Below are 48,095 nucleotides of genomic sequence, written 5' to 3'. Positions count from 1 at the left end.
TTTTTTTTGCTGGGTTTCTTCTTTTCATGTCGGGCTGCTGTGCCGCACCCCCCCCCCCCCCCGCGAAGTTAAGAACTCGATGAAGAGCTAGCCTCGATGCCTACGCGAGGGCGGTCTTGAACTGGGCCATGGCCTCTGCCGCGCCGTAGTTCTCCTCCACGAATTCCGATTCGCTGCCGCTGCGCAGGACCCAATCGCCGGATTCAACGGCTGTCAGTTGGGCCACCACGGCCTCACCGTCAACGCGCAACCGGCGAACCACTGCGGTGGCAGGAAGTCCTTCGGCGGCACCGGTGAGGTATTCATTGCTCAGGTGTAGGGCCAAGTCGAGCATGGCGGCACCGGATTCAATGGGCTGGATTTCGTGTACTCCGTAAGGACTGACGCTGATCAATACGGCGCCGACATTGGATCCCACGGCGAAGAGCACGTGGCTGCTGGTGGGGGTAGTCAGCTTGATTTCCAGCCACTCCTGGGCCTGTGAGAGGACAGTGCCCACCACGGCGCATCTGTCCACGGGAACGATCTTCTCACCTTGCGGTGAAGCGAGTCCGCGCACCATGAGTGTGGTCAGGCCGGCGTTGTGCAGCAACTCATTGTCGCCGTGTGTATCAAGACGAAGCAGCCCTAAAGTGACGGCAGCAGATTCCGTTGGGGTCATCGACAGTAGGACAAGAAGCTCATGGTCTGTCATGCGAAGTTCGGTGTCAGTCATATCCCCAGCCTACGTTGCGGGGCGCAAGCAGGAAGCAACAAAAACCAAGTAGTGGCAGGCAGGGCCGGTGAGGTTAGATCGGGCCGAAGGACCTGTCGGCGTGTGGAGCCCACCAATTAAGGTGAATGGCCTCGAGCTCGTGACGAAGCGCAGGCGTGTTTTCCAGGTAGCCCCGGAAATCGCGGTGGGCCGGGATCCTCACGGCGCCTTGGAAGATTGCCATGGTCTGAGGAAAAAGCAAGAAACGGTAAATGCTCTGGGGAACCTCCAGCAGGATGGAATCAACTTTTCACGGGGCAGGAGCCAAAACCAAAGCGCAACTGAAGGTCTTAGAAGTTTGCTGAAGTTTGCTGCCCGAGTTGGCCATCGTCTTGGCGAGCGCAATGAGCTGTCTTGGGTCCGCCACGATCTTACCGCCTGCCATGCATGGGGCACCCACCGTGCTCGCCACCCGCCTTTTCACTTTTTGGGGTCCGCGGCCTAGATGCCGTGGCTCATCCACTCACCGTAGTTCAGCCTTCGATTCCTCACGATAGGGAGTTCTTAGCATGCGAGCCTCTGCGCCCGATAGAATCAACGCATGCTTTCTCCCTATGACCCCTCCACCGAATATTCGCATTGGGATTCCGGGCTCTGGACCCGCGTTCTGGCCGCATCCGGCGTGCGCAACCCTCTTACCGGCACCGCGTTTACTGAAGCGATGCTGTCAGGGTTGGCAGGTGGCATCGGGTTCATGATCTTCACGTTTGAATACAAGAACATCACCACGGCATCGGCCGTCACGCGCTTCCACCCCGGCCCGTACACGGAGAATTTGTTGCGTCGTAGCGGTGCTGCCGCCAATATCCAGCAGACATCCAGCGCATCCTTGGCCCAGAGCCGGCTGGACGCCGCGCTGGAAACGGGAGTTCCCGCCGTCGTCCGTGTTGTCCGCGGCAAGTTACCTTGGGTGGCTGCGGATCCGTTGGCAGATATGGAATCTGTTGACATGGCCGTGGTGGGCCGTGACGGCGAGGATTACCTGATGGACGACGGCGGCGGCAGACTTGAGCGAATCAGTCCCGTCGCGCTGGCGCAGGCGCGCAGTTCCCGAAAAGCGGACAAGCATTGGCAGGCCCATATAGTCACTGGCGCCGGCTCCGTGGCGGAGGAACTGGAAGGCGAAGCACTGACCGCCGAGGTGGTGCGGCATTCGATGGCGGAGACCGCGCAGGAATTGCTTTCGGAGCAGGCACCACAGGGAGTGCCGCCGGGGTACGCCCGGAATTTTGGTGTTTTGGGGCTTTCGACATGGGCACAGCGGCTGACCGATCCCACCTCCAAGCATGGCTGGATGCGGCTCTTTGCCGACCCGAAACGAGCGGCGACGGGGCTAGAGATGCTCCATGGGCTGCTGGCTGGCCGGCGATTCAGCGGACCTGGCGCCTTACGCCCGTTGTATGCGCAATTCCTCCGGGAAGTGGCGACAGACGGGGAGGCGGTGTCCGGCGTCGAACGTGGGAGTTTACTGGAGGCCGCCGCGCAATATGACTCGCTGGGCGCGCATTGGGATGCCCTGGTGGCGCAGGTGGGCGCCGACGGAGAGCCGGACTTCGCCGCGATGGCAACGCAAGTAGAGGCCATTGCCGTGCTGGAAAACGCGGCAGCACAGGAGCTACAAGCGGCGGCAGGCGTCATTTAATGCCTGTGGCCCCGCCTGAGATAGGCTAGGGGCGTGACTTATGAGATTGAGATTGGCCGTGGAAAGCGTGGGCGCCGCGCATATTCGTTGGATGAGATTTCGATTGTGCCTGCCCGGCGCACCCGTGATCCCCAGGATGTTTCGGTGAAATGGCAGATCGATGCCTACCAGTTCGAGGTGCCCGTCATTGGTGCGCCCATGGACTCCGTCATGTCCCCAGAGACCGCCATTGCCCTAGGCAAGCTGGGCGGACTCGGTGTCCTTGACCTGGAAGGGCTATGGACTCGCTACGAAGATCCGCAGCCGGTTCTGGATGAGATTGCCACGTTGGAAGGCTCGGTCATTGAACCTGCGACCACCCGGCGCTTGCAGGAAATCTACGCAGCTCCCATTCAGGCTGAACTGATCACGGCCCGTTTGGCGGAGATCCGCGCAGCTGGTGTGACGGTGGCTGGGTCCTTGACCCCGCAGCGAACGCAGGAGTTCTACAAGACAGTAGTGGCCGCCGGCGTTGACATCTTTGTCATCCGCGGCACTACCGTCTCAGCCGAACACGTTTCCAAAACCACTGAACCGTTGAACCTCAAGCAGTTCATTTACGAACTCGATGTCCCCGTTATTGTGGGCGGTGCCGCCGGTTACACCTCCGCGCTGCACCTCATGCGGACCGGCGCAGCAGGGGTCTTGGTTGGCTTCGGCGGCGGCGCCTCCACCACCACCAGCCGGGCCTTGGGCATCCGCTCGCCCATGGCCAGTGCCATCTCCGACGTCGCCGCAGCACGCCGTGACTACATGGATGAGTCCGGCGGCCGTTACGTGCATGTCATTGCCGACGGCGGCATGGGTTCCAGCGGCGACATCGTCAAGGCCATCGCCATGGGGGCCGACGCCGTCATGCTCGGCGCTGCGCTGTCCCGAGCCTCGGAGGCACCCGGGCAGGGCTGGCACTGGGGTGCTGAGGCACACCACCAAGAACTGCCGCGCGGCCACCGCGTGAAGATGGACACCGTGGGAACTCTGGCCGAAGTGCTGTACGGCCCGGCCCACCGTTCCGATGGATCCTCCAACTTGATTGGTGCGCTGCGCCGTTCCATGGCAACCACCGGTTACTCCGATTTGAAGGAATTTCAGCGGATTGACGTCATCGTCAACCCGCGCTAGCCCACAACCGGCTACCAGCCCGTAGCTTTTGACTAGCGTTTAGGCCAAGAAGTGCCCCGATCCCCCGGATCGGGGCACTTCTTTGATTTTCCCTTGAGGACGGTCCCCAGAAAATGCCCAGGCGGGGCCCATCGCTTGGTGCCCGCACTAACCTGACAGCGCCCATGTAACAAGCCTCTGCGCATAGACTGGTGCGAAGGTTTACTCTCACCACCCGCCATTGAAAGGCACTGATGACTCCGGGCTCGCTGGAACGCTATGAAACAGAACTGACCAACTCCGGGCTGGTCATTTTGGAAATGGTGGCGGAGACCAAAGAAGATGCCGCAGCCCAATTGGCCGCCAAGCTCTTTGAGCAGGAACGGATTTCGGATCTTTCCGGCTTCCTCAAAGACGTCAATGCGCGTGAACACCAGATGGCCACGGGGCTCCCCGGTGGGATCGGTTTGCCTCACGCCAGAAGCGAGTTCGTCCAGCAAATATCCATCGCCGTGGGGATCACCAAATTTGGGCACAGCCTGGATTTCGGTGCCGTCGACGGTCCGGCAACCGTGATTTTGCTCATAGCAACGCCGGCTAGTTCCTTCTCCGCACACCTTGAAGTTTTGGCCACCTTGGCCAGATCACTGTTCAAGGAGAACTTCCGCGAGTCACTGCGCCGGGCCCACGATACAGAAGTTATTGCCGAGCTCATCAACTCAACTTTGGTGTTTTTCGACCACTGACCCTTCGGTCACTGACCCTAGTTCCGCTAAGGGCGTTGGTGCCTGCATTCGTCGTTCTACACAGATACGAAGTACCGTTAGTAGTGTGTTAAAAACTGCCCTCAAACCCAAATGGATTGCCGCACTGGTGTTTGCGCTGGCCGTCGCCGCCGTACTTGTCCTCTTGAGCCAATGGCAACTTGCCAGTTCCCTTGAGAAGGACGTGGCCCCGCCCTCGGTCACAGAAAAAGTGCAACCACTGCTGGAAACAGTCGTCCCTGGCAAAGCGATGACGGGTAATTTTGAGGGTCAATTGGTAACCGCCACTGGCCATTTTGACACCGACAAACAAGTTTTGGTGCCATCTCGCCTCGAAGCGGACAAAATTGGCTACTGGGTCGTCACAGCCTTCGTGGTGGATGGCGCCCCGACCCTGCAAGGTGTTGCCGCCACACCGGAGGTAGTCATTCCCGTGGCCCGCGGCTGGATTGCCGCGCCCAGCGACGCCACCACCGCGCCAGAAGGTGAGGTGCAACTTGAAGGTCGGTTGCTGAACGCCGAAGGTCCTGAGGTTTCTGCCAATATTCCGGAGGGCCAAATTTCAGCAGTGGCCACCGCCGAGCTGACCAATCTTTGGGATGTCACCACCTACTCGGCCTACATCGTCTCGCACCATGAAGTGGTAGGTGGGACCGACCTTGGAGCTTCGGCCAACACCGGGAAGATGGTTCCCATCACCGTCACTGCCACCGACCAAAATGACAAGGTGAACTGGCTCAACATTTTCTACGCCATCGAGTGGGTAGTTTTCGCCGGATTCGCACTCTTTCTGTGGTGGCGACTGGTGGCAGATGACTACCGCCGCGAAAAAGATGAACTTTTCGATATTAACTCCGACGATGACTCCGATACTGACCCAGACCTAGATCCGGACAGCAACCCGTACAGTGACCCGGAAACTGAAACCAGCATCCCACGTCCCAAAGCCTAGGGCTGGTGCACCAGCTCATGCAGGAACCATGTTTTTTCGCTTCAGAACAGAATGAGGAGCACCGGCAGTGACCGAGCCCATGAACACCGAATCAGCCCCAGCTGCACAGCCTGCAACTACTGCACAGCCCGCGCAGGAGGCCGCAACCCGGCCCGCCGCCAAGCCGGCACCTAAGCGACGTTTTGGTGGAACACCGGCCCAGATCTTGATCGCGTTGAAGTTCTACAAGTACCTGGCCTACGCCACCGGTGCCATGTTGCTGTTGTTGACTGTGGAGTTGATTCTTCGGTACGCGTTCACCAGTGTCCTCGTCGCTGGTGGCACAGACACCACCGGCGCACCTCACGGCTTCGGGTTGGTCAGCATTGACGGCGGGGTCATGCCCGTCACCGGTGGCGTGAACCTATCCACCATGGTGCTGATCGTGCACGGCTGGATGTACGTGGTCTACCTCATCGCGGATTTCCGTCTCTGGACCCTGATGCGTTGGCCATTCAGTAAGCTGATACTCATCGCCTTGGGTGGTGTAGTTCCGTTCCTATCCTTCTTTGTTGAAGCTAAGGTTCACAAGGAAGTACTGGCCGAGGTTGCAGCCAATCCCAAAGCAGGCAAGCGGTACTAAAGTATTTTTGAGTTAGACCAAAAGGTCCGTCCACGACGGGCCTTTTGGTGTATCTGGTCACTGAAATGAGCCCACTGGGGCTAGCGTGCCGTGCCGTAGGTTAAGATCATAGGGTGACTAATCCCGCTACGGCCCAGACTTCCCAGAAGCCCGTCCTGGTTGTGGACTACGGTGCCCAGTACGCCCAGTTGATTGCGCGCCGCGTGCGTGAGGCCAATGTGTACTCGGAAATCGTGCCGCATACCTATACAACTGAGCAGCTGCTGGCTAAAAACCCAGCTGCCATCATCCTTTCCGGTGGACCTTCAAGTGTCTACGCAGAAGGAGCGCCGATCGTTGGTGCCGACCTGTTTGAAGCAGGCATCCCCGTTCTCGGCATTTGCTATGGCTTCCAGGCCATGGCCGCAGCCCTCGGCGGAACTGTTGCACAGACTGGTCTGCGCGAATACGGTTCCACTCAGGTTCAGATCCTGGGCGAAAGCCGCTCCATCCTCAGCTCCACCAACGCTGACCAGACCACATGGATGAGCCACGGCGACAGCGTGCAGGAAGCCCCTGAGGGCTTCGATGTGCTCGCTTCCTCCGCTGGAGCACCCGTTGCTGCCTTCGCTAACGAGGAAAAGTGCCTCTTCGGTGTCCAATGGCACCCCGAGGTCAAGCACTCCGAGTTCGGCCAGAAGGTGTTGGAGAACTTCCTGTTCAACGGCGCCAAGCTGGAAAAGAACTGGACTGCCACCAGCATTTTGGATGAGCAAGTTGAACTCATCCGCAATCAGGTTGGGTCCGCCCGGGTCCTGTGCGGACTCTCCGGAGGCGTTGACTCGGCTGTGGCGGCTGCTCTGGTGCAGCGCGCCGTGGGCGATCAGCTCACCTGCGTGTTCGTCAACCACGGCCTGCTGCGCCAAGGCGAAGCAGAGCAGGTAGAGCTGGACTTTGTCGCTTCAACCGGCGCCAAGCTGTACGTCGCCAACGAACAGGACCGCTTCCTGAACGCCTTGGCTGGAGTTTCTGACCCCGAGACCAAGCGCAAAATCATTGGCCGCGAATTCATCCGCGCCTTCGAGGAAGCGGAGCGTGCCATCATGGCCGAAGCCGCTTCCGAGGGCGAAGAGATCAAGTTCCTGGTCCAGGGCACCCTGTACCCCGACGTCGTGGAATCCGGCGGCGGCGAAGGCGCTGCAAACATCAAGAGCCACCACAACGTAGGCGGCCTGCCTGAAGATCTGCGATTTGAGCTCGTCGAGCCGCTGCGTGCACTCTTCAAGGACGAGGTGCGCGCAGTTGGTGCCGAGCTGGGTCTGCCGGCCGAGATCGTTGGCCGCCAGCCGTTCCCCGGCCCCGGCCTGGGAATCCGCATCGTCGGTGAAATCACCGGTGAACGTCTGGAACTGTTGCGCAAGGCTGACGCGATTGCCCGCGCCGAACTCACCGCAGCTGGCCTGGACAACGAAGTGTGGCAGATGCCGGTTGTACTGCTGGCCGATGTCCGCAGCGTCGGTGTCATGGGCGATGGCCGCACCTACGGTCACCCGATCGTCCTGCGTCCGGTGTCCTCCGAGGACGCTATGACAGCGGACTGGTCGCGCTTGCCGTACGATCTGTTGGCTAAGATCTCCAACCGAATCACCAATGAGGTCGAAGGTGTCAACCGAGTTGTTTTGGACGTTACGTCCAAGCCACCGGGAACCATTGAGTGGGAGTAATTCCCTAGGCGACACCGGAGAGCACCAATAAGGCCTATATTTCGGGTCTAATTTGGTGCTCTCCCGTGTGCCGAACAGGTAATGGAGGGCTAGGGGCGATAGCCTGAATTACATGTCAGTATGGTCAAGACCGTTCCGCTCAAGTGCAGAGAAGAAGGCACCCGTGTCCGAAGTTGCAGGGCCCAAGGAGAGCTCCTTGGAGCTCCAAGCCTGGCTTGCGGGATTGGACTCATATTCCGGTTCCGACACCTCGCTTGCCTTCGCAATCACCGATCACGGCAGCATCTCCCTCACACACGCCCACCCATCAGGTCTGGCGCAGTTACTTGCCGGTCGCAAAACCCGCCTGTCAACGCTCATCCGCGAACCGGAACAATACGGCGCAGCCAAGAAAGCCGCCGCCGCGCTGCGAGCCAAAATTTTTGAACTCAGCACCGATCGTGGGATCGACGTCGGATACCTCGGCGCCGGAATGGCCCGCTGGCCTGCTGATGGACACAGTGGCGCCGACGTCTGCGCGCCCGTGCTGCTGGCCGCCGTCGCACTTACCGTGCGCCCCGGCCAAGACGATTACGAACTCCAGCTCATGGAGCAGGCTCAAATAAATCCCGCACTGGTCAAGCACCTCTCGCAAAACACCAGCATCCGGTTGGATGCTCCTGCCCTTGGACGGCTGGCCTACAGCACAGCACGCTTCGATCCGGCACCGGTTCTAGATCGGATCCGCTCACTGCTGGCACCCATTCCGGGATCCAGCGTGGAGCATGAACTGGTGGTCTCCACTTTCGCTTTCTTAGCCGATAACCTCAACGACCCAGCGCTTCTTGAAGGCGCCGAACTCGTCGAAACGCTGCAGCAACACAGCAGTGACGATGTCCTCCCGGTGGAACTGGAACCAGATTTCTCGCGGTTCACTGCACTTGATGAGCGCAACCCCGAAGATGAACTGCTGGTGCTCGACGCCGATCCGCAGCAGCAGTACGTGCTGGATATGATTCGGGCCGGAGAATCCGTGCTGGTCTCCACACCCCCTGGAACTGGCCAGACCCAGACTGCCATCAACGCGATCGCACAGTTGGTCCATGACGGCAAGAGTGTCTTGGTTGTGGGTGAACGGCGGGGCACGCTCAATGAGCTAGCCCAGATTCTGAGCGATCATGATCTTGATTCCCTGTTGTTGCAGCTCAGTGCCCAAAGTGGTCCGCAGCAAATTAAGTCGCAGCTGATCCGTGCCATTACCCGCAATGAAAAAGCTGTGGAACCCCAGCTAGGCAACTTGCACGAGACCCTAGTGGACCACCGCCACCAGCTGATTGATCACGTAGCAAGTCTGCACAATGTGCGTGAACGCTGGGGTTGCTCGCCCTATCAGGCCATGCAGTCGTTGGCCGAACTGACCTCGATCCATCCGGCGCCTTCCACCACTGTGCGCCTTAAGCGAAGCGTGCTGGACAGCATTCGCGACCGCAAGGAGCTCAGCGCCCGACTGCGCCGGGCCGCGGAGCTAGGCGCATTCAGTCAAGTTGCTGTCAGTAGCGCTTGGCATGGTGCCCGCATGGTCACCCGCAAGGAAACTGAAGCCGCTTATTCGTTGGCTGAGCAACTCCACAGCCAGGTACCGGTGTTTTCCAAGAAGATGCAGGAAGTGGCTGATTTTGGCCAGATCCGTCAAGGAAACACCTTTGCCGAGTGGGGACGTCAGCTGAATATGCTGGTGGCTATCCGGGAAAGCCTGGACAAGTTCAGTGCTGACATTTTTGACTGGTCCACAGATGACATGATTGCCGCCACGGCATCCAGTGCATGGCGCCGCGAACGCGGCATTGAGATGCCAGCACTGCAACGGGCTAGATTCCGCCGAAATGCTAGGGATCTGGTGCGCCCGGGTGTGCACATCGCCGATCTGCACGCATCGCTGGTTCTGGTGAACGAACAAAGCGCGCTGTGGGCGGAAGCGGCCACCAGCAAGCGCCATCCTACGGTGCCATCCGGGTTGGCGGAATTGAGCCGCACTTTCGTCGCGCTGCGGGAGAAACTGCTCAAACTCGGCACAGTCCTAGAGCGTACCGTTGATGGCGGAGACCTGCTGAACTTCAACGCAGGGGAATTGATTGGCCGCCTCGAGGCGCTGGTTGATTCGCAGGAAACTTTGGAGACCCTGCCCGAGCGCACCCTGTTGCTTGAAGGAATGCGCGAACAAGGCCTGGGCGAATTGCTGAACGATCTTGCCCGGCGGGAAGTTCCTGCTTCACAAACCAGTTCAGAGCTCGAACTGGCATGGTGGCAGTCCGCTCTGGAAGCCATGATCAGCGGTGACGAGTACCTTGCCATGTCCGACGGCGAGAACCTCCGCCGTTTGGAAGCCGAGTTCCGCCTCGCGGACCAAGCTCATGTTGCCTCGGGCCCTGGGCGCATCCGCTGGGGCTTGGCCCAAGACTGGTCGGAGGTCCTGGCTGGCCGCAACCGCCAGGGTGAAATGCTCCGAAACGTTCTCAAGGACGGCAGGGTTTCTTTGGCCGCGCTCAGCGCCCAGGCGCCGGACCTGCTGCGCAATCTGGCGCCTGTGTTTGTTTTGAGCCCTTTGGTGGTGCCAACAGCACTTCCCACCGGGTACCGATTCGACACCGTAGTCATTCTCGATGCTGAGTCCACGTCGCTGCAATCGGCGTTGCCCTCCCTGGCACGTGCCGATCAAGTGGTGGCCTTTGGTGATGAGCAGACAGCTTGCCCGAAGAGTTTCACGGTGGCCGTCAGCGCCCCCGAGAACCGTCAACAGGAGCAACACCCCCTAGAGAGTGTTTTTGGGGCGTTGTCGCGAGTTCTGCCGCGTCACCGACTCACTGTTTCCTACCGCGCCGTCGACGAAGAGCTGGTCCGTCAGCTCAGTACCGGCTTCTACGACTCACAGCTGGAACGGCTGCCGGATGGGCGGGCCCTCACAGGGCTCGAACGCGCCGTGAGTGTTGATTACTTGCCCGATGGCAAGGGATTGCCCGGCACAGACAGTGGTGGCGTCGAATCAGTGGTGGCCGAGGTGAACCGGGTCGTAGACCTCGTCTTCGAACACGCCAGGGTTCGCCCTCGCGAGTCATTAGCCATCATCACCGCTAGCGATCGGCACGCAGTTCGGGTGGCCCAAGCCATCCGTTTGCAAATGGCAAACCACCCACTGCTGGCAGATTTCTTTGCGTCAGGTCCTGAGTCTTTCCGCGTGGTTACCGTAGACAGAGCTGCTGGTCTGGTCAGAGACAGGGTTATCTTCTCCTTGGGCTACGGCCGCACCCCGCATGGCCGCGCCCTGCACGGTTTTGGACCGCTGTCAGAACCCGACGGACGCGCCAAATTTGCGTTGGCCATGACGCGTGCCCGCTCCCATGTCCATATCGTCACGTGCTTCCGTCCCGAGGACTTGGACGTCAGCCGCCTGAGTTTTGGCGCAGTGGACTTCTTTGAGCTACTTGACCGTGAGATGGCAGGCAACTCTCTGCTGGGCACCCCTGCCAGCCGCGCGTTGGACAGCGAAAAGGAAACTGGTGAAGACCCTCTGGTCGCCGATCTTGCTGATAGGCTCCGCGCCCGGGGCGCCCGCGTGTGGCACCACTATGACGGCGCTCTGGACATGGCGGCGGCACCGGATCCCATCCAACTGCTGGGCCGTGAAGATCACGAAATTCCCGTGCCTGTTGCTGTCGAATCTGACGGTACCGCCAAATACCAGAAGATGAGTGTGCGTGAACGTAGCAGACTCCGCCCGCAGATGTTGGAGCGGCTTGGCTGGCGCTACGTTTCACTATGGACGATCGAGGTCTTCACCGACCCGTCAAGTTGCGCTGATCAGATTGCCTTGTACCTTGGCATGGGTTCAACCGCAGGTGACGCAGATCTTTCTTCCCTCATGGGCAACTCATTGGACACGTCTATGACGGCTGTCATTGATTCGCCGCGTTCGCGCCGCCGCCAAGGCGCTGAGTCTGTACAAGGCGCCGAATCTGTACCCAGTGCGGACGCAGAAATGCTGTCGGCACAATCGGGTGCGGACAACGCCGAGAACAACACAGAATCTGAAGAAGGAGTACCGCTGATGGGCGAGCAAGCGGAGAGCGTCAAAGACACAGCTGTAGAAAAAGACACTGCCACAGGCGCAATGACAGACTCTGAGTCCGGCTCGGAGGAAGGCAGCAAAACTGCATCCGCTGAGGCTGAAGCTGAGCTGTTGCCCAAAATTGCCCCGCACGATGCAGACCACACCTGGGGCGATGCCGCTTCCGACCGTGGACACGACGCTTGGTTGCGCGAAAACAAACCCCCGCATTGGGGATAAAGAACGTTAGGACCACCATGGCCACGCCGCCAAAAATCCCAGGTCTGGGGGCCTTCACTGACCATAAGTCAGGACCTCCCATACCGGCAACACCCCGTTTTGTGACAGCGGCGGCGTGGTTTCTTTGCCTTGCCGCCGTCATGCAACTCCTGGCCTCGGTCTTTGCCATAATGCATGCCGTTTCGCCCGAGCGACGGGCTGTTCTGGAAGCCCAGCATGCCACGATGGCCGAGAACGGGCCCAGTTTGGAAGCGCTCCAAAACATCGACGTCTTGACTGTGGTCTTGTCCGCTTTGGTAACTGCTGGTGCGTACGCACTCTTCAGTTTTTACTTGGTGAAGGGCAAATCCTGGGCGCGAATGGGCGCCGGAATCCTGGTGGCACTGACGCTTATCCAGCTGGTGGGTGTGAGCTACCCAGAAGGGTTCAGCACCCTGGCTCAAGTGATTTGCGGCGTACTAGCAATCGCTCTGTGCTATTTGCCAGATTCTAGTAAGTTCTTTGCAGCTGTGAAGTCCCCACGCTCCTAGCCGGCCGTCCCGGAGACTGAATAGTCAGACGCTGAGGTCTTGGCCACTGCCGGGTTGGCGAGCGAAGAGTTGGCAATAGAAACATGGTTGCATCAGGGCACAAGAATCAAAAACACCTTGCCGTGAGTGCTGGCGCCAGCTAGCTGTAACGCCTGCTCTCCCGACGCCGCGACGACAACCATCCCCTCAACGTTTTGAGCAGGCAAGAAACCGTTGCTTGACTGCGCCAATTCCGGAGTCCAGAGGACTGGAACGGCACTGGCAAGGATTTCGTTGTCCACGGGACCAACCATTGTTTCCGAGCGGCTGAGCACGACTGTGACCAACTGGCCTTGACTCAGCAGGGAGAGAGTTGCCGGATCGCTGACACGAAGTGGGACTGCTTGAGTCCCGGGTGGGGATCCGATCAGGAGCTCGTTGCCCAACATCGATGCATCAGTGAGGACTTCACCTCGACGCATCGGCCCGGAGAGTTGGCGTCCCAGCCATACCGGTTGGCTATTTTCGTCGGACGATTGCGCTGCTGAGCTTGAATGTGGTGCCGTGTAAGTATCTTGTCCGCCTCCATCTTCAGTGCTCAGAACTTCAGTGCCCGCATTTTCAGTGCTGGGAACGGTGGCGAAAGCACCGTCGGGGACTATTCCACGGGCCACGGCGGCTACCCTCACATCATGATGCGCCAAGGCGTGGCCGGCAGGCAGGTCACGAATCGTCACCAGAACCTGCACCGTAGCCGGGGCCGAGGGGGTGAGTTGCTGAACGGTGATAGCGGCAGCCAGACAGAGAAGCAGTGCCGCCAGCAGTCTTCTGCGTCGAAGCGCTATTCGGCGTAATCGCTGAAAAACGTTCGGCCGTCGTGAGCGATTCGACCAGTTATTCCACTGCCACGAAGGACCCGGATATCCCTGGGGGTGCTGGGTGGCTCGAGCCGTCTTCATGAATCCACGTTAGGGAATGCGGCTGTCCGGTAAAAGACCCCAATACCCGATTGTGGAGAACCTCAGGGCTGCCGATCCTGTGACGGAATCAACGCCGAGTTAGCTGCCGGTACTTGCCGTGACAGGGGTCTTGGCGGCAGTGGAGGAGTTGGAACCGCCAGATCCGGTTGAGTCAGCACTTGAGGAGCTGGCGCCCGCAGTGCTTGTGGTGGAACCGGACTCTGACCCAGATGTACCCGACGTAGCAACGGCGGGTACGGTGCTGGAGGTGCTGCGGGAATCGGTACGGTAGAAACCTGAACCCTTGAATACAACTCCCACCGAGTTGAACTTCTTACGCAGGGTGCCGCGGCATTCGGGGCAGACGGTCAAAGAATCCTCGGAAAAGCTCTGCTGGATGTCAAAGGCATGTCCGCAATCTTTGCAGGCATAGGCGTATGTGGGCACTGAAGTTCCTCCTGTAAACATGCTTTAGGGACCCTGTTACTGACAACTGCTCGGTTGGCAATCCATGGTCCCTACATTGGATTCTACCACCGGGGGTAAAACGCCAGAGCGGTGCGTGGCATTCCCGGGAAACCGCTCCGCCCATTAGCTCAGTGGATTGGTGTCCTGCTGATTTAGCCCTCCTCCCAACGGAATCCAAGCAGACGGTGTCAAGGCATAATCCACGGGCATGTCCAGGCTGTCGTAAGGAAGTGTCCCTGCGGGCAGGCATTCATCATCATAAATAACGGCTGCTAGTGGAACCCCGGAGACACCGGCTAAGAATCTGTCGTAATAGCCGCCACCTTGGCCGAGCCGGATACCTGCCGTGTCAACGGCGAGTGCAGGAACAATGATCGCCCTCACTTGATCGTTGCTGGAGGAACCCCCAGCTCCTACTGACAAGACCTCAAACGAGATACGCGGGCCTATTGGCTCCATGACGGGTGCCAATTCGCTTCTTATCAATTGCACATCTGGATGCCAGCGGACCCAGCTGAGCCGAAAGTCGGGTTCGCAGACAGGGATGTAGATGCTGTACCCGGCCGCAGTGCAGGCACGCAATATTTCCTGGGTGGGTGGCTCATAACCCGTTGAAATATAGGCGCAGACCACCATTCCCGGATGGCCTCCCGAGAGTGTTGTCAGCCAATCCAGTGTGTTCTTCGTCAAGTTGGCCTCAGTGGTGTTCACGCTCATAGCGTCTGCGGAACCGCCGGACTGAGCTGCGTCGGCACCGGCTGTCGCCCGCCGTCGTGCACGAATAAGAGTACGCAGGGCAACTTTGTCCATGGTGATCCGACTGATCCAATCATTGCGTGGGAGCTAGTGTCTAAGTCACTGTATCGGGGGTTTTTGGCGGAGTTCGGTTAGCCTTGGGGCATGACTTCTGCACAGCGTGTACGTAAAGCGGTAATTCCTGCAGCCGGCTTGGGCACTCGATTCCTGCCTGCCACCAAGGCGATGCCTAAGGAAATGCTGCCTGTTGTTGATAAACCAGCTATCCAGTATGTGGTTCAGGAAGCTGTGAGTGCTGGCCTGACCGATGTTCTGATGATCACCGGCCGTAACAAGCGGGCCTTGGAAGATCACTTTGACCGTGTTCCTGTCACCGAGCTTCTGCTGCAGGAAAAGGGCGATACCGAACGCCTTGCAGCAGTCCAGCATGCTACCGACCTAGGCGAGATCCACTACGTCCGTCAGGGTGACCCCAAGGGCCTAGGCCACGCAGTGTTGCGTGCCAAGACGCACGTGGGCTATGAGCCGTTCGCTGTTCTGCTCGGTGATGACCTGATTGATGAACGCGATGAACTCTTGACCACCATGATCGAAGTTCAGCAACGCACAGGTGGATCCGTTGTGGCCTTGATCGAAGTGCCTCGGGACAAGATTTCTTCCTACGGTTGCGCCGACATGACTGTGGTTGATGGCGAAGATTATGTCCGGGTCAACCACTTGGTTGAGAAGCCCGCTGTGGAGGACGCACCCTCAAACTTGGCAGTCATTGGCCGCTACGTACTGCACCCGGCAGTGTTTGAAGTCCTCGAAAACACTCGTCCGGGACGTGGGGATGAAATCCAGCTGACGGATGCGCTACAGACCTTATCCACGATGGACGGCGAGGGTGGCGGCGTCTATGGTGTTGTTTTCTCCGGACGTCGTTACGACACTGGCGATAAGTTGAGCTACCTCAAAGCAGTAGTGACCCTAGGTTGCGAAAACGACGAGCTCGGTGCAGATCTACGTGAATGGCTGGGCGAATTCACAGCTGACTTCAAGGCCTAGCTGGGTGTGGGGGCAGGCCATCTGGCCGGTTAAGTTGGAATGCGGCGATTTGATCCTGCGCCCCATCAAGCTGCGCGATCAGGGTGAATGGACGCGTGTTCGCGCACGCAACGCTGCTTGGCTTGAGCCGTGGGAAGCCAGTAGTCCTGCCGGTCCAGGGCAACTTCCCACCTACACGGGGATGGTCCGGGCCCTGAACCGGCAGGCCAGAGAAGCTGCTGCGCTGCCGTTCATCATCACCGAGCGGATACCGGGTGTATCCAGGCCTGCCATTGTGGGGCAACTGACTATTTCCTCCATTGTGTGGGGTTCAGCGATGTCAGCCACGCTGGGCTATTGGGTCGATCAGGATCGAGCCGGCAGGGGCATAGTGCCGACGGCAGTTGCCATGGCCACCGACCACTGCTTTCAAGCTCTGGGGTTACACCGGATGGAAATCAACATTCGCCCGGAAAATACTGCAAGTCTGCGCGTCGTTGAGAAACTCGGATTTCGTGACGAGGGCTTGCGTCCGCGGTTTCTGCACATCAATGGTCGCTGGGCCGATCACAGGAGTTTTGCTCTGACCTCGGAGGAAGTCCCTGAAGGGATTCTGGCCAGGTGGCTGGCGCGGGGACCCCAAGGGGGGTAGAGGATAGCTGAGCCAGTCCAAGGAACGCCAGTCGCGGCGTCACGGACATTCCCGGGGCGTAAGAAATGAGAGTTTTCCGGCCTTGGATGGCGACACACCGGCAGTAATGCTGGGAGGGGCATGTTTCCCCTTTAGGGTTGAAATGTGGCCGGACGCGCGCAGCCGGTCCACCTAATCCAGCAGTTGCAGGAGACGTCAATGGAAAGCACTACTTCCGACGCCCACACCCACGTGGAGCCGGGACCTTCAACCGCTATGCCCTCGGCAGCTCTGAAACCATTACAGATCCGTTGGGGCAGGACACTTTTTGCCTGTGTAGGTTTGCTTGCTCTCTTGACAGCAGGGATTTCCGGGGCGTTGAACGTGTTTTCCCTAGGTTCGCCAGCCGTGGCATGGGCCGCCTTGGCAGTTTTTGCTGGTGTCATCGTTGCGCTTCGGCTCCTCGCAGTACGAGATCAGACCGCGCGACGCAACGCTTACAACGAATCCCTGGCAGCAACCAAGGGCGCTGTGGAAGAATCCACGATTGAGGCCTCTGAGCCGCGTGAAACAACACTTTTTGACGGAGCGGAGGGCGCTCCGCCGGCTCCCGTGCAGAAGCCGCTGACCGCTGAAGAGTTGCGCGCAGCAGCGCTACGTGTGGCGGCCAAGGGGAGTGCCGATGCCAAGCTTGCGCACACCCAAACGCTGGCTGAAGGCGAACTTGAACCTGAAACGTGGGAACCCGTAGAGGTACCCGTCCCCGGTTACGTCACCGCCGCCCGATCGTTGAGCCTGGAGAAGCCGCTGAATCTTCCGGAAGCGCCAAAGTCTGCCGGAACCTCCATCAAGGCCGACCAGGCCGGGGTGGGCGCCCCCTCCGGAAACGAAGGCGTCGCAGTTGTGCCGGATGTTCCCCTCGAGGCAGGCGAAGTTCCCGCCAAGACAGCGCCTGCTGCTGTAGAACGCAGCCAGTATGCTTTGAATAATCTCGACGACGTCCTGCAGCGGCGCCGCGCCTAGTTTCACTTCTTCAAACAGCTGGGTCCTTTGGGCCCGGCTGTTTTGCTTTGAGTTCAGGCGTACTGTGAGCCTCACGGTGTTGATAGCTGTGGTGGGAGGAGCCGGACTTGCTGGCCGAGCCGTGCTCCGTCATGCGGTTTCTGCCGGTTACCAAGTGCGCTGCCTGAGCCGGCGTCTGCCCACAGCCCAGCAGTAGATGGCAGGTGTGGGGTATGTTCAAGCCGGCCTTGGGGGCCGGAACTGGTGTGGCCTGGGCATTCGCGGGTGTGTAGGTTGTCATTGACACCCTCCACGCGCACTCTGGTCCTGCACTGCGGGCCGCCCGCTACTTCTGGCGCTGTGCTGAATGCCGCTGCGCAGGCCGCGCGGGCCCGGAGCTACGGAAAAGCGGAGCTGATAACCACGGTGGTGGCGGCAACTCAGTTCCACAACCTGGTTGCTGGAATCTTCGTCGGTGGTGCAAAAATTGCTGTCATACCAGCGTTCATGGGAGTTTCGGTCCAGTCAATTTCGACGGCGGATGTAACGGCCGTGCTGGTGAGCGAAGCCCTGCGGGGTGGCCAAGAAAACGAATACGTCCTTGCTAGTGGGCCTGCTGTCCAGTCAATGCATGAGCTAGCCCTTCTATGGAAGCTGGCTACTGGGAGCAAGGCGCTCCTCTCAGCCATGTCTTTGCCAGGCTCCTTTGGCGCTTTTTTTGGGCAGAAAAACCTGCTGCCCGCGCATGCTGTGGGGAACCTGCTGCCCGCGCATGCTGTGGGGGAGGAATCTTTCGAAGCTTGGTTAACTAAGTCAGCTAAGGCCTAGGGACACTCACCGCTCAGCTTGTCATTCCTGGGGGAAGTAGTGCGATGTAATGTGTGACGCCTGTTTTTATTGAATCGCACATGGCTTCTTTGGGGCTATGGCACAGTTGGTAGCGCGCCTGGTTCGCGTCGAAGAAGCCAGGACTTCGAATCTCCTTAGCTCCACCAAGCAGTCATGATGACGTGCGATTCAGTCGCTGCCAAGCATCTTCAGCCCAGCTCGTCCTTGCCTACGCGAAGGGACATCAGTCATTGCCTTTCTAAAACACCGGGTATATCGTTAGGTATCGGTAAGTATCGTTCGCGATTGGTTGAGGAGATCACAATGCACAACAATTCATTCCCAGCAGGCGGCTTCATGGGTAACAACTTTGATGGCATGTGGCAGGCCGTGGAGGAGTTTCGCTCGAAATTTGAAAAGCGCTCCGGAACCCGAGCTGGCCGGGGAGAGCTGCGTTCGGCGGTGTTGGCTCTGCTGGCCGAGCGTCCCATGCACGGCTACCAGATCATTCGTGAAATTGAGGAACGCAGCGGCGGCAATTGGAAGCCCAGTGCTGGTTCCGTTTATCCAACGCTGCAGCTCTTGGCTGATGAAGGCTTGGTCAGCGCAGAGGAGTCCAATGGTCGAAAGATCTACTCGTTGACTGAATCCGGCCGGGCCGACGTCGCTAGTTCTGAGACGAAGGCACCTTGGGACTCCGCCAGTCCGGCAACGGGTAGTGGCTTCGCTGCCCTCCCCAAGGCCGGAGTTGAACTTGCCCAGGCAGCAGCTCAGGTGGGGCGTACCGGCTCACCTGAGCAGATAGAGGAAGCAGTGCAAGTCCTCAAAGAAGCGCGACGCCGGCTCTACTCGATCCTCGCCCAAGACTGACAAGACTGACAAAGGTGACATCGGTCCACCAAAAGAAAGCGAAGTCGCGCAGCGGCGCGGGTCTACACCGCGCTCGCTACCGGCGGATCCTGCGCTTTGCAGCATGGCATTTGGCAGTGACGTGGTGGTTTGAACTTTTCCTCCCTCGCATCTGGCTGGGCAAGGTTGCCGAACGTAATCGGGCCCAGCGGATGCGGCGTTTTGCGCGGCACTTCCATGATCTGGCGGTGGAACTGGGCGGCTTGATGATCAAGGTGGGGCAGTTCATGTCCTCTAGGCTTGATGTGCTCCCACCGGAGATCACTGCCGAACTCGAAGGCCTGCAGGATGAGGTCCCGCCCGTACCCTTTACTGCAATCCGGGCTTTGGCCGAGTCGGAGCTAGGTGCGCCGCTGGAGACGCTGTTTGCGTCGGTTGACCCGGAACCTATCGCCGCCGCGTCCCTTGGGCAGGCCCACCGAGCACGGCTGCGCTCCGATGATGCTGCCGAGACTGGACTGGACGCTGTGGTGTTGAAGGTGCAGCGGCCCGGTATTGCAGAAATTGTTGCGGTTGATCTGGCTGCACTGCGGAAAGTGGGTCGCTGGCTTAGTCATATTCGTCTCGTGTCGGACCGGGCCAATGCGCCGGCGTTGGTGGAAGAGTTCGCCAAGACCAGCTATGAGGAGATCGACTATCTAAACGAAGCGGTAAATCTAGAACGCTTTGCCGAGGACTTCGCCAACGATGCGCGTGTAAAGGTTCCCCAAGTGGCGTGGGAGCGCACGACACGCCAAGTGCTCACGCTTGAAGACGTTACAGCCATCAAGATTACTGACTCCCAACGGCTCTTGGCTGCGGGCATAGATCCCGCCATCGTTGCCCCGGTCTTCGCGGAGATCATGTTTGAGCAGTTATTTACTAACGGCTTTTTCCACGCGGATCCGCACCCCGGAAACATCTTTATTACGCCAAACCCAGCTCCGTCTGCAGAGCACCCGTGGACAGTGACGTTCATTGACTTCGGCATGATGGGGGAGGTCTCGGCCCAGACACGTGGCGGCCTGCGAAAGCTGTTGATTGCGGCTGCGGGCCGTAACGGGAAAGGGCTTGTTGAGGCGATCGACGACGTGGGTGTGCTGGTGCCCTCGACTGATACTGCTGCACTTGAGCATGCCATGGCCGAGCTCTTTTCCCGGTTTGGTGGGATGGGATTCGCGGAGTTGAGGGAGGTGGACCCCCGCGAATTCAGTGATTTTGCGTCCGAGTTTGGTGACGTGGTCCGGTCCCTGCCGTTCCAGCTGCCGGAGAACTTCTTGCTCATCATTCGGGCAATGTCCTTGACCTCGGGTGTGTGTAGCTCCTTGGATTCAAGATTTAATCTGTGGGATTCGGTGGAGCCCTTTGCGACTCAGCTCCTGCGCGATGAGCGAGGCAACTTGGTGAGGGACGTCGCTAAAGAAGCGTTCGACGCCGCGTCTCTCACCTTGCGCTTGCCCAAACGCCTGGATGCCTTACTGACCCGGCTAGAGGATGGTTCGCAGCAGGTGTCCAACCCTCACATGGAACGGCACCTGGCGCGGTTGGTCAGAATCGCCCAAGGCGGGGTATCCGCCGTCGTATTTGCTGCGTTACTCATCTCCGGAGCGGTGATCAGAGCTGATGACGGTGTACTTGGAAGCGTTCTGATGATTGTCTCGGCAGTGCCCCTACTGCATGGGTTGTGGGCGGGGCGGCCACGTCGGTGAGCACGAGCCGAACAAGATCAAGCCCCATCATTTCATTAGTTAGCCTAGCTAGTAATAACATAGCAACAATATAAATTTAGCTAGGTACTGGTGAAGGGTGAAACTCATGCCGACGACTTCGAGAAGAAGATGGCTTGGGCTGGTTTTTATCAGCCTCGCCGTCTCCTTGATTATTGTTGACTCAACCATTGTCAATGTCGCCATCCCTGCCATCGTTGATGATTTGGGGGTCAGTTCTACCCAAGTCCAGTGGATTCAAGAGTCTTACACGCTAGTCTTCGCGGCGCTGCTACTGGTCTTTGGGGTTTTGGCTGACAGATTCGGCCGACGCAGACTGTTGCTCCTCGGTGTCATCATTTTTGCCTCAGCTTCAGTTCTGGCCGCATTGAGCCAGAGTGGCGATTTGCTGATCGGTTCGCGTATTCTCCAAGGCATTGGTGGCGCCATGGTCTTGCCCACCACGCTCTCCATTATCAATTCCACCTTCCGGGGCAAGGAAAGGGCACTAGCCTTCGCTGTTTGGGGTTCCACGATTGGCGGGATGTCGGCAGTTGGTCCCTTGCTGGGTGGCTGGTTGACCACGTACTTCTCGTGGCGCTGGGCATTTGGCATCAATATCCCACTGGGCGTCATCATAGTCATTGGATTACTGCTGTCCGTGGACGAGTCTTCTGATAGTGGCTCCAAGAGAGCCATTGATTTTGGTGGCGCTGCACTATCCATAGTCACCTGTGCAACACTGGTTTTTGGGCTCATTGAAGGCCGGAATTATGGCTGGTTGCTCGTTGATAACCCCTTCAGCGTGGGAGGCTGGACGTGGCCATTTGAGCTTTCGCCAGTTCCGGTTGCCTTTGCGATCAGCGTGTTGGCAGGGGTCATCTTCGTGCAGAACGGACGTTCGCGTGCTCGCCGCGGAGCGGCTACGCTGCTGGACTTCAGTCTCTTTTCCATCCCTTCCTTCCGTAATGGAAATATCGCTGCCATGATCGTGAGCATGGGTGAGTTCGGGATCATTTTGTCCCTGCCGATCTGGCTCCAGAACGTCCTAGGATATTCGGCACTTCAGACAGGACTTTTGCTGCTTCCGCTGGCCGCGGGATCCTTCGCGGCGAGCGGATTCGCCGGGGCCTTCGGTAACAAGATCAAGCCGGTGACTATCGTGCGGGTAGGGATAGGGCTGGAAATCGTTGGCGTGGCCTTATTGGGTGTGATGATCAGTTCGGACACTTCGTGGGGAGCGTTTGTGCCCTTCTTGTTCATTTACGGCTTGGGTGTTGGGCTTGCAACAGCACAGCTCACCGGAGTGGTCCTGAAGGATATTTCTCCGTTCAAGAGCGGGCAGGCCTCTGGGACGCAAAGCACCGCCCGGCAAGTAGGCTCCGCCTTGGGTATCGCTGTCTTGGGAACAATTCTGTTCACTACGGCCACAGTGAAGCTGGATAACTCGTTGCAGGAGCAAAACCTGCCCCAGACGGTGAGGGAAAAAACTGTGACCGCAGTGGTGGAAAGTTCCGGAGCCTATATAAGCGTCCTGCAGGAAGATCCCGCCAATCAGGTTGTTGCCGAAGCAGCACGTGACGCGTTCTCCAATGGAACGAAATACTCCGCCTACTTTGCCGCGGGATTCCTCACCCTAGGCCTGATAGCTACATCATCTTTGGGCGGGGGAGTATCACGAAAGGACCCGGCGCGAGGAGTGGATGGCACCGATGAGGAGTCCGCTACTTCGGCCTGATCTGCGCGGGAAGTCCTGAGTCGAATAAGCCACTGTTGCGGCGTCGAAGCGGATTGCCTAGGAACCGCCACAAGCACGTTTCAGCGTCTTAGAGAAGGCACAAAAAGAGGGCTGATGCTGTGGAGCATCAGCCCTCTCAACGGCTTCTGGCGAGCTGTCTCTCGCGGTATTCCGAGAGCGCGATTGAAGCCTTTGGGTAATTGCTATTTTGGTCTGCGAGAATCCCCGAGGCCGCCTATAGCGTCGTATTCAATCTTTCCCGTCCGGGGATCGAACTGCGGCCGTTGTAGGTGTGCAAACTCGCCTGCTGTGCGTCCTCCGAATGGTCGGCCGTGATCTGCGTATTCCTCTCGGAAGAACACTAGGCGCCACGGTCCCAAGATGATTCTGGCGCCGGTTCGCAAGATCCTTGGTTCCGAGTCTTTAGCGTGATCGCCTTGCGGAACAAAAACGTACTCGTCTTGTTCTGTATGAATAATTTTCCCGTGAACTGCTGCAAGGTCGGGCAATTTGAAGTGTGCTTCGGCCCCGCTGCCCATGACCGTTGTTTCCAACGTGAGGTTATATTCGCGTGGCGGCAAGCCGTTCCATGTTTCACTGTCCCGGACAAAGATGAGGCGTGGGCGTCCTCCCCCTCTAGCGTAATGAGTGGTAGTGGGCTTCATTCGATACCGTCTTTGGAAAGTTGGCGATAGCGGAAGTGGCGTGGATGGTGGCATGAGGCTTGCGCTGGCACGTCCAGACCCTTGCGCCTTGACCACGGTGGCCCAGGTGCTCGCCTTGCCTAGCTTGATATGCGGTGATCTGGTGACGATCTTCTGGACAGCAGAGACTTCTACTGCCCCGATGCTGGCAATGGTTCCTTCCGGGACGGAAATTCTCACGGTAATTCCCCGTTTTGCCAATGCTTCGGCCACAGTCCGCAAAGCTGGCAATTGACGTCTGGAGCCAAGCCTGAACAGTGCTGCACTGTCCGTGTGGACGTGAATTTCACGCCCGCTGGCCTCAATTTTGCCAGCCACAACGGTGGCTTCATGGTCTTCATCTGCGGGCAGAGTCGTGGAGAATTCAAGATCGATGTCAAAACGCATGGTTCACCGCTTACTGCTGTAATTCTGCGGAAGAGGCGCTTTCATTGTCACTTGTGGTCACCCGCAGGGTGCCATTGAATTTCCAGGTTGCTCTCGGGGCATCAGGTCCGATGTCCCGTGGGACCTCCACCGTCATATCCATGAAACTGTAGTTGACCACAGCCCCACGTCCAGTGAGATAGGACCAGAGCTGCTGTCCCAAATCGGACCAGTCGCTCACTGGTACTGATCGGAAATCCTCGGCGAGTGAATCTTTTTCTGTCATGACGTTCCCTTCACATCGGTTCATGCTGGCAGGTGTTGACTGCCAGCAGCGCCATGGGGTCAGCTCCTACTTGGCGGCTGATGATTGTGCGCTTGATGTAACCATAATGAGGTCGCGTTCAGATTGCTAGAGTGGCGTGCTTCACACGAAGGTAATAGTTAAGTTTTCTTACACCTAGCCGCGTTGACATCTTTACTCCTCTCACTTCGAGCGAAGTGGGCTTTGTATCTTGCCGCATACTCAGCGAGGAGTCCAGCCTTGGACTCCTCCGCTGGGAGTTCTGACGTTTCAGTCAGCCCGCCACCGTGCCTCATGGTGCACGAATGTGGCTTGTAACGATGAACGATGCAAGCAATCCCGCAGATGGAAAAAGTCGCCCATCAAGGTTGAGTCGATCAGAAACAGCCACGCGGCACATATCCTACTCAGCCAAGGCCCCGTGCGCCCTGTAATGCAGCAGGTGAGTAGTGCAGCAGGTGAACCGCTACTGCGTAAGGTCCGGGAGTGCATTCCAAGGACTACTAAGGTGCCGGCTCGTGGCAGGCGTGGGAGAGAGTAGAACTCCGGTGGCCAGTGCCAGCACGGCAAGACATCTGGATCAGGATTCCTGCGCCAACAACTGGCCGGAGAGCTGAGGAGGTGGTACCAGGGTTTTCCTGTGGTTCGAGTGGAAAATAACAATTGGAGAGATGATTTCCTCCAAAAAATTTCACTGGAAGGGCACGTGCCCGCGAGCACCTACCAGCGCTGGGGCGTGGTGTGGAGCTGCAGCCCTGCTGAGCTCAAGACAACACGGGCATTGGCGTTAAGGAAAGTGGTTTGTCATTCAGGAGCGGGAACCAGGGCATCGACCACGCCCAACAACCGTTCCTTCGGTCGGGCTGGGGTGAGGATCTGGAAAATAACTGTGCCCAAGAGCGCGTCGGCCACAGCGACACAATCGCTTCGGTGCGGTAGCTCACCGGCGGACTTCCCCATGTCCAGCCGGGCCACAAGAGACTGATGTGTGGGTCGCGTTAGGTGTTCGTAGAGTAGCGCCGCATCGTTGCTGTCCGCGGATGCAGCTGAAGCCAATCCCCGGATGATCTGGATTGTCCGTGCCCCATCCGCGCTGGCGGTCGCGGATACCCCGGGTCCACTGGCAATCCACGCCTTCAAATCATCTCGTAGTGAGCCGGTGGTGGGAATGGTGACGCGGGGCAGCTGCACGAAGCCTTCGACGACGGCCTCGCTCACCACCGACGCCTTGGACTTCCACCATCGGTAGATTGTTTGTCTGCTGGTCCCCGCCATGGCTGCAATGGCTTCGAAAGTCATTGCGTCATAGCCTACATCCGTGATGAGATCTCGGACCGCTTCGAGGATGGCCCGCCTCGAGGATTCGCTTCTCGGGCGGCCCCTTTGTGCTTCTATCATTTTCCAAGCATAGGTTCTATGCTCTATTTACGAGACGGTGTGTCTCGAAATCTTCGAGGGAGCATCATGGTTGATCAGGTTGTTGTTGTCATTGGCGTTGGTGGAATGGGCCAAGTTATCGCCCGGCGTCAAGGGTCGGGCAAGAAATTGCTGCTTGCCGACTTCAATGCTGAGGGGCTTGAAAAGACAGCAGAGACTCTCCGCGGTGACGGATATGTGGTGGATACCCATGTGGTGGATGTGTCCTCGAAGGAGTCCGTCTACGCTATGGCTGCGGCCGCTGCAGCTGCCGGCACTGTGGTCCAGGTGGCTCATACCGCAGGCCTCTCGCCCACCCAGGCTTCTGCGGATGCAATCCTCAAGGTGGATCTACTGGGTGTTGCCTACGTGCTTGACGCCTTCGGTGAAGTCGTCGCTGAGGGAGGGGCCGGCGTCGTAATTGCCAGCATGGCAGGCAGCTTCGCTGCAGGCCGATTCCCTGCGGAATTGGAATCTGCGCTGGCGCTGACGCCCACTGATCAGTTGCTTAGCTTGCCCATCTGGAAGGAGCCCTCCTTTGCAGATGCGGGCACAGCGTACAGTGTCGCCAAACGTGCCAATCAGCTCCGAGTTCAGGCTGCCAGCCTGGTCTGGGGCGCCCGCGGTGCGCGGGTCAACAGCATCAGCCCCGGCGTCATCTCAACGCCCATGGGTCAGCAGGAGCTCGCCGGGGAAAGCGGCCAAGGCATGCGCGCCATGGTGGACGCCTCCGGGACGGGCCGCTACGGCACACCCGAGGATATAGCCCAAGCAACGTCGTTTCTGCTGAGCTCCAATGCATCCTTCATCACCGGCACCGACCTACTGGTCGACGGCGGAGTGGTCGCCGCAGTGAAGGCGGGCGCGCTCTCGCTCGGCTGACTGGATTGACGCACGAGCCGACTGTCGGCGCTAGTGATGGGCCTCGGTTTAGCCTTCATTAGGCTCGCGCCCAGCGTATTGTGGCGCCCCACCCTTGGATACCTGGGGTGGGGCGCCATTGCGATTCCGCTCACAGTTGTTTTGATTCATTCAAAACAACTGTTAGAGTTGAAGCATGGCAACGGATACGCAGCAAGAGGTTTTGGCAGGGAGACTCAGGTCGGCCCAGTTGAAAGTGACGGCACCCAGGATTGCGGTCCTTGAGGTTTTATCGGGCCGCGGCCATCTTGATGCGGACACAGTATTTTCCGCAGTCTCCCAGCAGCTACCGAAGACATCCTTGCAAGCTGTCTACGGTGTGCTGGCAGCGCTGGTAACGGCCGGTTTGGTTCGCAAGATTGAACCAGCGGGCTCGTCGGCACTCTATGAAGCACGCGTGGGAGATAACCACCACCACCTCGTCTGCCTGAACTGCAAACAAGTTCAGGACGTTGACTGCGTCATCGGCGAAAGCCCATGCCTGACGCCGTCGGACATGTTCGGCTTCGCAGTCCAAGTCGCAGAAATAACCTTCTGGGGTGTCTGCTCCACTTGTCAAACGGCCCCGGCCGCTACATAACTGGCACCCACCCCGGCTGGGCGCGTCTATCTAGCCCCATTCGGTCCATCCAAAGCCTGCTTGGCTATCCATTGCTTCATCATTTACCGCTTACTAAGCGTCGCACGAGGCTCGACTAGTCCTGCCCACATAATCAACCACGTGGCGCGATGTCGCGCGCCCTCTGACCCGAACCCTAGGAGTTTCACATGAACAACTTTTCAAGTCACCAGTCCCGCGTTAACTTCCTCTCTGACAGTGATTCCGCTGGTCAGGGTGTAGCTTCTGGACTTCAAAATGGCGGCGGATCCTACGTCAGCGTCAAAATGCCGAGCTCTCGACAAGCAGGTTCCTACGTAACAACCAGCGCTCCCCAGGGAGGCCGCCCGGGTAGCTACGTATCCACCCGGGCCAAGGCATCCGGACCCGTGGGTAGCTACACAGACAGCGCCCCGCGCGCATAGCGTTGGGCGGCCAATGCCCTCGCTACAGTGCGGCGATGACCCAGCTGGCCTCGTGTTGCTCTCCAGCGCCCAAAGCGATCAGATCGGTTCCGGAATTGAACGCATCCGGCGGACATGTCATTGGTTCCACAGCCAGCCCGATCCTGTTCGTTTCCGGGAAGGCAGTATCTGCCGTGTGTATCTGCACCCAGGGCAGGGTTCGCGGGTTCCAGCGCATGAGCACACCCGAACCGTCGCCAGCCACTAGACGTACCTCAGTTTCCGGCTCACTCTGGCTGACCCCATCCCCATCCGCATCCGCTCCACCGCGAGCGAGGCTGCCCTCCGTAGCCGGGGACAATGCAGTGTAGGCGTGATCAACCTTCGTGGCACCCAAGATGCGGGGGTGCTGGAAGTCAAAGTAGCCGCCGTCGTGCGTGGCAACATTTGCAAGCTCGGTGGGCAAGAGCCGATCCGGAGTGACTTGCAGGATCTGGGCGGCAGGCAGTTCCAACGTCCACGTATCCACGGTGCCAGGCCCGGCCACGAGATAGGGGTGCGGGGCAACGCCATAAGGGGCAGTGCCGGTCCCAAGGTTTGTTGCGATGATGCGCCAGTTAAGACCCGCGGCGGTGAGCTCAAAAAGCGCCGCAAGATCCAAGCGGTGCGGATAGCCGGCCTGCGGCTCTACCGTGGCGCCAAGTGTGACGCTGTCTGAGGTCTGCGCTCGCAGTTCCCACTCATTCCACAGGACCAGGCCATGGAGGGCCGTCATGCGATCGACCTCATTAATGGGCACCTGATGGTGCTCACCGTTATAGCTGTAGGCGCCGTCGGCCAGTCGGTTGGGCCACGGGGCAAGATTGGCGCCACGATACGCCGGGCGGATCTCCTCCGCGTCGAAAGGGATCACCAGGTTGCGGCCCGCATGGGTCAGCGAACGCAGCGTGGCGCCAACCGATGCCACAACGGCCCGATAGTCTCCGGATTCAAGAGTGAACTGCGTTCCAGAAAGCGGCCGGTGGGGATTGTTAGACATGTGGTCTCCTCTGCAAGAATGACATTGATTGTTTTACGGTTGTAGCAAGCGAACTATGTTGTACTAAGCGAACTAGTGAGACGTTGGTGGCTGGGCGCGCGTTTCGGGATAAAGCCGAGCCGCGAGCAGAGACGAACTGCCGGAGAAAAGGTAAACAATGACGCAGAACGATTCCGCTAGGCAGCGCCCGCCGGTCATGGAGGACGTGGCCGCGAAGGCCGGTGTCTCGCACCAGACAGTCTCCCGTGTGATCAATAATCATCCCAATGTCAGCGCAAAAACCCGGACCGTGGTGGAAGCAGCCATCGCCGAGCTCGGTTACCGCCGCAACACCGCCGCCCGCCAATTGGTCACCCGACGCTCTGAAACTTTTGGCGTCGTGGCTCACAATATGGAACACTTCGGGCCCTCTCATATTCTGCTGGGCATCCAAGAGGCAGCACATTTGGCCGGATACGCCGTCAACACCGTGGGCCTGCCCGAAGTCAGTGAAAAGGCCATCAATGAGACAGTTGAGTACCTTCTGGCTCAGCAAGTGGACGCCCTTGTTGTCATTGCACCACAAGAAGAAATTGTCCGGGGCATCGAACGGCTTCACCCCGGCGTCCCCATGGTGGCCATTGGAGATATTGGTGCAGCTGGCGTACAAAGCGTGGGCGTCGATCAGCAACGGGGCGGCTATCTGGCAACTGCGCACCTCATCGAGCAGGGTCACCGGAACATTGCCCACATCATGGGCCCCATCAACTGGCTTGACGCCCAAGCTCGACGACGAGGATGGGAAGCAGCGCTGGCCAATGCCGGTCTGGAGCCGGGCACACTTTTTGTGGGGGATTGGAGTGCCGAATCCGGTTACTTGGCTGGGCAGCAGCTGATCGATGCCGGCGAGTGCACTGCTGTTTTTGCCGCCAATGATCAGATGTCCCTTGGGGTGATGCGTGCCGCTTACGAGCGCAATCTCCGCCTGCCCCGTGACTTGTCCCTGGTTGGGTTCGACGACAGCCCTGAGTCTGGCTTCTATTTCCCCCCGCTGACAACTATTCGCCAAGACTTTGCTGAGCTGGGACGCCGCTGTGTTGCGATGATCTTGGAAGGGATATCGGGTAACGATCCGCTGTTTTCCGTACGAATTCAGCCGCACCTGACGTTGCGAGCCAGCACCGGACCAAGGCCCGTAGCGCTTACCCGCAGCTGAGCCTGTCGCTGCGTGGGCCGCCGAGCCCCTCCCATAATCTGTCGCCGAGCTGGAGGTTCTCCTGTTTCGGCCAGGAGGTCTGGTTCTGCGGCGGGGACCCCAGGAGTGCAAATCTGCTGAGTGCAGGTCCCTCCAGTGGTTGTTGGCGCCGCAACGGTTCATAGCTCTATTGTTAGCGTTCACAGCAGAGCGCGTCAAGGCATGAAGCCGGGCCGTAACGTTTGAAATGCGGCGACGATCAGTGGACTCTTATTGAGGAATGGCTGGCGAGATTACTGGAATTTAGGCAATTTTCGCCACCTGCTCGATGGTCGAGTGGCGAGGAAACTAGGTCAACCCCATGGATGGCCTCCTTGACGAGGAGCCGTAGTTGTGGAATTGTTAGCGCTCACAAGTATTGCGTAGCGACCGTCACAGATGACGGCTCCAACGCATCGTCTGAGAGGAAATTATGGGGACGCAGGAATCCTACGTAATCGGCATCGACTATGGCACGCTTTCGGGCCGTGCAGTGGTGGTGCGTGTGAGCGACGGGGCCGAGCTGGCATCCGCAGTAGTCGAGTATCCGCACGCCGTTGTGGAGCGCTCACTTCCAGGATCTACGGAACTTCTGCCGCCGGACTGGGCTCTCCAAGTTCCCGAGGACTACCGCCAGGTTCTCAAACAGGCCGTACCCGCCGCCGTTGCACAAGCAGGTATTGACCCGGCACGCGTTGTGGGTATCGGCACAGACTTCACAGCCTGCACCATGGTGCCCACTACTACTGACGGCACACCCCTGTGCGAACTACCGGAGTGGGCCAATGAGCCACATGCATTCATCAAATTGTGGCGCCATCACGCCGCGCAGCCCCAAGCCGAACGCATCAACGAATTGGCGCGTGAGCGCAACGAGAGCTGGCTGCCGCGCTACGGTGGGCTGATCTCCTCGGAATGGGAATTTGCCAAGGGACTGCAGCTTCTAGAAGAAGCGCCGGCTGTTTATGCCGCCATGGACCACTGGGTGGAAGCTGCAGACTGGATCGTTTGGCAGCTGACCGGTAGCTACGTGCGCAACGCGTGCACCGCCGGGTACAAGGGCATCCGCCAAGATGGCAATTATCCCTCTCCCGAGTTCCTCGCAGCTCTGAACCCCGGCTTTGCTGGCTTCGTTGCGGACAAGTTGGATCATCCAATTGGCAACCTTGGCGATGTGGCCGGGTACCTCAGTGCCGAAGCCGCGGGCTGGACTGGTCTGCCAGAAGGCATCCCTGTGGCCGTTGGAAATGTGGATGCGCACGTCACCGCCCCCGCAGCGAAGGCTGTAGAGCCGGGTCAGATGGTGGCCATTATGGGCACCTCTACCTGCCACGTCATGAGCTCCGGAGAACTCCGGGAAGTTCCGGGGATGTGCGGTGTAGTTGATGGCGGCATCATTCCTGGCCTCTATGGCTACGAGGCTGGCCAAAGCGGTGTTGGCGATATTTTCGGCTGGTTCATCAAGAATTCAGTGCCGGAGAGCTATGTTGCCCAAGCCGCCAAGCGGGGCATGGGCATTCACGAATACCTCACGTCATTGGCTGAACGCCAGAGCATTGGTCAGCACGGCCTGATTGCCTTGGATTGGCACAGTGGCAACCGTTCGGTTCTGGTAGATCACGAACTCTCCGGCGTCGTCGTCGGGCAAACATTGGCCACACTCCCCGAAGATGGCTACCGCGCACTACTAGAAGCCACAGCCTTTGGTGCGCGGGTCATCGTGGAAACGTTCAACGCCGCTGGTGTCCCCGTCACTGAGTTCATCGTTGCCGGTGGTCTGATGAAGAACCAGCTGCTGATGCAGATCTACGCTGACGTTCTGAACCTGCCGTTGTCCACGATCGGATCCAGTCAGGGACCGGCCCTCGGGTCCGCTATCCATGCTGCCGTGGCCGCCGGCCTGTACCCGGACATCAGGGTTGCATCGGCCGCGATGGGCAGCATCAACCGTGCGGTGGTTACCCCGATTCCGGAAAACGTGGCCGCCTATGATGCCTTGTTCGCCGAATACCGACTGCTCCACGACTACTTCGGCCGGGGTGCCAATGACGTGATGCACCGGCTCAAGGCAATTGCCCGCGACGCGCACAAAGTTACTGCGGAGGTCTCGGCATGACGATGACACCAGATAACGCCAATGCTGCTAGCCCTCGCCCATCCGTGCCTGCTGTAACTCCGGAGCTCCTGGCCAGCATCGCTGCTGTTCGGGAGGAAGTGTGCGCTCTGCATGCTGAGCTGGTCCGTTACGAACTCGTCGTCTGGACGGCAGGCAATGTCTCGGCCAGAGTGCCAGGTGAAGACCTCATGGTCATCAAGCCTTCGGGGGTTGAATACGATTCGCTGACGCCTGAATCCATGGTGGTCACGGACCTTTTTGGTACCCCAGTGGATGGAGGATGGGGCAATCCTGAACTGACGCCGTCGTCCGATACAGCTGCGCACGCCTACGTCTACCGGCATAAGCCGGAGGTGGGTGGCGTGGTGCACACGCACTCGAGCTATGCCACCGCATGGGCTGTGCGGGGGGAATCGATCCCGTGCGTGCTGACCATGATGGGTGACGAATTTGGTGGTGAGATCCCGATCGGCCCGTTCGCGCTGATTGGTGATGATTCCATTGGTCGCGGGATCGTCGAGACGCTCAGTGGTTCGCGCTCGCCGGCCGTGCTCATGAAAAACCACGGTCCATTCACCATTGGGGCCACCGCTAAATCAGCCGTCAAGGCTGCCGTGATGTGTGAAGAGGTAGCCCGTACGGTGCATCTCGCGCGTGAACTAGGCCCGCTGATCCCCATTGATAGCGCACACATTGAGAAGTTGAACCAGCGTTACCAGAACGTCTACGGACAGTAAGACCACCTCCAACGCGTGCCCGAAGGAATGAAAATGTCTTTGAAGTTGAACAACAAGAACTCCGTGCAGTTGAATAATTCGCTGTCCGGATACGAGGTCTGGTTCCTGACTGGAAGTCAGAACCTCTATGGCGAGGAGACTTTGCGCCAGGTGGCCGAACAGTCCGCCGAAGTGGTCAAGACCCTGCAGGAATCCACCGAGATCCCCGTGCGGGTGGTGTTCAAGGATGTACTTAAGGATTCGGAGGCGATCCGCCGTGCGGCCATTGACGCCAACGCTGATGACAAGGTCATTGGGCTGATCGCCTGGATGCATACCTTCTCGCCAGCCAAAATGTGGATTCGTGGACTCACTGAGTTGAACAAGCCGCTGCTGCACCTGCACACCCAAGCCAACGAGGCTCTGCCATGGGCCGAGATTGATTTTGACTTCATGAACTTGAATCAAGCAGCTCATGGCGATCGGGAATTTGGTTACATGCAGTCCCGCATGGGCATCAGCCGCAAGACTGTGGTGGGGCACGTTTCCAACCCGCTGGTCCGTGAAAAGATTGGCACATGGACGCGCGCCGCTGCAGCCGTGGCCCAGGTCCGCTGCCTGAAGCTGGCCCGTTTTGGCGATAACATGCGCAATGTTGCCGTGACGGAGGGCGACAAGACAGAGGCTGAGATTCGCTTTGGTGTCTCGGTCAACAGCTGGTCCGTCAACGAGCTGGTGGAGGCTGTGGATGCTTCCTCTGAAGACGCCGTTGACGAACTTGTCGCGGAGTATCTGCGTCTATACAACGTTGCTCCGGAGTTGCATCCCGGTGCAGAACGTCATGATTCGTTGCGCTACGGTGCCAAGATTGAGCTGGGTCTGCGGAGCTTCCTCGAGGAGGGTGGGTTCGGAGCGTTCACCACCAACTTCGAGGATCTTGGTGGTCTACGCCAGCTGCCTGGTCTGGCCGTGCAGCGCCTGATGGCTGACGGCTACGGCTTCGGCGCCGAGGGTGACTGGAAGACCGCCGTGCTGATCCGTGCCGCGAAGGTCATGGGCGAAGGCCTGCCCGGTGGTGCCTCACTTATGGAGGATTACACCTACCATTTGGTCCCGGGCGAAGAAAAGATCCTTGGTGCGCACATGCTCGAGGTGTGCCCGTCGCTGACCGTCACCAAACCGTCGCTGGAGGTTCATCCTTTGGGTATTGGCGGCCGCGAGGATCCCGTGCGTCTAGTGTTCGACGCCGATCCCGGAACCGGTGTGGTGGTGGCACTTTCAGACATGCGCGAGCGCTTCCGGCTCACAGCCAACAAGGTTGAAGTAGTTCCGCTGGATGAGCCTTTGCCCAACCTGCCTGTTGCACGTGCGGTGTGGAAGCCGTTGCCGAACTTCGCCACTTCCGCTGCAGCCTGGCTCGAAGCCGGCGCCGCCCATCACACGGTCATGAGCACCGCCGTTGGTATTGAGGCTTTCCAAGACTTCGCCGACATGTTCGAAGCCGAGCTTTTGGTCATTGACGAAGACACCACCCAGCGCGGCTTCGCTCGCGAGATTCGTTGGAACCAGGCCTACTACCGTCTGGCGCAGGGCTTCTAACCAGCTCTTTCCCCACGAGATGTTGTTACGCAGCAGCGCCCGTCCGCTCCGGATGGGCGCTGCTGCGTTGTGAGGCTAGCTCCCTTCGGATGGCCCGACAGTGCCAGAATCTCCTGCTTAACCGCGGCTCTGAGCCCGGACAGCGTCCGCCCATCAAGATCCAACAGAAAGTGGCTGTCGGTGGCCGCGCGAATGCGGTAGGTGCCGCTGTCCGAGCCAATCAGTTCCTCCATCATGGCGCCCACCATACTCCCGGGCACCAACCTTGCAGGCGGCAAAATGTCACTCCCGGTGGGTAACCTTAAGGCATGGATCTTTCCCTCATTCCCTACGTCGACTACATGCATCTGCGCAACCTCGTCGGCCAAGCCGCGATGCACCGCGGACTGGAGTATGAGAGCGCCGATCGGGTCGGCAGGATTACGTGGGACGAAAATAAAATGTCGCTTCAGGGCCGGGTGTTAGGCAGCCGGAGCAGCGAATACGAGACACTTGTCTATTTCCGCGAAGACAAGTCCGGAATCACCATTGAAAGCACCGACTGCGACTGTCCCGTGGGATGGGACTGCAAGCATGTGGCAGCGCTGGTTCTGCACACCAACCGCCTGTTGGAAGACGCGGCCGATGGGGCGCCGGCGGTCGGCCACACGCCAAGTAAGGCTGCGCCTAAAGCCAAGAAAGCGGCGCCACCCAAACTGGCTGTCTGGGAGCAGCAGCTTCAGATCCTCCTCAACCCTCCCGTGCAGGCACCGCCGGTCCGCTGGGGCCAGCCCACTGCAGTCCCGGCAGTCCGCACGCCCCTGGCGTTGCAGTTTGAACTCGTGGAGGACGTTGAAAAGGACCCATGGGGTGCGCCGCGGGACACCAACAAATTGCCCGCTGACATCCGCCTCGGCGTACGACCGGTCATGCTGGGCACTTCGGGCAAATGGACAGTTGGCAATCTAGCCTGGAACACTCTTTACCGCCTGCAATACGATGACAGCATCAACACCGCCCACCGCGAATGGATCCGGGTCTTCCACTCGCTCTACCAGGCCGCCCACTCGGCGCCCGCCAACGGTAAATGGATCTACCTTGACGGGTTCAACTCCCCGCTGCTGTGGAACCTTTTGGACCAAGCGGCCGGCATAGGCCTGGAATTTGTGACATCCCGTAAGAACTCCAGCATCACACGGGAAGACGCCGCCTCGGTCGGCACAAGCATCCAAGCCATGCCCGACGGCGGCATCCGCCTGGTTCCGCTGGCCAAGGCAAACGACGGCGTTGCACTGGAACCGGTGCGGCTCGGCCTCTTGGGGAAGCCTGCGCATGGATTGTATTGGTGGGATGCAGACAAGGGCAAGGACAAGGACCAAGATAAGGGCGGCCCCCTGAATAAGCGGGCCGTGCACTTCGCTCGGCTCGAGGGCGCCGTGGGGGAGCAGCTGGAAACCCTTGTCGCATCCAGGGTTCCGGTGGACATTCCTGCGCCCGACCGGGAACGCTTTGTGGAGAACTACTACCCGAAGCTGCGCAGCACCATGGATGTGCGCCCGGGGCAGGGTCTATCCGGCCTGCCCGAGATCCACGATCCTGAACTCGTCCTGACCGTGACGCACGTGGCAGCGGAGACACCGGCCAAGTCCGGCCGTAGCAACAGAGCCGGTGCCCAAAAAACGCAAGCCGGGGCACCGCCGTCGTTGGAACTGCATTGGCACTGGGAGTACGTCATGGGGGAGGAGACCGTCCGGCGCCCTATGACGGGCGAGGAGACAGGCAGCCGCAATCCAGTCTTTGAAGGCAATTTGCTGGACTCTCTCACACAGGCCCTCGTCGACTTCCCGGAAGCCACTAGGGACCCATTCCCGCACGCACCCAGCATGCACCCGGGAAGCAACGAATCGGTCCACCTGAAGAACGTGGCAGCGGCCCGCTTCAGCAACCTCGCGCTGCCAATATTGGCTGGCATGGAGCACGTGCGCGTGGACACCTCAGGCTCGGCCCCCGAGTACACCGAGCTAACCGGCACACCCCAGATCGGCATCAGCACCAAGGGCACCAACGACGGCGACTGGTTTGACTTGGGTGTCACGGTCGCCCTGGACGGGACAGAGATCCCGTTCGGTGAGCTGTTCCTGGCCCTGGCCACCGACGAAGAGCACCTCATGCTGCCCAACGGCCACTACTTTGCCCTGGACCAGCCCGAGTTCGCGCAGCTGCGCAGGCTCATCGAAGAGACGAAAAGCCTCCAAAAGCCCGGCGAATCGCTGACCATCAGCCGGTACCAAGCCGGGTTGTGGGAAGAGCTGAAGGAACTGTCCACAAGCGTCGAAGAAGCTGCAGCCTGGGAAAAGTCAGTCAGCGGGCTCCTTGAATTGCAGGAAGTTGCCGCAGTCCCTGTGCCGGACACGCTCCACGCCGAACTTCGCCCGTACCAGCAGGAAGGCTTCAACTGGCTGGCCTTCCTCTACAGCAACGGACTCGGCGGCGTGCTGGCCGATGACATGGGCCTGGGCAAGACCTTGCAAACCCTGGCACTGATCACTCATGCCAAATCCACGGCAGGCGCCAAGAAACCCTCGGGCACCTCACCGGGCGGCAACAGCAGGCCATTTCTCGTGGTGGCACCCACTTCGGTCGTATCCAACTGGGCGGCCGAGGCGCGCCGCTTCGCACCCACTCTGAACACCACCGCCGTCGCCGACACCCTGCGCAAGAGCGGCAGCGACGCTGCCTCCTTGGTGAGCGGGGCCGACGTCGTGATTACCTCCTACGCCCTCTTCCGGCTGGACAATGCGGCCTACGCGAGTCAGGAATGGGCCGGGCTGATCCTTGACGAAGCGCAGTTTGTGAAGAACCACCTCACCAAGGCCAGCCAGCTGGCGCGCGCATTTCCGGTGAAATTCAAGCTGGCCATCACCGGCACGCCGATGGAAAACAACCTGATGGAACTGTGGTCGCTGTTCGCCGTCACCTCACCGGGGCTGTTCCCGTCACCAACCAACTTTGCCGACTACTACCGCAAACCAGTGGAGAAGGACGGGAACGCGGAGCGGCTCAAACAGTTGCGCCGACGTATCCGGCCGCTGATCATGCGCCGCACCAAGGACGCGGTGGCGAAGGAGCTACCGCCCAAACAGGAGCAGGTCCTGGAACTGGAACTGGCGCCGCGGCACCGCACCATCTACCAGCGGCACCTGCAGCACGAGCGCCAAAAGGTCATGGGCCTGCTGGGCGACATGGACAAGAACCGCTTCGCCATTTTTAGATCGCTCACCACGCTGCGGATGCTCAGCCTGGACGCATCCCTGGTCGATGTGAAATACGCCAGCACCCCGTCCAGCAAGCTCGATGTGCTCTTTGAACAGCTCGAGGATGTGGTGGCCGAGGGGCACCGGGCGCTGATTTTCAGCCAATTCACCTCGTTCCTGGGAAAGGCCCGCGAGCGTCTGGACACGGCCGGGATCGAGTACGCCTACCTGGACGGCAAAACCACCAAACGCGGTGCAGTCATCGACAAGTTCAAATCGGGGACAGCTCCGGTGTTCCTGATCAGCCTGAAGTCCGGTGGGTTCGGGCTGAACCTGACCGAGGCTGACTACGTCTTCCTGCTGGATCCATGGTGGAATCCGGCCACCGAGAATCAGGCGGTGGACCGGACCCACCGGATCGGTCAGTCCAAGAACGTCATGGTGTACCGTCTCGTCGCCAAGGACACCATCGAGGAGAAGGTCATGGCCCTGAAGGAGAAAAAAGCGAAGCTTTTCACCTCCGTCATGGACGACGACGCCATGTTCTCCGCCGCGATCACCGCCGACGACGTGAGGGGCCTGTTCGACGTCTGAACCGGCTGCGGCGACATCGGCAAGGATGCCACACATGCCTGCGTCGACGTCCTGCCGGAGTAACCTCCAAGCAACAACGCTCTCGCAGCAATGGTTGGTAAACGGGCCACGCTATCGCACTTGAGTGCGATAGCGTGATCGAAAAACCAGCCAATGCTGCGCGAGCGTTGGCTAGCGGTTGCTGTCCATGACGGGTCCGCGCTCAGCCACGGTGGCCCCCACAGCTTTATGAGCCGCCTCGGTTATGGGTGCAGCAGCGCGCTTGTCCCGGTACCGAATAAGCCGGACCGCGTTAAGAATGACCACCAGCACGCTAATCTCATGAACCAGCATTCCCGTTGCCATGAATACCTTCTGCAACAGCACGCCGGTCAGCAGCAGCACAACGGTGCCTAGGGCGATCCAGGTGTTTTGCAACATGTTCCGCACCGTGGCTTTGGACAGCGAGTAGGCGTGTACCAACTGGTCAAAGCGGTTGCCCATCAAGATCACATCCGCCGTTTGAATCGACACATCGGTGCCAGCACCCATGGCCAAGCCAACATCGGCTGTAGCAATGGCCGGGGCGTCGTTGATGCCATCGCCCACCATGGCCACACGGTGCCCGGCATCCTTGAGTTCCTGAACAATCCGTACCTTGTCGGCCGGCAGTAGCTCTGCACGGACCTCATCGATTCCAAGCTCTGCAGCAACGAGCGCTGCCGTGTGGCGGTTATCGCCAGTGAGCATGTAAAACGTTCGGATTCCACGGTGGCGCATAGCAGCGATGGCGTCGCGTGCTTCAGGGCGGATCTGGTCAGCGATGGAAATAATGCCAGCCAGTTCGCCGTCGAGCACGGCAAATACTGCTGTGTTTCCGCTCCGCTCCCGCAAGACTGCGTGGGACTGTGCGGAGGAGGGCAGTTCCACGCCCATCTCGGCCAAGACCCTGCGCGATCCCACGGCCACGGTGATGCCGTCCACCTGGCCACGGATACCGCCACCCTTGATGACTTCCACCTCGGCGGGTGCAACGCTCACCTCGTGGCCTTGCAGCCTGGCCTCTTCGAGAATGGTCCGGCCCAGCGGGTGTTCGGAAGCCAGCTCAAGGCGGGCAGACAGCGCAAGCACCTGACCGGCGTCGTACATTCCTAGTGGGAAGACTTCGGTGACTTCGGGGCGTCCCACCGTGAGGGTGCCGGTCTTGTCGAAGACCAGGGTATCGATTTTGGAGAAGCGCTCCAGGGCGTCGCCGCCCTTGACCAGGACGCCGTGGCGGGCGCCGTTGCCTAGGCCCGCCACCATGGAGACCGGGGTGGAGATCACCAGTGCGCCGGGGCAGGCGATGACCAAAAATGTTAGCGCGAACTCAATGTTGCGGCTAAAGATCAGAACCAGCACCGCCAAGACCACGATGGCTGGGGTGTAGATTTGCGCGAACCGGTCCAGGAATCGTTGGGCCTTGGTCTTGGAATCCTGGGCTTCCTCGACGAGTTCAATGATCTGGGCGAAGGTGGTGTCGTCACCCACCTGTTCGGCGATCATGCTGAAGAATCCGTTGTCCACAATGGTGCCGGAATAGACCTTGTCTCCCACATTCTTGGGGACAGGGACCGGCTCACCTGTAATGGTGGCTTCGTTGACCTGAGCGCGACCGGAGATAAGCGTGCCATCCACCGGGATTTTGCCGCCGGACTGGACCACAACGGTTTCACCTTCGAGGACGTCGTCCACGCTGATGGTGACCGTCACGCCGTCGCGAATGACCTGCGCCTCTTGCGGGGCCATGTCCACGAGGTCCCGCAGCGAACGCCGTGTCTTCTCCAACGTGCGGGCCTCCAACCAGGCACCGAAGATGAACAGGAAGGACACCACTGCGGCCTCGACGAACTCACCAATCACCAGTGCGCCGATCACGGCAATGGACACCAAGAGATCAATGCTAAAGGCCTTCACCCGTAGTGCTTGGAAGGCGCGGATGGCGGTGGGGACGCCGGCGGTAATAGCCGAGACGAACAGCAAACCGTCACGCCATTCGGGGAATTTTGCGAGATGGAATGCCAGTGCAGCGATCAACATGATGCCGGTCGCGGCGGCGATCCGGGCTTTCATTGTTCCAGTCATGATGCTCCTTGAACTCAGTCAACGGGGCCAAAATTCACCGTTGACTTCAAGGATTGCCCGGAAGGGAGAAAATCGCCTTGACCAGGGTCAATTCTGCGGATCGATTTTCCTGACGAGAGGCCCGATTTTCCTGACGAGAGGCCCGCGGCCGGTGCTAGAACAGGTGCTAGAGCCGGTGCAGCGCCGGCATATCTACCAGCTCCACCCGGCGGCGCGGATGCAGCCTGATCCAACCAGCAGCCTCGAACTGAGCCAGCTTCCGGCTGAGAGTTTCAGGGCTCAACCCCAGGAAAGAGGCGATGTCCTTCTTAGCGATGGGCAATGTCAATGTGGCTGATTGGCTTTTGTCGGAGAGCTCCAGCAGATAGTCGGCGATCCGGTGCTCAGCGTCCTCGCCTGTCAGGACACTGAGCTGGCGTTCGGTTCCTTCTAGACGGAGGCTGAGGGTCTCCAGCATTTTGTACGTCACGCTGGGGAATCGGAGCAGGTACTCTCGCAAATCGTCGTGGTGCAGCGCGCAGATCTCGGCGGTTTCCAAGGTGGTGGCGAAATGGTCTGTGGGGGCTCCGCTGATGAAGCTCATATCGCCCAGGAAGTCTCCTTCACCGAGCACCCGGATGAGTTGTTCATGCCCGGACTCCGTGATCCGAAAGACCTTCACATGACCACTGTGAATGATCATCAAGTACGGGTTATTTTCACCCGCGCCATACAGTTGCTCGTTGCGGTCATGGCGGCGCAGGCGTACCCGCCCAGCAATGTCCTTGAGTTCCTCGGGATTCAGCTGGTCGAAAATGGGGACACGCCCCACCAGAACCTCCAGTGGGGCGTGTCCGTGGACCGCAGCATGAGATGTCATGTCCATAGTCAAGCAGTTATGCCGCGACCTTGTGCTTCAAGACGGGGTAGCCGAGGTCAGTAATGGCCTTTGCAATGGCGTCGGCGGTGACCAAAGCGTCATCGAAGGTCACCTTGACCTTGCCGGAGTTGAACATGACCTTGGTTTCTTCAACGCCATCCATCTTGCCCACCACGCCTTCAATCTTGGTGATGCACGACGGGCAGGTGAACGGTTCGGTCTCAAATTTAGCGGTACGCATGATGTGCTGGCCTCTTCCTTGTTCCTCGATGGTGATACCAGTACATCGTGGACGGGGCATCCTCGCCTTGACGTGGATCAAGAATGCAAAAGAGCTTTTCCAAGAACGACGGCGGTCATCTCGGCTTTCGCTGTTACCCGGCTGGGGGTGCCGACAATTACACTTCCCGGATCTGGTCGCTGGCTGTCGTAGGGAAGCGACTGGTCCATTTAATAGTCCAAGTTGACCCCAGCTCGGGGTGAATTCAAAACCGCAGTCCTAGGGCTTCATCCGGACTCGGGAAGTCCAGGATTCGCCATCCCAGTACCGGTAAGGGGCCACTCCTTCTGGGTCAGGATAAAAACCGGCTTCTAGAGTTTCCGCCTTGGTCGGTGTGGGTTCGCTCTGAGGCTGAGAAGGTTGGGGTACGTGGTCGGCTTCCGAGTCATCAATGAGGTTGATGATTCCGGTTTGCATGACAGGAACGTTTTGCAAGGCCAGTTTTGCGGCTGCTTTCTCCTCCCGCAATCTTGCGGCGGCGGCCGCCTTTTCTTCCCGCAGCTTTAAAGTCTCCGCAGCCTTTTCATCACGCGCTCTGATGACTTCCGCAGCCTTTTCTTCGCGGAGCCGCAAAGTTTCTGCCTTCTTCGCTTCACGGGCCTGTTCGGCTTCTACAGCTTTGTTCTCAGCAGCTCTCAATTTTTCCTGCTCAGAGTCGCGCTGCGCAGCGTGCACGGCTTCCAGCGCGTGCAGAATACCTGGAACTTGGGAATTCTCAGCAAGAATCTTCTCCAAATCAGCAATTGCACGGGAGTATGCTTTTTCTTCCAAGCTGATGCTGGAGCGCAATGCGAGTGCTTGGAACCGCAGATTGTCCGAGTATTTCTTGCTGGCTGTGAGCGGTTTGAGGCATTCTTTCGCGGCTGTAAGTTGTCCAAGTTGCAGGTGAGCTCGTGAACGAATGATGGCAAGAAGGGCGCCAATCTCTGAACCAACCTCGATGTTGTCGGTCAGTTGGACTACCTCTCGCCAGTCCTGCTTTTCCGAGTACAGCTCAGCCAAACTCAACAAGGCTGGATAGGAGGCCGTCAGCTGCTCCACGCAGTTGATGGCCTCATCCAACCGGTTCTGGCTCTGCAAAGCTTCGGCTATTGCCAAGCTCACTGAGTCGGAGGATATGGGGAAAACAACAGATACACCACCAGCGATCTCGAGCTCGAAACGATAGTCCGGGAGGTACTTGTTAAGGAAGTTATTTAGCTCGAGGGGAACGGGACCGGTCAGGGCAAACTGTAGGGAGCGAATGCAGTCATCGATAGGTCCCGCCACCATAAACTGCATCCCTAGCAATGCGTGTGCTGCTTGCGCATAGACGGGTTGAAGCATGACTACAGGGTCCAGCTGAACTTCCTTTCGAGAAACGAAGTAGGCGTATAGTGCCTTCTCCTCTTTCGGGGCGAATACACCCGGTTTCACAATTTGAGATGTAGACCGTGCTGGCTGCGGAGCTTGGCGTACAGGCGCCCGTCGAGGCTGCGGCCGAGTCCGGGAAGAAGATGAAGTTCCTGCAATTTTTGTGCGGCCTGCATACGCTGAAACACCATTGGCTGAGACCCGTACTCGGACACCGGGCATCACCTTGAATGACGTGCTCTTCTTGAATCCCATTATTTCCCCTTCGACAGTGACAGGCTGAGCCTGAACTCGCTTGCTTCTGACTCTTCCTTGAATTCCAGTGTGGTGACTCCCACCAACCGTTTTACCGCTTCTCTAACTTCTGCTGGAGTGGCGTAGAAGAATTCGCGCCGCAAATTGACCCTATTGACGCGACGGTCCTCGAACTCTCGGTGAAGTTCCGCTTCTAAAGCTGAAGCGTCTTCACTGAAGAACAAGACGTGAATGTCGTAGAGGAAGGGGACACCAGCTCCGCTGAGCTCCCGGATCCGTTCCGTAGGTTCCAATCGACGAGTCATCCCGATCTTAACAATGCGATCACCGAAGGCGCCCAAGTTGGAGATGACATAGACGTAGCCGGTGCGCACATTGGCCTGGCGATTTTCAATGTCATGGAGCTTCGCTTCAGCATCTTCGACGAATTTTTGCATGTTTGCAATAGCAGTCGGTTCACCGCTTTCTATGGCGATGGCTAGTGCTGCCTGATACTTGTTGCGTTCGTGCTCGATCTTTTCACGAGCCTTTTGAAGTTCCTTCTCAACCTTTTCCTGTTCGCGAGTTTCCTCTCGCAATGCACGTTGATTTTCTCGTTCGTTGGCGACCTTGACGTGGTAATCCGAGGTCAGCTTGAGTTCGTCCAAACGGAGCTGGTGGTAATCGTCAGTGATTTGGATAGCCATGCTCTTGCCGAGTTTTTCAATCGAATTCTTGGCCCGTTCCAACCGGGCCGTGTTGGCGTCTAAAGAGTGCGCTCGAACTGTTCGAACACAGTTGTCTGCCTCAGCGTTGTAGGCCCTGAGCATCAGCTTGCACTGTTCCTTGACCATTTGGGACCCCTTAGCCAGGTTCCCGTTGACGGCCCAGTTGGTGGCACCTGTTACGGCGCGGTCTTTCACCAATGTCTTCAACGACATCCGAAGTTCTGCCAGCCGGTCCTTATACTGCAGAGCGTCTTCCAGCGGATGCGAGAAGTCGTAGATGCCAAGGTCTTGTAGGAGGTTGATCTCGCGCGTCTCAACGATCCGGGATTCCAAGTCGGCGAGAACGGCCTCCCGCTCACGGATGCGGTGGTCTAAATCTTGTAGTTGAGAGAATTTGACCGGATCGGTGTGGGCTTCCACTACGGGGGAAGGCTGAGGATTCTCGGCCACTTCGCTTTCGGCAACGTCAGCGCCGTAGTGAGTGAGAAGGTCAGGAACTCCGCCGTCCCAGCCTTGGGACACAGAACGGACTTTCCAATCTCCATTGCGTCGGTAAATCTCGGCAAGAACTACCACTCGCTCAACGCGGAGGCCTTCACCCTGGATGGTGCATACGGTGCCGAAATCGTTGGTAATAGACAGTTCGAGTGATGTTAGCGCGCTCAGCTGGGAGCGATCCGAGTCCAACGCTGCGGCTAGGGCGATTGTATGCACCGAATCAGGCAAACGGCCGAGTGTCAGTTCAGCCGTGTGGGCATGGCCGGCGCCGGTATCATTGGGCCCCAAGTACTTTGCACTGCCGCCCGAGAAGTCAGGTTGATTGTAGAAGACGATGTCTGTGTTGCCCGTGACCCGACCGTTGGAATCAAGCAGCAACATGAACAAGTCGAGCTCATCAGTGGCGGACTGGGCTGTCCATCGAAGCTCAATCTTGAGCGCCGCGTTGAGCGGCGCTGAAATGACTGTATTTGCCCCTTTGGGCAACACTGATTGGGACATTTCATGACCATATCGTGAGGCTGAGACAAACCAAGAAAATGCCGCTGAGTGTGACCCATTGTGCGGTTAATGTGGTGTCATAACGATTCCACGCGGACGAAGGCTGGCACGGGTGACACGGGCAGTACAGGCCGCAGCTGCTCTGGCGGCTATCCTCATATTCGCTGGATACTCCCTTGTCCCCGCCGACGATCCAACAACAGTGTTTGGGGATTCAGCCATGTCAACAAATAATCAAGGATGCACAGGCAACGGCGACTACACGGTAGCTACCTCAGCTGTGGGCCCGGTGCAAGGCTTGCACGTGTCTAAACTTGGAGCCGCTTACACTCCGAGGATTGGCCTAGTCGGGACCAAAGTAAGTACGGATGTACCGACGGTAAGCCTGATGGTCTGGACCGAGGAACCCAAGCCCTCAACGGATGAAAGGTTCAAGGATCTGACGCTTGGGGATGAACTTTCGTTCCACGGTTACACCGTGAAGATCATCTCGATCTGTGCCGGCCATGCCCACTTTGACCTTGTGTCGCAGACCGAATAAAACAAGAACGACGGCGGCAGGTGAGTTGGCTGCCCAACCCACCCGCCGCCGTCGACCATTAAACAGGTACAGCCTAAAAACTAGAGCAGCTCCGCCCGAAGCTCAGCCGCCGACTTGGGGGAGAGAAGCCCGGGGGCAACGTCGAACACGGTCATGGCGCCGAACTGGCCAGCTGCGTTCATGCGGTGCACGGCGCGGGCGTAGGCCACCAGCACGCTGGAGGTGAATTCCGGGTTGCTTTCCAACGCGAGCGAGTACTCAATAACCTGAGCATGGCCGTCCGTGGTGTTGCCGCTGCGAATGACAAAACCACCGTGTGGCATGGCTGAGTGATCGCGGGCCAACTCCTCGGCGGTAATGAAGCTCACCGTTGTGTCGTACTGGTCAAAGTAGTGCGGCATACCCACAATTTCGGCGCGAACAGCATCCTGCGAGGCGCCGTCTTCCAGCACTACGAAGCACTCGCGGGTGTGCTTTTGACGTGTAGTCAGCTCGGGACGCGAACCGCTACGGACCTCTTCGATGGCTGCTTCAGACGGCAAGGTGTACTGCACGCCGCCAGCAACCCCATCCACGCGACGGATGGCGTCCGAATGTCCTTGGCTCAGCCCGCGGCCCCAGAACGTGTAGGTGTCCCCATCAGGCAGCAGCGCTTCGCCATAAACCCGGTTGATCGAGAACATACCCGGATCCCAACCGGCGGAAATCAGCGCGGTCTTCTTGTTAGCCAGCGCCGGAGCGTCAACACTGGCAAAGTACTCGGGGATGCGTGCGTGGGTGTCAAAACTGTCCACTGTATTAAACAGTGCAGCCAGCTCGGGGCCCTGTTCGGGAAGATCGGACTTGGATCCGCCGCAGAGTATGAGAACGTCAACCTGATCTGAATGGCTGGCCAGATCAGCCATTGAAAACACCTTCGCTCCGGCATTGAGCGGGGTCAGCTCCGCCGGATTACGGCGGGTGTAAATACCCACCAGTTCCATATCCGCGTTCTTGGCAATAGCTGCCTCGACTCCGCGACCCAAGTTTCCGTAGCCTGCAACTCCAATGCGAATGGGCGCGCTCATGTGTTCTCTTTTCCGATGCTCGATCTTTAGCAGCCCACAACCCGGCTGCTGTCTCCAACCCACTACGGTACCGTCTGACGCCCCTACTCTGAATAAGAGGCCAGTTCTAGGGCCGGACGAGCGCCTGTTCCAGAAACTCTAAGCTCATGTTCCATGAGTCTTGGGCGGGTCCTTCTCCGTAAACGGTGGGGCTGGGCGCGGAGGGGAAGCGCCGCCGTCGTACTTCTCTAGTGAACGTCCGACGGTGGCACTCGCCACCGAGGCAACCTCACCTGCCGGTAAACTGGGCTTGGGTGTTTTCCGTGCCCCATCTCCTGCAAGAAAATCTTCCGCAACATAAGGACCCCACCCATGAGCTTGATCCGCCTCAATGATGTTTCCGTGCGCTTCGACAAAGTCCAGGTGCTGCGCGAGGCATTCTTTAAACTCGAGGCGGGGGACCGGGTGGGTCTGATCGGGCGCAACGGTTCCGGAAAGTCCACGCTGCTCAAACTCGTCATGGACCAGGTTGAGCCGGATACCGGCACTGTGAGCGTGGAACTTGGCACCAAAATTGGTTACTTCTCGCAGTTCTCAGAGCTGAATGGTGCCCAAACCATACTCGAGGTGCTTGAAGAAGTTTTTGCCCATGTGAAGGAGATTGAGGCTGAACTCGCGCAGATTGACGCGGCGCTCGGTGCGGATCCTGCTGAGGCCGAGATGGACACACTCATCCACCGCCAGTCCGAACTTTTCGGCGACATGGATCGCCTGGACGGCTGGGATTACCAGCGTTCCATTGACAAGGTTCTGACCACGCTCGGCTTCAACGAGGCTCACCGCGTTTGCGCCATCGATGAGCTCTCCGGGGGTTGGCGAAACCGTGCCGCGCTGGCCAAGATTTTGCTCGAAGCGCCCGATGTCCTGCTGCTCGATGAGCCCACTAACTACCTTGACGTGGCGGGAGTGGAGTGGCTGGAAAGCTGGTTCAAGAACTTCAAGGGTGCGGCCCTGATCGTCTCGCATGATCGGAAGTTCCTGGACGCTGTGGTTACGCGCATCGTAGAGGTTGAAAACTTCCACCTGCACGAATACCCCGGCAACTTTGGCGAATATGTGGTGGCCAAGCAGTTCCGCCTCAAGTCTCTGGAAAGTCAGTTCATGCACGAATCCGAGCTGCTGGCCTTTGAAGCCGAGGGAATCTCCGATCGCCGCGCGGCCTCCAAAGCCGCATCAAAGGGGCTCGATTCTAAGCTTTCCAAGATCAAAAAGTCGCGCGCACCGCGTCCTGTGGACAAGATCATCACCGAGATTTACAGCGGATTGCACGTCAAAGATGTGCTGTGCCGGGTGGAATCGCTGACCAAGTTCTACGGCGATCGGACGCTGTTTGAGGACCTCAGCTTTGAAATTCGCCGCGGCAACCGGATCGTGGTTCTGGGCTCCAACGGCTCGGGAAAGTCCACACTGCTGCGCGCCCTCACTGGCGAAGAGCCTGCTGATTCCGGCTACGTCACCTGGGCCAAGGGCGGCGGGCTCATCTCATACAACCAGATTCTGGATGAGCTGGACCCGGAGGACACCGTCACCCACGCCGTCAACGCCATGCCCGACAGCCTGGCCCTGACCGCCACGAAGAAGTCAGTCAACCGCTTCCTGGCAATGTTCCAGTTCTCCGAAGCTGACCTCAAACAACGCATCGGCAACCTCTCAGGTGGCCAGCGAGCCCGCGTCGCCATGGCCCAGTGCCTGCTCTCCGGCGCCTCAGTTCTGGTGCTCGACGAGCCCACAAACCACCTCGACATGTCCAGCACACAGGTCATGGAACGCGCCCTACTGCACTTCCCGGGCGCCGTTTTGGTCGTCAGCCACGACCGCTTCTTCACCGACAAGATCGCCAACCGCCGCCTCGTCTTCAACCCCGAGGTCCCCGGCGAAGTAGTGGTCCGCGGAGAGCACTAAAGAGGGGCGGGCTGCCCCGTCTTCTCCAGTTAACTCTTGAGCCGCTGTTGTCCTGTGATGGACGACGGCGGTTCTTGCGTTCGGGTGGGTCGGCGCCGGTTCCGGTTCGGCGCGTGTCAGCGCTGCTCACAGTTCTACTCGTAGCTCTCCTCGTCAGCCCTACTTGTCAGCCGCACTCGGGACGGGCAAGTGTCGGTGTCCAGGAAACATTCTTCGAAGTTACTTTCGGGTATGTATTGCGGTTGCGTGTCGGTGGGTTTAGTGTTGTTGTATGAGTATTCGGGAGGTGTTCCCCGGGGACCGGGGTGGTGACGCTACACAGGATGTGGCGGCGCTGCTGGCTGGGATTACTCTTCCT

The 48,095-nt window shown here is 58.9% G+C and carries 39 protein-coding genes; 25 read left to right on the top strand and 14 right to left on the bottom strand.

Annotated elements, in window-relative coordinates; genetic code table 11:
• Positions 1–100: 100 nt before the first annotated feature.
• Positions 101–715 carry a hypothetical protein gene (locus ACX80D_RS15250; protein WP_459323721.1) on the bottom strand — a complete coding sequence of 205 codons (615 nt, stop codon included), beginning with the start codon at positions 713–715 and terminating at the stop codon, positions 101–103.
• Between the two features lie 580 nt (positions 716–1,295).
• Between ACX80D_RS15250 and ACX80D_RS15245 the strand changes: the two genes are divergently transcribed.
• From ACX80D_RS15245 to ACX80D_RS15210, 8 genes are all read left to right on the top strand, one after another.
• Positions 1,296–2,396: a BtrH N-terminal domain-containing protein gene (locus tag ACX80D_RS15245; RefSeq protein ID WP_459323720.1), complete on the top strand. Its 1,101-nt coding sequence runs from the start codon at positions 1,296–1,298 to the stop codon at positions 2,394–2,396.
• Positions 2,397–2,429: 33 nt separating this feature from the next.
• Entirely contained in the window at positions 2,430–3,557 is a 1,128-nt protein-coding gene (locus ACX80D_RS15240) for a GuaB3 family IMP dehydrogenase-related protein (protein ID WP_459323719.1), read from the top strand.
• A gap of 233 nt (positions 3,558–3,790) precedes the next feature.
• Positions 3,791–4,282 carry a PTS sugar transporter subunit IIA gene (locus ACX80D_RS15235; protein WP_459323718.1) on the top strand — a complete coding sequence of 164 codons (492 nt, stop codon included), beginning with the start codon at positions 3,791–3,793 and terminating at the stop codon, positions 4,280–4,282.
• 85 nt (positions 4,283–4,367) lie between these two features.
• Complete coding sequence (locus ACX80D_RS15230) at positions 4,368–5,252, top strand: SURF1 family protein (RefSeq protein ID WP_459323717.1); 885 nt, start codon at positions 4,368–4,370, stop codon at positions 5,250–5,252.
• A 79-nt stretch (positions 5,253–5,331) separates the two neighbouring features.
• On the top strand, positions 5,332–5,874 hold the full coding sequence (locus tag ACX80D_RS15225; RefSeq protein WP_459323724.1) for a DUF3817 domain-containing protein: 543 nt from the start codon (positions 5,332–5,334) through the stop codon (positions 5,872–5,874).
• 113 nt (positions 5,875–5,987) lie between these two features.
• A complete protein-coding gene (gene guaA / locus ACX80D_RS15220) occupies positions 5,988–7,577 on the top strand; it encodes a glutamine-hydrolyzing GMP synthase (protein WP_459323716.1) in 1,590 nt (529 codons plus the stop codon).
• A 112-nt stretch (positions 7,578–7,689) separates the two neighbouring features.
• Positions 7,690–11,898 carry a DUF4011 domain-containing protein gene (locus ACX80D_RS15215; protein ID WP_459323715.1) on the top strand — a complete coding sequence of 1,403 codons (4,209 nt, stop codon included), beginning with the start codon at positions 7,690–7,692 and terminating at the stop codon, positions 11,896–11,898.
• A 17-nt stretch (positions 11,899–11,915) separates the two neighbouring features.
• Entirely contained in the window at positions 11,916–12,428 is a 513-nt protein-coding gene (locus ACX80D_RS15210) for a hypothetical protein (protein WP_459323714.1), read from the top strand.
• A gap of 92 nt (positions 12,429–12,520) precedes the next feature.
• On the opposite strand, the gene ACX80D_RS15205 is transcribed toward ACX80D_RS15210, so the two are convergent.
• From ACX80D_RS15205 to ACX80D_RS15195, 3 genes are all read right to left on the bottom strand, one after another.
• Positions 12,521–13,366, bottom strand: a complete 846-nt coding sequence (locus tag ACX80D_RS15205) for a CpaB family protein (RefSeq protein WP_459323713.1) — start codon at positions 13,364–13,366, stop codon at positions 12,521–12,523.
• 99 nt (positions 13,367–13,465) lie between these two features.
• Complete coding sequence (locus ACX80D_RS15200) at positions 13,466–13,813, bottom strand: FmdB family zinc ribbon protein (RefSeq protein ID WP_459323712.1); 348 nt, start codon at positions 13,811–13,813, stop codon at positions 13,466–13,468.
• Between the two features lie 144 nt (positions 13,814–13,957).
• Entirely contained in the window at positions 13,958–14,644 is a 687-nt protein-coding gene (locus ACX80D_RS15195; protein ID WP_459323711.1) for a 5-formyltetrahydrofolate cyclo-ligase, read from the bottom strand.
• Between the two features lie 90 nt (positions 14,645–14,734).
• Here ACX80D_RS15195 and galU point away from each other — a divergent pair, with 90 nt between their 5' ends.
• The 7 genes from galU (at position 14,735) to ACX80D_RS15160 (ending at position 22,409) form a co-directional block, all read left to right on the top strand.
• Positions 14,735–15,637, top strand: a complete 903-nt coding sequence (gene galU, locus ACX80D_RS15190; protein WP_459323710.1) for a UTP--glucose-1-phosphate uridylyltransferase GalU — start codon at positions 14,735–14,737, stop codon at positions 15,635–15,637.
• Positions 15,638–15,641: 4 nt separating this feature from the next.
• Complete coding sequence (locus ACX80D_RS15185; protein ID WP_459323709.1) at positions 15,642–16,268, top strand: GNAT family N-acetyltransferase; 627 nt, start codon at positions 15,642–15,644, stop codon at positions 16,266–16,268.
• A 198-nt stretch (positions 16,269–16,466) separates the two neighbouring features.
• A complete protein-coding gene (locus ACX80D_RS15180; RefSeq protein ID WP_459323708.1) occupies positions 16,467–17,270 on the top strand; it encodes a hypothetical protein in 804 nt (267 codons plus the stop codon).
• Positions 17,271–17,549: 279 nt separating this feature from the next.
• Positions 17,550–18,077, top strand: a complete 528-nt coding sequence (locus ACX80D_RS15175; RefSeq protein ID WP_459323707.1) for a hypothetical protein — start codon at positions 17,550–17,552, stop codon at positions 18,075–18,077.
• 357 nt (positions 18,078–18,434) lie between these two features.
• Positions 18,435–18,947 carry a PadR family transcriptional regulator gene (locus ACX80D_RS15170; RefSeq protein WP_459323723.1) on the top strand — a complete coding sequence of 171 codons (513 nt, stop codon included), beginning with the start codon at positions 18,435–18,437 and terminating at the stop codon, positions 18,945–18,947.
• A gap of 14 nt (positions 18,948–18,961) precedes the next feature.
• Entirely contained in the window at positions 18,962–20,674 is a 1,713-nt protein-coding gene (locus ACX80D_RS15165; protein WP_459323706.1) for an ABC1 kinase family protein, read from the top strand.
• Between the two features lie 106 nt (positions 20,675–20,780).
• A complete protein-coding gene (locus tag ACX80D_RS15160) occupies positions 20,781–22,409 on the top strand; it encodes a DHA2 family efflux MFS transporter permease subunit (RefSeq protein WP_459323705.1) in 1,629 nt (542 codons plus the stop codon).
• A 203-nt stretch (positions 22,410–22,612) separates the two neighbouring features.
• Here the strand turns inward: ACX80D_RS15160 and ACX80D_RS15155 are convergent, their stop codons facing one another.
• The 3 genes from ACX80D_RS15155 to ACX80D_RS15145 form a co-directional block, all read right to left on the bottom strand.
• Positions 22,613–23,500 (bottom strand): FHA domain-containing protein, encoded by an 888-nt coding sequence (locus tag ACX80D_RS15155; protein ID WP_459323704.1) that lies wholly within the window; start codon positions 23,498–23,500, stop codon positions 22,613–22,615.
• A 10-nt stretch (positions 23,501–23,510) separates the two neighbouring features.
• Positions 23,511–23,765 carry a hypothetical protein gene (locus tag ACX80D_RS15150; RefSeq protein WP_459323703.1) on the bottom strand — a complete coding sequence of 85 codons (255 nt, stop codon included), beginning with the start codon at positions 23,763–23,765 and terminating at the stop codon, positions 23,511–23,513.
• 822 nt (positions 23,766–24,587) lie between these two features.
• A complete protein-coding gene (locus ACX80D_RS15145; RefSeq protein ID WP_459323702.1) occupies positions 24,588–25,181 on the bottom strand; it encodes a TetR/AcrR family transcriptional regulator in 594 nt (197 codons plus the stop codon).
• A gap of 66 nt (positions 25,182–25,247) precedes the next feature.
• Here ACX80D_RS15145 and ACX80D_RS15140 point away from each other — a divergent pair, with 66 nt between their 5' ends.
• From ACX80D_RS15140 to ACX80D_RS15130, 3 genes are all read left to right on the top strand, one after another.
• A complete protein-coding gene (locus ACX80D_RS15140) occupies positions 25,248–26,081 on the top strand; it encodes an SDR family oxidoreductase (RefSeq protein ID WP_459323701.1) in 834 nt (277 codons plus the stop codon).
• A 175-nt stretch (positions 26,082–26,256) separates the two neighbouring features.
• Positions 26,257–26,700 carry a Fur family transcriptional regulator gene (locus tag ACX80D_RS15135; RefSeq protein WP_459323700.1) on the top strand — a complete coding sequence of 148 codons (444 nt, stop codon included), beginning with the start codon at positions 26,257–26,259 and terminating at the stop codon, positions 26,698–26,700.
• Positions 26,701–26,888: 188 nt separating this feature from the next.
• Positions 26,889–27,143: a hypothetical protein gene (locus ACX80D_RS15130; protein ID WP_459323699.1), complete on the top strand. Its 255-nt coding sequence runs from the start codon at positions 26,889–26,891 to the stop codon at positions 27,141–27,143.
• Positions 27,144–27,165: 22 nt separating this feature from the next.
• Here the strand turns inward: ACX80D_RS15130 and ACX80D_RS15125 are convergent, their stop codons facing one another.
• Positions 27,166–28,161: an aldose 1-epimerase family protein gene (locus ACX80D_RS15125; protein ID WP_459323698.1), complete on the bottom strand. Its 996-nt coding sequence runs from the start codon at positions 28,159–28,161 to the stop codon at positions 27,166–27,168.
• Positions 28,162–28,318: 157 nt separating this feature from the next.
• On the opposite strand from ACX80D_RS15125, the gene ACX80D_RS15120 reads away from it, so the two are divergent.
• The 5 genes from ACX80D_RS15120 (at position 28,319) to ACX80D_RS15100 (ending at position 37,632) form a co-directional block, all read left to right on the top strand.
• Positions 28,319–29,356, top strand: a complete 1,038-nt coding sequence (locus ACX80D_RS15120; protein ID WP_459323697.1) for a LacI family DNA-binding transcriptional regulator — start codon at positions 28,319–28,321, stop codon at positions 29,354–29,356.
• A gap of 451 nt (positions 29,357–29,807) precedes the next feature.
• Positions 29,808–31,490 (top strand): ribulokinase, encoded by a 1,683-nt coding sequence (gene araB, locus ACX80D_RS15115; RefSeq protein WP_459323696.1) that lies wholly within the window; start codon positions 29,808–29,810, stop codon positions 31,488–31,490.
• Between the two features lie 2 nt (positions 31,491–31,492).
• A complete protein-coding gene (locus tag ACX80D_RS15110; RefSeq protein ID WP_459323722.1) occupies positions 31,493–32,227 on the top strand; it encodes an L-ribulose-5-phosphate 4-epimerase in 735 nt (244 codons plus the stop codon).
• 33 nt (positions 32,228–32,260) lie between these two features.
• Positions 32,261–33,805 (top strand): L-arabinose isomerase, encoded by a 1,545-nt coding sequence (gene araA, locus ACX80D_RS15105; RefSeq protein ID WP_459323695.1) that lies wholly within the window; start codon positions 32,261–32,263, stop codon positions 33,803–33,805.
• Positions 33,806–34,113: 308 nt separating this feature from the next.
• Positions 34,114–37,632 (top strand): DEAD/DEAH box helicase, encoded by a 3,519-nt coding sequence (locus ACX80D_RS15100; protein WP_459323694.1) that lies wholly within the window; start codon positions 34,114–34,116, stop codon positions 37,630–37,632.
• Positions 37,633–37,803: 171 nt separating this feature from the next.
• Here ACX80D_RS15100 and ACX80D_RS15095 read toward each other — a convergent pair whose 3' ends face one another.
• The 5 genes from ACX80D_RS15095 to ACX80D_RS15075 all read right to left on the bottom strand — a co-directional run bounded on the left by ACX80D_RS15095 (position 37,804) and on the right by ACX80D_RS15075 (position 44,188).
• A complete protein-coding gene (locus ACX80D_RS15095) occupies positions 37,804–39,735 on the bottom strand; it encodes a heavy metal translocating P-type ATPase (RefSeq protein WP_459323693.1) in 1,932 nt (643 codons plus the stop codon).
• Between the two features lie 166 nt (positions 39,736–39,901).
• Positions 39,902–40,594 carry a Crp/Fnr family transcriptional regulator gene (locus ACX80D_RS15090; protein WP_459323692.1) on the bottom strand — a complete coding sequence of 231 codons (693 nt, stop codon included), beginning with the start codon at positions 40,592–40,594 and terminating at the stop codon, positions 39,902–39,904.
• 16 nt (positions 40,595–40,610) lie between these two features.
• Positions 40,611–40,835: a heavy-metal-associated domain-containing protein gene (locus ACX80D_RS15085; RefSeq protein ID WP_459323691.1), complete on the bottom strand. Its 225-nt coding sequence runs from the start codon at positions 40,833–40,835 to the stop codon at positions 40,611–40,613.
• Between the two features lie 258 nt (positions 40,836–41,093).
• Positions 41,094–42,200 carry a DUF2510 domain-containing protein gene (locus ACX80D_RS15080; protein ID WP_459323690.1) on the bottom strand — a complete coding sequence of 369 codons (1,107 nt, stop codon included), beginning with the start codon at positions 42,198–42,200 and terminating at the stop codon, positions 41,094–41,096.
• A 281-nt stretch (positions 42,201–42,481) separates the two neighbouring features.
• Positions 42,482–44,188 carry a DUF4041 domain-containing protein gene (locus ACX80D_RS15075; RefSeq protein WP_459323689.1) on the bottom strand — a complete coding sequence of 569 codons (1,707 nt, stop codon included), beginning with the start codon at positions 44,186–44,188 and terminating at the stop codon, positions 42,482–42,484.
• Positions 44,189–44,300: 112 nt separating this feature from the next.
• Between ACX80D_RS15075 and ACX80D_RS15070 the strand changes: the two genes are divergently transcribed.
• Positions 44,301–44,729, top strand: a complete 429-nt coding sequence (locus tag ACX80D_RS15070; protein WP_459323688.1) for a hypothetical protein — start codon at positions 44,301–44,303, stop codon at positions 44,727–44,729.
• Positions 44,730–44,809: 80 nt separating this feature from the next.
• On the opposite strand, the gene ACX80D_RS15065 is transcribed toward ACX80D_RS15070, so the two are convergent.
• Positions 44,810–45,796: a diaminopimelate dehydrogenase gene (locus tag ACX80D_RS15065; RefSeq protein WP_459323687.1), complete on the bottom strand. Its 987-nt coding sequence runs from the start codon at positions 45,794–45,796 to the stop codon at positions 44,810–44,812.
• 351 nt (positions 45,797–46,147) lie between these two features.
• On the opposite strand from ACX80D_RS15065, the gene ACX80D_RS15060 reads away from it, so the two are divergent.
• Positions 46,148–47,737, top strand: coding sequence for an ABC-F family ATP-binding cassette domain-containing protein (locus ACX80D_RS15060; protein ID WP_459323686.1), 1,590 nt, complete (start codon positions 46,148–46,150; stop codon positions 47,735–47,737).
• The last annotated feature ends 358 nt before the right edge of the window (positions 47,738–48,095 follow it).

This window comes from Arthrobacter sp. Sr24 (assembly GCF_054511175.1).
Note: the sequence above shows the minus strand (reverse complement) of the source record. Positions and strands in the feature narration are given on the sequence as shown.

Excerpts from the sequence above, each read along its gene's own strand:
- araA (WP_459323695.1), top strand. The coding sequence starts at position 32,261 with ATGTCTTTGAAGTTGAACAACAAGAACTCCGTGCAGTTGAATAATTCG.
- ACX80D_RS15080 (WP_459323690.1), bottom strand. The coding sequence starts at position 42,200 with ATGCTTCAACCCGTCTATGCGCAAGCAGCACACGCATTGCTAGGGATG.
- ACX80D_RS15215 (WP_459323715.1), top strand. The coding sequence starts at position 7,690 with ATGTCAGTATGGTCAAGACCGTTCCGCTCAAGTGCAGAGAAGAAGGCA.
- ACX80D_RS15150 (WP_459323703.1), bottom strand. The coding sequence starts at position 23,765 with ATGACAGAAAAAGATTCACTCGCCGAGGATTTCCGATCAGTACCAGTG.
- ACX80D_RS15195 (WP_459323711.1), bottom strand. The coding sequence starts at position 14,644 with ATGGACAAAGTTGCCCTGCGTACTCTTATTCGTGCACGACGGCGGGCG.
- ACX80D_RS15120 (WP_459323697.1), top strand. The coding sequence starts at position 28,319 with ATGACGCAGAACGATTCCGCTAGGCAGCGCCCGCCGGTCATGGAGGAC.
- ACX80D_RS15145 (WP_459323702.1), bottom strand. The coding sequence starts at position 25,181 with ATGATAGAAGCACAAAGGGGCCGCCCGAGAAGCGAATCCTCGAGGCGG.
- ACX80D_RS15140 (WP_459323701.1), top strand. The coding sequence starts at position 25,248 with ATGGTTGATCAGGTTGTTGTTGTCATTGGCGTTGGTGGAATGGGCCAA.
- ACX80D_RS15130 (WP_459323699.1), top strand. The coding sequence starts at position 26,889 with ATGAACAACTTTTCAAGTCACCAGTCCCGCGTTAACTTCCTCTCTGAC.
- ACX80D_RS15075 (WP_459323689.1), bottom strand. The coding sequence starts at position 44,188 with ATGTCCCAATCAGTGTTGCCCAAAGGGGCAAATACAGTCATTTCAGCG.
- ACX80D_RS15060 (WP_459323686.1), top strand. The coding sequence starts at position 46,148 with ATGAGCTTGATCCGCCTCAATGATGTTTCCGTGCGCTTCGACAAAGTC.
- ACX80D_RS15090 (WP_459323692.1), bottom strand. The coding sequence starts at position 40,594 with ATGACATCTCATGCTGCGGTCCACGGACACGCCCCACTGGAGGTTCTG.
- ACX80D_RS15235 (WP_459323718.1), top strand. The coding sequence starts at position 3,791 with ATGACTCCGGGCTCGCTGGAACGCTATGAAACAGAACTGACCAACTCC.
- ACX80D_RS15210 (WP_459323714.1), top strand. The coding sequence starts at position 11,916 with ATGGCCACGCCGCCAAAAATCCCAGGTCTGGGGGCCTTCACTGACCAT.
- ACX80D_RS15170 (WP_459323723.1), top strand. The coding sequence starts at position 18,435 with ATGGGTAACAACTTTGATGGCATGTGGCAGGCCGTGGAGGAGTTTCGC.
- ACX80D_RS15205 (WP_459323713.1), bottom strand. The coding sequence starts at position 13,366 with ATGAAGACGGCTCGAGCCACCCAGCACCCCCAGGGATATCCGGGTCCT.
- ACX80D_RS15180 (WP_459323708.1), top strand. The coding sequence starts at position 16,467 with ATGGAAAGCACTACTTCCGACGCCCACACCCACGTGGAGCCGGGACCT.
- ACX80D_RS15125 (WP_459323698.1), bottom strand. The coding sequence starts at position 28,161 with ATGTCTAACAATCCCCACCGGCCGCTTTCTGGAACGCAGTTCACTCTT.
- ACX80D_RS15155 (WP_459323704.1), bottom strand. The coding sequence starts at position 23,500 with ATGCGTTTTGACATCGATCTTGAATTCTCCACGACTCTGCCCGCAGAT.
- ACX80D_RS15100 (WP_459323694.1), top strand. The coding sequence starts at position 34,114 with ATGGATCTTTCCCTCATTCCCTACGTCGACTACATGCATCTGCGCAAC.
- ACX80D_RS15085 (WP_459323691.1), bottom strand. The coding sequence starts at position 40,835 with ATGCGTACCGCTAAATTTGAGACCGAACCGTTCACCTGCCCGTCGTGC.
- ACX80D_RS15160 (WP_459323705.1), top strand. The coding sequence starts at position 20,781 with ATGCCGACGACTTCGAGAAGAAGATGGCTTGGGCTGGTTTTTATCAGC.
- araB (WP_459323696.1), top strand. The coding sequence starts at position 29,808 with ATGGGGACGCAGGAATCCTACGTAATCGGCATCGACTATGGCACGCTT.
- ACX80D_RS15110 (WP_459323722.1), top strand. The coding sequence starts at position 31,493 with ATGACACCAGATAACGCCAATGCTGCTAGCCCTCGCCCATCCGTGCCT.
- galU (WP_459323710.1), top strand. The coding sequence starts at position 14,735 with ATGACTTCTGCACAGCGTGTACGTAAAGCGGTAATTCCTGCAGCCGGC.
- ACX80D_RS15095 (WP_459323693.1), bottom strand. The coding sequence starts at position 39,735 with ATGACTGGAACAATGAAAGCCCGGATCGCCGCCGCGACCGGCATCATG.
- ACX80D_RS15225 (WP_459323724.1), top strand. The coding sequence starts at position 5,332 with ATGAACACCGAATCAGCCCCAGCTGCACAGCCTGCAACTACTGCACAG.
- ACX80D_RS15250 (WP_459323721.1), bottom strand. The coding sequence starts at position 715 with ATGACTGACACCGAACTTCGCATGACAGACCATGAGCTTCTTGTCCTA.
- ACX80D_RS15245 (WP_459323720.1), top strand. The coding sequence starts at position 1,296 with ATGCTTTCTCCCTATGACCCCTCCACCGAATATTCGCATTGGGATTCC.
- ACX80D_RS15065 (WP_459323687.1), bottom strand. The coding sequence starts at position 45,796 with ATGAGCGCGCCCATTCGCATTGGAGTTGCAGGCTACGGAAACTTGGGT.
- ACX80D_RS15135 (WP_459323700.1), top strand. The coding sequence starts at position 26,257 with ATGGCAACGGATACGCAGCAAGAGGTTTTGGCAGGGAGACTCAGGTCG.